This is a genomic window from Paenibacillus sp. GYB003 (assembly GCF_036577625.1).
Classification (GTDB): Bacteria; Bacillota; Bacilli; order Paenibacillales; family NBRC-103111; genus Paenibacillus_AB.
Map to the genome: position 1 here is coordinate 1 of NZ_JARBDC010000034.1, position 57,671 is coordinate 57,671.

Consider the following 57,671-nt stretch of genomic DNA (forward strand, 5'->3'; position numbering starts at 1 on the left):
AAATCGGCGAAGCGGAGCGCCGGTCGCAGGAAACGATCGACCGGTACCGCGAGGCCGAGCAGCGGCTGCGAAGCGAAAACGAACGGCTCGCGAAGCAAAACGAACAGCTGGCCGAAGCCGTAGAAGCGCTGCAGCAGGCGGAGCGGGAGCGGGCGGAGCGAGCCCGCCGCACGTGGACGATCGTTTGGACCGCGATCGGCCTCGTCGCCCTTTATTTCGCGCTCGCCCGGCTGTTCCGGCTTATGCTGCGAAGCAAGCAATCGCGAATTTAACCGAAGGGGGAGGCGCATGGAAATCCGTTCCGACAGCTTGTCCGGCATGCCGCATCCGTCCTGCGCGGAGCTTCGGCTGGAACGCGGCGACGCCCTGCACGTGCTCCATCCCCAGCAAATCGTCGCGTTCCGCGGAGGCTCGGCGCAGCGCGAAGACAAGCTGATGAACCTGCAGGGCATGTACCGCAAAAAGAAGCTGGTCCGTTCCAGGCTGACCGGACCGGCAACGGTGCTCGTCGCCCTTCCCGGCGGCTATACGCTCCACTGCCTGACGCTGGCCGGAAACGAAAACCTGCTGTTCGAGTTCCGTCATTTGCTCTTTTATACCGAAGGCATCGAGATGAAAAGCGTCATGCAAAGCTTCAAGCATATGATCGCGACCAAGGACGTCACGCGCATGAAATTTTCCGGCGAAGGGACGATCGGCATTATGGCGGCGGGGCCGCTCGGCACCTGGCCGCTCGACCCGGCCGTTCCTTCCTACATCGATACCCGCTCGCTGATCGCTTACCCGCAGGAAGCGTCCGTCGATTTAAGCGTGTACGGCAACCATCTGGCCAGCCAGCACATGCAGTTTCAATGGAAAATGACGGGCGCCGGAAACGCGCTGCTCCAGCTCGGACGGCCCGATTCCCGGCTCGAGCAATTCGTCGGCCAGGACAGCCTGATGAAGCGGCTGCTCCGGGAAATCGTGCCGTTCGGCGGCGTTTGGTTCAAATGACGTTCGGATGCATAAAGCTTCGGATCGAAGCCTACCGATGATGTAACATTCCTTATCGATCAAAAAGCCTCGAGGTTCTCCCATCCGGGACGCCCGAGGCTTTTGTCGCATACGCTATCGTACTATCGTTCGAGAGCCGTTCAACGCTCCTGAAGCTCCGTAATCGGCACTTTTTTGGAAACGCGCGAATCGTTTTCCGGGTGGACGGTCGCCACCCCGCTGTATTTGTCGAGGCTGTCGATCCAAACCGGCTCTCCCTGCCACGTCACTTCGATTTTGTCGTTGGACAGTATAATATGCTGGGCGCGATCGTAATCCATGCGCAATGTCCCCTTTCTTCATCGATTCGAATCCGTTTACGACTCGTCTTCAACCCGTTCGTTCGGCATCGTATCGACCGACGTTTCCTCGATCAGCCCGTTATGAATCGTGACGGTGCCGCCTCCGAGTCCTTCGTTGATCATCCGGTCGACGTCCATGTCGTATTGCTCGCGTCCTTCGTGATCGGGATCGACCTGCCGCCGCTCGTCCATGGCTTCTCCCTCCTCTCGCTCGTACTACCCGTATAGAATGTCCAAGCGTCCGAAGAAGCATACGACGAGCCGCTTCGTCATAGAGTAGCAGATGGAAGGCAGGTGTAGAACGTCCGCTTTTGGTGAACACTTTTAGGTAGAAAACCCGGAACGAGAAGGCATCATTCGGATCAATCAATCGGGGCGCGGCAGCCGCCGCGTCGACCAAGGGAGGAACCCGGTCATGCATACGATTTGGAAAGGCGCGATCAGCTTCGGTCTTGTCCACGTGCCCGTCAAAATGTTTTCGGCTACCGAGGATAAGGACATCTCCATGAAATACATTCACAAAGATTGCGGAACGCCGCTTTCTTATGTGCGGACATGCCAGCATTGCGAGCAGGCCGTCGAGTGGGAAAACATCGCCCGCGGCTACGAATACGAGCCCGGCCGCTACGTTTTGTTCGAGAAGGAAGAGCTCGACAGCTTGTCGGAAGCGAACAAGGAAATCAAAATATTGGATTTCGTCGATCTGAAAGAAATCGATCCGATCTATTTTCAAAAAACGTACTATCTCGCTCCCGGAGATACCGGCGCGGGCGCGTACAGCCTGCTGCTCGAAGCGATGCGGCAAACCGGCAAAATCGGCGTCGCCAAAGTGTCGATCCGCTCCAAAAGCAGTCTGGCCGCGATTCGCATCATCGGGGATTGCATCGCGATGGAGACGATATTTTACCCGGACGAAATTCGTTCCATCGCGCAGGTGCCCAATTTGCCGGAAAATCCGAACGTGAACGACAAGGAGCTGACGATGGCGAAAATGCTGATCGAGCAGTTGTCGACGCCGTTCGAGCCGGAGAAGTACAAGGACGATTACCGCGAGAAAGTGCTCGAAATGATCCAGCAAAAAATCGCCGGCGAAGAAGTGCGGATCGCGCCGGAGGCGCCGAAAACGAACGTGGTCGATCTGATGGCCGCTTTGCAGGCGAGCCTCGAGGCGGTCAAGCCGGCCAACGTGGTGCCGACGGAGGCGGCCGGTTCCCCGGCGAAGCCGAAAGCGAAACCGCGGAAAAAAGCGAAGGAGGAAACCGTCTCGTAATCGCCGGCGGCGCCGGATCGGGGCGGGACGGCGAACGGCGCGGCCACCGCGCCGCCAACCTTATGCCGCAACGCAGAACAAACGCCCGGAGGGTCGAACCATGGAAATGAAGCCGATTATCCCGTTCGAGCCGGTCCGCGCCGAACGGGTTCCCGCCGGGCCGAATTGGGTCGCCCAAATCAAATGGGACGGCGTCCGCATGCTCGCCTATTTCGACGGGAACGAAACCCGTTTGTGGAACCGCAAACGAAACGACCGGACGGCGCAGTACCCCGAATTTGCCGACGTTCGCACATACTGCCGGGCCGATTCGGTCATCCTCGACGGGGAGATGATCGCGCTGGACCAGGGCAAGCCGTCCTTCCACGAAATTATGAAGCGGGACCGGCTGAGCGCCCCGGCCAAAATCGCCCAGGCCGTCTCCCGCGTCCCGGTCACCTACATGATATTCGACGTCGTCTACTTCAACGGGAATTGGACGTACGGCATGCCTCTCGAAGAGCGTCAGCGGCTGCTGGAGCAAATCGTCGTCCCCGGCGAGCGGGTGCAGCTCGTCCGCAACGTGCCGGACGGCGAGGCGCTCCTCGGCGTGATGCGCACACACGGCATGGAAGGGATCGTTTGCAAAAATTTGTCGAGCCTTTACGCCCTGGACGGCAAAGACGACCGCTGGCAAAAAATCAAGCTGTTCCGCGATTTGTACGCCGTCGTGGGCGGGGTGACGTACCGCGGCAAAATCGTCAACGCCCTGATGTTAGGCTTGTACGACGAGGGCGGCAATCTGTTCTATATCGGCCATGCCGGAACGGGAAAAGTGACCGCGGCGCAATGGGAGCGGATCACCCGCCGGGCGGAAACGATGCGCCTCGCCGCCAAGCCGTTCGCGAACGAGCCCGAGCGGAGCAAGGAAGCGCATTGGATTCGGCCGGAGCTCGTCGTCAAAGTGCAATATTTGGAATGGACTCCTTACGGCTTGCTCCGGCATCCGAGCATCCAGTCGTTTCTCGAGGCCGACAACCCGAAGGAGCTGTGCGCGCTCGGTCAGCTGTACGAAAACTAGAAGAGGTGACAGGCGATGGCGACGGCCATGAAAGGCTCGGTAACCGTGGAAGGCCACGAGATCACGATCACGAATCCGGAAAAGCTGCTTTGGCCGGAGCGGGGCATTACGAAGCTGATGTATTTGGAGAAGCTGCTCGGCCTCGCGCCGTATTTGCTGAAATATTGCCGGGATCGCCATCTGACGACGATCCGCTTTCCGAACGGCGTGCACGGGAAGTCGTTTTATCAAAAAAACTGTCCGGAGCCGATCCCGGAGTTCGTCCGCCTCGCCCCGCTGGACGGCATCCAGTACGTCCATCTCGATTCGATTCCGACGCTGCTGTGGCTCGGCAATTTGGCCTGCCTCGAGTTTCACGCGTCGTTTCACCGGATCGGCTCCACGCTGCCCGCCGAATGGCTGATCGACATCGATCCGTCGCTCAATTACGAGCCGCGCATCATGAAGGCGGTCCACCTGATCGGCGAAGCGCTGGACAAAATGAAAATCCAGGCCGTGCCGAAGACGTCCGGCGCTACCGGCGTACAGCTGTACATTCCGATCGCGAAGCCGTACACGTTCGAGCAGCTGCGCAAAATCGGCCATTTTCTCGGCAAATATTTGACCCAGCAATATCCGAAGCTGTTTACGATCGAGCGGCTCAAAAAAAACCGCGGCGACTTGATCTACGTCGATTACCTGCAGCACTGGTACGGCAAAACGCTGTCCAGCCCGTATACGCCGCGCGCCCGCGAGGCCGCCTCCGTTTCCGCGCCGCTGGAATGGAGCGAGGTCGAGGCCGGCGCCGATCCGCGGGACTTCCACTTGCTGAACATGGAGGAGCGGCTGCGCGCGAAGGGCGATCTGATCGAGCGGACGCCGCCCCAATCGCTCGATCACGTGCTTTCGTTCATCGGCGGCTAACTAGCCGCATTTTTCGTTGTCGCCCGAACATACGTGCGCTATACTGGATCTATAGCCTATTTTCCGATAGGAGGAAGTTCCGATGGCGGACAAGTCCGGCAAAACCCCGATGAACGTGAAGGAGCAGACCGGCGGGTACGAGAGTTTAAACCGAAAGGCCGCCTTTGCCGGAACGGATGTCGCCTCCGTTTCGACAAGGGGCAGCCTTTTTTGCATCCCGACGAACGAACGTCAATCCGCCGTTTTCTTCAAGCTTTCCAATTCCGCCGTCACCCGTTCGATCATGCCGACGAACGAGGACAATTCCGCCGAGCTGCTCGCCTGCTTTTTCGCATGCGCCGCCGTTTGCTCCGACTCGGTCCGGACGCGCTCCAGCTTCGCGCCGATCCCTTTCAGCTTGCCTTCGATTTGCACGAGCGCCTCCTTCGAGCGGGCCGCGAGCTTGCGCACTTCGCCGGCGACGACGTCGAACCCCCGCCCGTGCTCGCCCGCCCGCGCCGCCTCGATCGCCGCGTTCAAGCCGAGCAGATGCGTCTGGTCCGATATTTCCTGCATCAGCTCGCCCATCCGGTTGATTTGCCCGATTTCGGACGTGAGCTCCTTGACGAGCTCGTTCGCGTTTTCCTGCGACTGCGCCGTACGATGCGCCGTTTCCGCGACGGCCTGGCTGCTCTCGCCGAGCTCGACCATCATCGCCGCCAGCTCCTGAACCGCCGTCGTCGCGGTGTTCAAAATATCCTGCTGCTTCTCGACGAGCCGCTCGACCTTCCGCTTCTCGTCGCGCTCGTACGCTTCCAGCACGAGCTGGGAGTCGAGGTTGAACATTTTGGACAGGGCGAAGACGATCCGCTGCCAATCGTCCGGCGTCGCCTGCCGGAAATAATCGGTCGCCAAATTCAAATAAAGCATATAAGTGCCCAGGTACCAGTCCGTCGTCAGCCCGACGCGGGAATGAATTTCGCCGATCTGAATACGTCTCGCGATATAGTCCTCGTCGACGACGCCCGATGCGAGCGACAAAAAGTACCAATGCTGGGTTTGCTTCAGCCGTTCGAGCGTGCTGTGCTTCCGGATCAGGTCCGTCAGCTCGGGCTGCTCCATAATCCGCTCGTACAGCTCGTCGACGAGCCGGCCGACGATTTGCTCGAATTGCGGCTTGCTCGCCTGCAGCAGCTGCAGATCGGCGTCGGTCAGCCCGATATAGTCGATCTGCTTCTTCCTTGCTTCGTTCAATGCGATCATGAGATCCCCCCTGAAGATGTCGCGCGGACTACTGTCATCATTCGACACAAATCCGGATTATCCTTCCAATTTTCCAGGGAAGAACCGACAATAGTTGCATAATCGGCCAAGAAAAAAGTCGGACTTTCCGCCTGGGCCGTTTAAAACAACGGCGCGAGCATCCGTCCGACCGATTCTTTCAGCCGCTGGCATTTGGAGCGCTTTTCGAACTCGGCCTGCTTCATTTCTTCGCTGTCCTGCAAGTCGGCCATAAAGTCGTTCTCCAGTCGCATGATCGTACTTTTGTCGTACAGGACGGCCACAATTTCGAAGTTGCTGAAAAAGCTGCGCATGTCCATGTTCGCCGTGCCGACGGTCGCCAGCAGTCGGTCGACAATGAGCGTCTTCGCGTGCACGAAGCCTTTCCGGTACTGGTAAAATCGCACTCCCGCCTGCATCAGCTCCTGGACGTACGAAAGCGACGCCCAATGGACGATTCGCGAATCCGGCACCCCCGGCAAAAGGATGCGAACGTCGACGCCGCTGACGGCGGCCGTCTTCAGCGCCATGGCGATGCTCGGGTCGGGAATGAAATAAGGCGTCGTCACGTAAATGCGGCTGCGGGCGGCCGCCATCGCGCCGAAAAACACTTCCAGCACGGCGTCCCACGGAGCGTCCGGGCCGCTCGCGATCAGCTGCACCGTCCGGTCTCCGCCGCAATCGTGCACGGGGAAATAGGCCGGATCGACGAGCGTCTTGCCGCTCGCAAACGCCCAGTCGGTCGCGAACGTGTGCTGCAAATAGTAAACGCTGTCCCCTTCGATCCGAATATGCGTATCGCGCCAAAACCCGAGCTTCGGGTCCTCTCCCACATATTCGTCCCCGATATTGATGCCGCCCAAAAAGCCGACCTTGCCGTCGACGACGACGATTTTGCGATGGTTCCGGTAATTGATCCGTTTGTCGAAAAAAGCGATCAGCGGCGGCAGGAAGCTGTGCACCTCGACACCGGCCCGCTTCAATTGCCGGGTGTAGGCGCCGCTCAGCTTGTAGCTGCCGACGCCGTCGAACAGCAGCCGGACGGCGACCCCTTCCGCCGCCTTGCGGATCATCAACTGCTTGAATCGTTCGCCGATCCCGTCGGCCCGGACGATGTAAAACTGGATATGGATAAACCTCTCGGCGTTTTCCATCGCCTGCAATATCGCGTCGTACGAATCATGCGCATTGTTGTAAATGTCCACGCAGTTGCCGGGCATAATCGGCGAGCCCGGAATGTTGCTGAGCAGGCCGAGCAGACGGTGCTCGCCGTAAATGTCGCAGCGGGCGATCGCGTCGCCGGGGTCGGCCTTCTTCGCCTTCATCCGCAGGGCGCGGCGAATTTCGCCGATTACCCGCCGGTCTTTCCGCTTCATTTTTTTGCGCTGCGTATATTCTTTGGCCAAAAAGTAGTACATGACGAAGCCGATGATCGGAAAGATGAACAGGATGGACATCCAGGCAACCGCTTTGGCCGGGTTGCGGAAATCCAAAATCAATATGGTGGCGATCTGAAAAATAAACAGCCCGAGCGCAACTACGAGCCACACCACGAAGGCAGCACCTCCCCGGACGAACGTCTTTCGGCACATCGAGCCGGCCGAACGGCAAGCATGTTCTAGCTTTTGCCGGCCCGCTCCGGGTTATGCGCCCGTCCGGTTCAAGCGGCGTTTCGCTCCGGGCGGCGAGTCCGCCAAACGAACCAGATGGCGGCGATCATGATGATCGTCGCCGTCAGGCTGCCTTCGGCGCCGAACGTGCCGCCCGACCAGATCGGCGATCCGTAGGGCTCGGTGTCCACGGGCGAGACGACTTTCGTACCGGACACCTCGTAGCCGAATACGTTGCCCTGCACGTAGTTCCACGTCCAGTGCAAACCAATCGGCAGCCATAGCGAGCCGGAAGCTTCCCGGCATACGCCGAGCAGCACTCCCGCGACGAAAATATTGATCAGCGGCAGCGGCTGCTCCAAAGCGCCCGGATTGAAGGCATGCAGCAGGGCGAACAGGATCGACGAGCAGGCGATTCCCGCCGCCGCGCCGAACCGATCGCGGATTAACCCCTGAACGTACCCGCGGCTGAACAGCTCCTCGTTCAGCGAGACAAGCGCGAACAGCAGCAAGTAGGCGGCCATATCGCGCCAAACCGCCCCGTCGGCGCGCGCGGCTTCGATCCGGACCGTTCCGAAGGCGAGCATGATAAGAAAGATGGCCGTCATCAGAACGACGCCGATGCCCATGCCGCGAGCGAGATCGGCGACGGCCCCGCGCTTTTTCCAGCCGATCGGCCAGCCCCGCTTCCGCTCGAACAGCGCGTACATGATCGGAACCGCGGCGATGAACCCGACCCCTTGGGCGATCATCGAGCCGAACGTGAACAGCGGGTCGTTCAGCAGCCGGTCCATCGTCATCGCCTCGACGTTCCCGTACCGGACGGCGATCATCGCCGCGACCGGCACCATCGCGACAAGCGTGAGGACGAACGCGAGGACGAACGCCAGTACAAGCTTGCCGGCCGCAGCCGCGATTCGCATGAAATTGTTTATAACGTTCACCGCCTTTACTCTATTCATTTCCATTTTTGCATATGGAAGCAGCGATGAAAACCGTTGAATAATATTTAATTTTGCTGTATATTTATGCAAAATAAGCGGCAAAGGACGATCGCCTTGTACAAACATATCGAAGAAATCGCTTTGAACAGCTGGCCCGCCGAGCATACTTTGCTCATGCGGGGCTGGATCGTCCGCTGCGCGGGCGGCTACACGAAGCGATCGAACTCCGTCAGCCCGCTGTACGATGCGCCGGGGCAAGGACGGCAAACGGACGAACTCATCCATGCTTGCGAGCGGTTTTACGCGGGACGGGGGCTGGATACGATTTTCAAAATAACGCCTTTCGTCCGTCCGACCGACATCGATTCCATCCTGGAACGCCGGGGCTATCGGTACGCGGACGAATCCGAGGTCCGGCTGCTCGACCTGCGGAATGCGCCCGCTCCGCAACGATCCGCCTCCGTTTCGGAGGAGTGGGACGACGCCTGGCACGACGGAATGGCCTCGTGCAACCGGCTTTCGCCCGCCCAAATCGCCGTATCGAGGCGAATGCTCCGCGGGTCGGTCATGAAGCAGGCTTTGTTTACGCTCGTCAGCGGCGGCGTTCCGGTCGCCTACGGGCTTGGAGTCGTTCAGGGCGATTACGTCGGCCTGTACGATATCGTGACGGACGCCTCCTGCCGAAGGCGCGGATTCGGGGAACAGCTCGCGCTGAACATTTTGCAATGGGGGAAACGGAACGGGGCGACCCATTCGTATTTGCAGGTCGTGCGGCAAAACGAAGCGGCGGTCCGGCTGTACGACAAAATCGGCTTCCGTCCCGTCTACCGGTACTGGTACCGGATCAAGGAGCGCATTGGCGAGTAGCGCGGCGCGCTCTCGTCTTCCGCAGGATGCAAAAAAGCGGACATAAAGGAAATCTTGCCGATATTCCCCCTCCTGTCCGCTTTTCGTCACTGCGCCGTTCAGAGCCGGGGATGGCGAAGCGTCGTCCAATCCCGGCCGGAAAGCTGCTGCGTCTCCGAAAACGGGATGTCGACCTCGAACCCGTCCTCCGTTTCGTACCGATTCGTCCGCGGATTGAACACGCTATGGCCGATCGTGCCGCCTTCGATGTCGAAGCGGACGATCCGGATGCGCCCGTCTCCGCCGTTCGGGGCCTCCTGCCAGTTTTGAAACGATTGAAACACGAGGTTGCCCTCGTCCCCGCGGTCGATCCGGTAGCTGACGTGCGCCGGAACTTGATGGCCGGAATAAACGGCGATCAGGTTGCCGTGCTTGCGAAAGCATTTTTGCCACAAATCTTCGCCGTCGTTCGCCCCGTGCGCGCCGGGATACGTCTTCGGATTGTGCGCGTCTCCGGGCTTGCTTCGCTCGCCGTGTATGTACATATGACAGTGCGTGACGACGATCGCCCGGTGATCCGGATATCGCCGCAGGACGTCGTCCGCCCATGCCAAAACTTCGTCCCTCGGCCCGAATTCCAAGGCGAGCACAAGAAAGGGCGTCCCGTCGACGTTCAGACGCGCATACACGTTCTCCGCGCGGTCTTCCTCGAACGACCCGCCGAACCATTCCGCGCCGGCGTACCGATGCGCGCCGAAAAAGCGGTTGAACATCGTCAAGCTTCTGTCGTTCGCCAGCAGGTTGTCGTAGTCATGATTGCCCGGGGCGATCAGCAGCGGAATTCCGCGCCGTTCGATCAGGCCGAGAGCGTTCCGGGCCAGCTCCCATTCCCGCTCCGAGCGGGCGCCGCTGTCGACGACGTCGCCCAGGTGCAGCACGGCGCGAATGCGCAGCGGCCCGGCTTGTTCGGCAATCCAGCGGGTCATCGCGGCGAACGACTCCGGATGATGCTTCGCCATAATCTGGGTATCCGGAATAACGACGAACGAAAACGACACGGTTCATCACCTCGCGATTTATTTCGATCCAACCTGATCGGTTCTTGCATTTCACGTTAAGACTAGCGGCCGCGCGCACCGCTGTCAATCCATTTGCCATTGATTTAAACGGAACCGGTTTTATGCTATAATTTGCCAGGGAACACGCGTTCCTCCGTGCCCGGAATCGCGGGCGGCCGATTCGGTACGGACCGGCTCCGCCGATTTCGGCGCACAAGGCATCGTTCGTATGATATGGTAGACGTATGACGACCCCCATTTCCCAACCGAAGGAGCGTATCCGTTCATGCCATTATCCGACATTCGCCGACTCGCCGCCGAGGTGAAGCAAAACATCGGCAGCGTGATCGTCGGCAAAGAAGACGTTATCGATCATCTGCTGATCGCTTTGATCGCCTCCGGCCACGTTTTGCTGGAAGACGTGCCGGGCACGGGCAAGACGCTGCTGGCCAAAGCGATGGCCAAATCGCTGAGCGTCTCGTGCAAACGCATTCAGTTCACGCCGGACCTGCTCCCCTCCGACCTGAGCGGCATTAACTTTTATAATCAGAAGGAAGGCGAGTTCCAGTTTCGGCCGGGCCCCGTCTTCACGAACATTTTGCTGGCGGACGAAATCAACCGGGCGACGCCGCGGACGCAGTCGAGCCTGCTGGAATGCATGGAAGAACGCCAGGTGAGCATCGACGGCGAAACGCGGCCGCTCGCCCGGCCGTTCATGGTCATCGCCACGCAAAACCCGGTCGAAAACCAGGGCACGTTTCCGCTGCCGGAGGCGCAGCTGGACCGTTTCCTGCTGAAGGTACGCATGGGCTATCCGTCGCGCGAGGACGGCGTGAACATTTTGAAACGGTTCAAGCAGGACAATCCGCTGTACCGGTTGGAGAGCGTCGCCGGCGCGGACGAACTGATCGCCGCGCAAAACGAATACTCGCACGTAGCCGTGCACGACGAGCTGCTCGACTATATCGTCCGGCTCGTCGAGAAATCGCGCAGCCACGCCGACGTCGCGCTCGGGGTCAGTCCGCGCGGCAGCCAGTCGCTGCTCAAAGCGGTGCAGGTGCGCGCCATTTTGCAGGGACGCGATTACGTCCTGCCCGACGACATCAAGGCGATGGCGAAGCCGGTGCTCGCCCACCGGCTGCTGCTGAAGCACGCGACCCGGCTGAAGGACAACGCCGCGGAGTCGGTCGTCGAGCAGCTGCTGCACGAGGTGCCGGTGCCGACGGAAGCCGTCGCCCGGCAAGGGTAGCCGCCATGAGCGTGCATTGGCTGCTGTTCGTGACGGCGATCGTGCTGTACGCCCAAGGCAAGCTGTACCAGTGGACGGCGCTGCGGGGCGTGACCTATAAACGGCAATTCGACGTGCGTTCCTGCTTTCAAGGCGAGGAAGTCCAGCTGATCGAGGTGATTTCGAACCGCAAGCTGCTGCCGCTGCCGTGGCTCCGGCTCGAATCGCTCATGCAATCGGGCCTGCGGTTCGGCAGCCAGTCGAACTTGGACATATCCAGCGGCGAGCTGTTCCAAAACCATCGAAGCTTGTTCAGCCTGATGCCGTACACACAAATTACGCGCAGACACCGGGTTCGCTGTCTGAAACGGGGCTGCTACGACCTACAGTCGGCCACGATGACGTGCGGCGATCCGCTCGGCCTGTTCGTCACGTTCCGGACGCTGCAGTTCGACCGGCAGACGCGGCTGCTCGTCTACCCCGAGCGCATCCCGCTCGGCGACATTCCTCTGCCGTCTCACAGCTGGCAGGGCGACGTGACGGTGAAGCGCTGGATCCTGGACGATCCGTTCCGCATCGCCGGGGTACGGGAGTACCGGTACGGCGATACGATGAATACGATCAATTGGAGCGCCACCGCCAGGAGCGGCTCGCTGCAGGTGCACCGGCGCGATTTTACGGCCGACCATCGGATCATGATCATGCTCAATTTCGAAATTACCGAAACGATGTGGGGCGCCGTAACGATTCCCGAGCGGATCGAGAAAGGGATCGCCTACGCGGCGGCCATCGCCGACTGGTGTTTGTCGCAAGGCATCGACACCGGCTTCGCCTGCAACGGCCCCGTCGTCGATCGGCCGAAGCAGTCGGTCCGCATCGCCCCTTCCGGCGGGGACGCCCATCTGCTCGACCTGTACGAAACGATGGCGATGCTGCTGATCGAACGAAGCGAAGACTTCGCCGAATTTCTCGAATACGAGCTGCTGCAAAATACGACGAACACCGATTTCCTCGTTCTGACGTCGTTTGTGAGCGAGAAAATGGAACGCCAGTTCGAGCGGCTGCGGCGAAACGGCAATGCGGTGCAGGTCATCCCGCTGACCGACGCCCCGCTCCCGTCTTACGGCCCGGACGATGCGGCGTCCGCGGAAAGCGGCGAACCGGGCGACGCCGGAGCGGCCGAACCGAAAGGAGCGTGACGTCCGGATGATCCACGCGAAACGGATCGTGCTCGCCTGGCTCCAGAGCTTGACGGAGCTGCTGCTTTATTTTCCGATGCTCGTCGCCGTGCATGTCGTCGTGCCGCACATGATTCCGGCGTTTCCGCTGTGGCTCGCCGCCATGTCCGGCTTCTACACGCTCGGCTATGCGTTCCATTACGCCTTCCCGTCGGTATGGCGGTGGGCCGCGCTGCTCCTTCCCGTCGCCGCCGCCGGCTGGGCCGCTTGGTCCGTCTCCGGCCGCACTTCGTTCGTCATTGCGGCCAATTTCGTCCTGTGGCTGTTCGCCTGGGTTCGCGGCCGGCAAAACCGGCTGTGGGGCTGGGACAGCTCGTTTCCGAGCGGCCTTCTGTGGATCGGCCTGATCGGCTATTTCGCCGCTTCGTTCCTGTATCCGCGCATTCACGCGACGATGCCTTACGCCCCGTGGGTGACCGGCTTCGGCGTCGCGGCGCTCGCCTTGACGCTGTACCGGACGAACGCATTGACGCTGAAGACGGAGTCGCTCGACGCGGACGAAGCGAAGCGGCCGCAAGTGAGCCGGGAAACGAAATGGCGCAACCGCACCCTTGTCGTGGCGATGTTCGCCTTGATCGTGCTCATCGCGGCGCTTCCGGCGATCGCCGGAGCCGTCCGGCAAGCCGTCGACTTTTTGGTGCTCGGCGCGATCAAGCTGTTCCTGAAGCTGATGGGCGGGGCCGACAGCGGGCCCATCGAACGGCCGCCCCAGGAGCCGGCGCCGCTCGAGCCCGAGCTTGCGCCGCCTTCGGAGGCCGACGCCTTCATCGATAAGCTGTTTTATTTCATAGGCGTCCTGCTCGTGCTTGCTTTGGCGGCGTGGCTTTTGTACCATGTAAGCAAGTATGCGGGGAAATGGTTCAGGCAGTTTCTCGATTGGTACGGGGAGCGGATCGAAGGACCGCAAGCGGGATACGTGGACGAGAAGGAATCGCTTCTCGGCGGCAAAGAATGGACGCGCCAGCGCACCCGCGAGTGGAAGGAACGATGGTCGGGCTTGTTTCGCAAAGAGCCCGGCTGGGACGACCTGCCCGACAACCGGGAACGGGTCCGCCGCGCCTACCGCCTCCTGCTGCTCAGGCGAATGGCCGCCGGCTACAAGCACGAGGAGTCGCGCACCCCTCGCGAAACAAGCCGGGAAATGAACCGGCGCGCCCCGCTCGGCAAGGAGGAGTCGGCGGTCATTCCGCTGTACGAGGAAGCCCGTTACGGCGGCAGGGCGATCACCGACGAAGAGGCGGCCGCGATTAAACGTCTATTCGACGGCAAATGATCGTTCGATAGCAGCCGGAAGCGGACGAGAAGCGCGGAAACGACGCCGAGGGCGGCTCATCGGCCGCGGCTCGACCGAAGCCTTGACGACAACACGATACAAACTGGGAGGATCGCGATGGAACTGACTGCGGCCTACGAGACGTACCGGCGGCTCCTGTTCTCGATCGCCTATCGGCTGCTCGGCCGGGTCGCGGAAGCGGAGGACGTCGTGCAGGACGTATTCGTCTCGCTTCAGGCGGCCGACCGGGAGAAGATTGACGATATGAAGGCGTTTCTGAGCCGCGCGGTGACGAACCGGTGCTTGAACATATTGAAGTCGGCCCGAAGCAAACGGGAAGTATATCCGGGTCCGTGGCTGCCCGAGCCGCTGTATGCCGTCTCCGAAGGCGACGAGCCGTCGCGGCGGCTGGAGCTCGGAGACGAGATCCGCTACGCGTATCTTGTCATGCTGGACCGGCTGTCCCCGCTGGAACGCGTCGTTTACGTGCTCAGGGAGGCGTACGCCTTCGAATACGAGGAAATTGCCGGAATGATCGGCAAGACGCCGGACAATTGCCGCAAAATGCTCAGCCGCGCGCGCGCCAAGCTGGGGCCGGACGCCGTCGCCGCCGCGCCGGACGAAAAGCGGCGGACCGCCGCCGAGCAATTTATCGAAGCGCTGCGGCGCGGCGATATCCCGGGCGCCGTCGGCCTTCTGTCCGATCAAGTCGTCATCGTCACGGACGGCGGCGGCAAAGTCCGGGCGGCGATGCAGCCGATCGCCGGGATCGCGCGGGTCGACGCTTTCCTCGCCGGCATTGCGGCCAAGCGGGTGTTTGCGCTCGGCGTCGCCCCCGCCTCGGTCAACGGCGAGACGGGCATGCTGGTGAAGCGCGAAGGGCTGCCGGCCGCCGTATGGACGTTCGAGCTCGATCCCGCTTCGGGGCGAATCGCGCGCATTTACGCGGTGTACAACCCGGATAAGCTGCACGGCGAATAAAGCGGCGGCGTGAAGCCTTTGACAACCGAACGAAAATAGCGGACGCCGGCGTCCGCTATTTGTGCTTGTTTCGTCGTCCGCGCCGGTGTTCGGCCTCCCCCGTCGGCAGGCTGATACGATTCTTATTTACTGGCCGTCGCGTACTTACCGAGAACGGACTCTTTTTCAAACCGACACGCACGGATCCCGGGGAGGGAACGGGGATCAGGTCCGGCGCTGCCGGTGAACCGCGTTGTCTTATTCGATTTCGGCATCACGACACGACTCCAAAGGCGGGCCGTCAACGTTCAACGTTTCGCCTTAACCCCCATCCCTCCAATCTTCCCCGCGAGCCCGTTTCGACTCCCCTTCGCTTCTTCCGGTTATAGGCTTACGGCTAACGAATCGAACGATCGTTATCGGGGCTACATACGGAGGTTTGAAATTGTAACGAATTCTAATAACGTTATTACCCGCGAATCGGATCGTTTTCTTGCCGTTTCGGCTCGATCACGATATACGGATTCGTAAGCCTCGAAGCACGATCGTTTTTCCGCCGATAAGCATACTACGATTCGTTCCATCGGCCGACACGGATCCCGGCTGCCGGGCAATCCCTAAATTCCCAGGAAAGTACCGTGCGGGGACGCGCTCGCTCTCCTTGGGCATACTGCCGCATGGATCGGCGGCCGGTGCGGCGGGCGGTCGTCCGCAGCCGTTGTTGGCGACTGCCGCGGCGGCGGCGCCATTTCCGGCGCCTCCGTAATCCGCAGCCCCGGATAACTTCCTTCATTACGAAAAGCCCTTCTTCGGCGCAACCAACCAGCGGTCCTTCGGGACGCTTGTTTCGCCTAACTGTTCTTCGGGTTAAATCGTTTCGAATCAAATGTCACAAAATGATCCTGTCGATTGTCTTATGGGCGAACGAACAAAATAACCCCGAACGGGACAGGAGGATCCATACGATGCAAACCCGTTTTCTCATGCACAAAGTCAATCCGGCCGCTTACGAAGCCATGCTCGGCCTCGAAACATACGTCGAGGGCACAAGCATCCCGAAAAAGCTGAGGGAGCTGATCAAAATTCGCGCCTCGCAAATCAACGCGTGCGCCTTCTGCATCGACATGCATACGAGAGACGCCCGCAAGCTGGGCGAGACGGAGCAGCGCATTTACGCGCTGAACGCGTGGCGGGAAACGCCTTTCTTCACCCCCGAGGAGCGGGCCGTCCTTGCGCTCACGGAAGCGGTCACGCTGCTTGCGGATACCCACGTGCCGGACGACGTATACGACGAAGTCCGCCGCTATTTCGACGAGCTGCAAACGGCGGAAATCATCATGCAGATCGTGACGATCAACGCCTGGAACCGGATCGGCGTATCGACGCGCCTGATGCCCTCCAAAGTCGACTAAGGCCGGACAAAAAAGAGACTTCTTCCCGACCAATCGGAGAAAGAAGTCTCTTTCGTTTGCCGTCTAGCCGTTAACCGCTTCGCCGAACAGGCCGAGCCCGAAGCCGAGCAATCGCTCCCGCACGAGCACGACGTCGCCGATGACGATCAGCGCCGGATTCGCCAGCCGCATCTCCTCCGCCAGTCTGCATATTCGCGCCAGCGTCCCGGTAACGACGCGCTGCTCGGGCGTCGCCGCGCGTTCGACGAGCGCGACCGGCGTCGAGCCGGGCTTGCCGTGCTTCAGCAGCTCCTCCCGAATGTGAGCGAGCTGGCCGACCCCCATATAAATCGCGATCGTGTCGACGCCGCGCGCCAGCATATCCCAGCGGACGGGGGCGTCGCTCCCCTCGCTGCAGCGGCTGCCTGTGACGACGGCAAGCGAGGCGCTCACGCCGCGATGCGTCAGCGGAATGCCGGCGGATGCGGCGGCGGCGATCGCCGACGTGACCCCGGGAACGATTTCGTACGGGATGCGATGCTCGGCGAGCGCCAGCGCTTCTTCTCCGCCCCGACCGAATACGAGCGGATCGCCGCCCTTCAGGCGCACGACCGCTTTGCCGCTCCGCGCGTACGCGACGAGCGTCTCGTTGATGCGCTCCTGGCTCATCGCGTGGCGCCCCGGCGATTTGCCGCAGTATAGGCGAACGGCCCCTTCCTTCGCATAGTCGAGCAGCTCTTCGCCGACGAGCCGGTCGTACAAAATGACGTCCGCCTCCCGAATGCGCTTCAGCGCCTTGAGCGTTATCAGCTCGGGATCGCCCGGACCCGCGCCGACGATCGATACGGTGCCCGGCCTCATGCGCTTTTCCCCGCCGGAGCTGCGGGAGCGGCATCCGCGTTCGCCGCCGGCTTTCGCTCTTCGGACGGCTTGATGCCTCTCTGCGCCACGTAGAACAGCAATCCGGTAAACAGCACCCCGCCGACGAAATTGCCGGCCAATACGGGCAGCTGATTCCACAGCCACCAATCCTGAAACGATACGTTCGCGCCCAGCATCATGCCGGCCGGGATGACGAACATATTGACGACGGCGTGCTCGAAGCCCTGCGCGAAAAACGTCATGATCGGCAGCCACATCGCGATCATTTTGCCTGTCGCGGAGGCGGACGTGAGCGCCATCACCGCGCCGAGCGTCACCATCCAGTTGCACAGCGCCGCCTTGATCGCGACGAGCAGCATGCCCTCCCCGCCCATCTGCTTGTAGGCGACCGTTTTCGCCTCGCTCGTCTGGATGAGCGTCTGGACGAGCGGACTCGACGTATCCGTCCCCATCTTCGTCGCAATCAGCGCGTATAGCGCCGCGTACAAAGCGCAGCCGAGCAGGTGGCCGACCATGACCCAAGCGTAATTGGCGGCCATCTTGGCCAGCGTCGTCTTTTTCTCCAAAACGGCGAGCGGGATGAGCGCGAAGCTGCCGGTGACGAGCTCGAGGCCGAGCAGGACGATCATGACGAAGCCGGCCGGAAACACGAGCGCCCCCGCGATGCCGAGCTTCGTTTGCGCCGCAGCGGTATAAGCGAGCGTCGTGGCGCAGGCGAGAATCGCCCCGGCCATCGCGCCGCGCAATATCATTTGCGATACGCTCAGCCTCGCCTTCGCCGCTCCCGTTTCAATCATCGCCTCCAGCACGGCGGCCGGTTTGACATAGCTCATACGGATACTTCCTCCTCCGGCATGATGTAAACGGAGCCGCTTTGCGGGTCGATTTCGACCGGATACGTCGTCACGCAGCCTTCGTCCGGCTCCAGGACGCGGCCGCTCGCCAGATCGATTTTCCAATCGTGAAGCGGACAGTGGACGGTCGTGCCGCACACCATCCCTTCCGACAGCTGTCCTCCCTTATGCGGACACCGGTTCTCGACGGCCAGCACCTGGCCGTCCGACAGCCGGAATACGGCGATTTCCGTTTCGCCGAGACGAATTTTGCGCGAGCCTTTCGCATCGATGTCCGCCAAGTTCCCTACCAGCCATTTTGTCATCGTCCATCGCCCTCCTTGACGTTAAACGTACTTCAGCTCGGATATCGGTTCGAAATTTTTGCGAAGCTCGTCTTTGCCGATAATTTCTTTCCACGGATCGGTCGTCAGGGCGAGCGTCGTTTCGATGCGCTCCAGCAGCGCCAAACGGTCCTCCCGTTTCTCCAACGCTTTTTTGACCGTCTCCAGGCCGATCCGCTCGATCCAGACCGACGTCCGCTCGTTCCATTGGGCGTTTTCCCGGTAATATTGCAAGTACGCCCCGGTCCATTCGATCACTTCGTCCTCCGTCTTGACCGTGCAGAGCAGATCGCTCGCCCGCACGTGGACGCCCCCGTTTCCGCCGACGTACAGCTCCCATCCGCCGTCGATCGCCACCACGCCGAAATCTTTGATCGTCGCCTCGGCGCAGTTGCGGGGACAGCCCGAGACGGCGAGCTTCACCTTTGCCGGCGTGTTCAGCCGCTCGAACTTTTTCTCCATGCGGATGCCCATGGCGATCGAGTCCTGGGTGCCGAACCGGCAAAACGTCGAGCCGACGCACGTCTTGACCGTACGCAGCGCCTTGCCGTACGCATACCCCGAAGGCATGTCCAGCTCCTTCCACATGTTCGGCAAATCTTCTTTTTTCACGCCGAGCAGGTCGATCCGTTGGCCGCCCGTAATTTTGACCATCGGAACGTCGAACTTTTCGGCCACCTCGGCGATTTTTTTCAATTCCGCCGGAGAGGTGACCCCGCCGTAAATGCGCGGCACGACCGAATACGTCCCGTCCTTCTGGATGTTCGCGTGATACCGCTCGTTCGTGAACCGGGACTCTTTCTCGTCCGCGTATTCAGCCGGCCACAGCATCCCCAAGTAATAGTTGAGCGCCGGACGGCATTTCGAGCAGCCTTCCTCTTTGCGCCACTGGAGCACGTGCATCGTTTCTTTGATGCTTTTCAGCCCCATGCGGGCGATTTGCTCCACGATTTCGTCGCGGCCAAGCGGCGTGCAGCCGCAAATGCCTTCCTTGACCGGCTCCCCGGCCGACTCGCCCGCGTAGATGCCGATGAGCCCTTCCACCAGCGGCTTGCAGCCGCCGCACGAGCCGGACGCCTTCGTGCAAGCCCGGACCGCGCCGACGGTCGTGCAGCCTTTCGACCGGATCGCCTCGGCGATCGTTCCTTTGGAGACGCCGTTGCAGCCGCAAACGATCTCGTCGTCCGCCATCGCTTCGAGCCGGCTTGCCGCCGAAGCGCCGGAGCCGGAGCCGGAACCGCCGGGGACGAGACCGAGCAGCTCTTTCTCCTTGCCCGCCACCGACTCCCCGCTGCGGATGAGCGAAAACAGTCTCGCCCCTTCGCTCGTATCGCCGAACAGGACGGCGCCGACCAGCTTGTCGTCCTTGAGAACGATTTTTTTGTAAATGCCGTCCACCTCGTCCTGGTAGCGGAGCGTGCGGGTTCCCGGAGGTCCGTCATACTGCCCTCCCGAAAATACGTCGACCCCGGATACTTTCAGCTTCGTGGACGTGACCGAGCCGGCGTAGCCCGACGTCTCGACCCCGGCGAGCCGCTTGGCGAGCACGGCTCCCTGCTCGTACAGCGGCGCCACCAGCCCGTAGGCGATTCCCCGGTGCTCGGCGCACTCGCCGACGGCGTAAACGCCCGCGACGGACGTTTGCAAAAAATCGTCCACGACGATGCCGCGATTCACCGCGATGCCGGACGCCCGGGCCAGCTCGACGTTCGGCTTGATGCCGACCGCCATGACGACCAGATCGGCTTCGACCTCGCTGCCGTCCGCGAACCGCAGCCCCGTCACCCGCTTTTTGCCCAAAATCGATTCCGTCTGCCGGCGCAGCAAAAACGTCATCCCTTGCGCTTCCAGCTCGTGCCGCAGCATGTTCGACGCCGTCTCGTCGAGCTGCCGTTCCATCAAGTAATGATGGATATGGACGACCGAAACGTCCATGCCGAGGTGAAGCAGCCCTCGCGCCGCCTCCAGGCCGAGAAGCCCGCCGCCGATGACGGCCGCTTTTTTGTACGTTTTGGACGCCTCCAGCATCGCCTCGCAATCTTTGATGTCCCGGAACGCGATGACCCCTTGTTTGTCCGCGCCCGGAAGCGGCAGCATGAACGGGTTCGAGCCGGTCGCCAGAACGAGCGCGTCGTAGTCGGCATGGACGCCTTGATCGGAATAAACGATCCGGCGGTCGGTATCGATCCGCGTTACGGTATGTCCGGCGAACAGGCGGATGCCGTTGTCTTTGTACCAGTCCCAGTCGTTGATCACGATTTCGCTCATATTCGCCCCGCCCGCCAGCACGGACGACAGCATGATCCGGTTATAGTTCGGATGCGGCTCCGCTCCGAATATCGTAATATCGTACGCGTCCGGGGCCAATTTCAGCAAATGCTCGATTGCGCGTACCCCCGCCATGCCGTTGCCGATCAGCACCAATTTGCGTTTTGCCGTCATGGTTTCTCTCCTTCCGTCACTTCCCGGCGAACAAGAAAAGCCCGCCTCGCCGGACGGGAACATGCATGATGTCCCGTACGAGCGAAGGCAGGCTTCGTTGCCGCTTCTTCCGAACACGTCGTTGTATTCGGCCAGGTTGAAGTTGATACTTATACGATACACGATCGCCTCAACGCATGTCAATATACATGACGCAAATAATCATATTTTTCTTGATATCGACAAAACCCCCTTGTATATGTTATAAAAAGTTACATCATCAACTCCACTCCACTCAATCCGTCCACCTCGCCGATGGTTGTCATTTTATTCGTTTGCCGGAAGGGAGCGTCTGCTTCATGCGTTCTTTGTTGGTTATCTATAACCAAGCGACGGGGCCGAAAGCGTCGACAGCCGCTGCATCAAAGACGCCGCTTCCCGAAACCGTCCTGCGAGCGTGCGGCTATTCCGTCGCCCAAGCCCACAACCGCGTCCAGGCGAAGACGCTCATCGGGGACGCCGAGGCCTCCGTCCTTCATGTGCCGCTTTCCGATATCCGGGAATGGGGAACGGCGCTGCTGCAGTGGAAGGCCGTCCCGCTTCTGTGGTGGTGCAGCGACGAAACCGCCGCGGAATCGCTCGAAGCTTGCGAGGACAACGTGATGGTCGACGGCATTTTGACCCCCTCGATGAAAGCGCAGGAGGTCCATTGGGCGCTCCATTTCGGAGCGAAGCAATGCTTCGAGCGCCAGCAATGGCTGGACGAGCGCAAGCAGCTGCTTTCCCGCATCGAGGAGCGGAAATGGATCGATATGGCCAAAGGCATTTTGTGCGAAATCAAAAACATTTCGGAGGCGGAGGCGTACGACCTGCTGCGCAAGCAGGCGATGAACGAGCGCAAGCGGCTGGTCGACGTCGCCACGTCGATCGTAAACGTATATCAGCTGCTGCAGGAGCAGAAGCAACGGAAAGGGGCGAAACGGCCATGATCAAGCTGCTGAAGGAAATCGCGCGGGGCAAAAGAGGCGCGCGGGACTTGTCCTGCGAAGAGTCGCTCGAAGCCGCCGAAGCGATCTTGACGCTGCGGGCCACGCCGGCCCAAATCGGCGCTTTTCTTATCGCCGAGCGCGTCAAGATGGAAAGCGTGGAGGAGCTCGAGGCGTTCGTCGCCGTTTGCCGCAAATACGCGGACCGCGTTCCCGTCCGGGACGGAATCGACTGCGCCGGCCCCTATGACGGCCGCAAATCGTCGTTCATGGCGACGTTCGCCACCGCCTTTTTGCTCGCCTCCGCCGGATTGCCGGCGACGCTGCACGGCACCGCCTCCCTCCCTCCCAAATGGGGGGTGACGCTGCACGACCTGCTGCGCCGAATCGGCATCGACGGCGATGCCGTCCCCCGGGAGAAGGCGCTCCGGGTTGCGGAAGAAACGGGCGTGCTGTACGTGCCGGCCGAGCGTTGGTGTCCGCCGCTCGGGCGGCTGCGACCGATCCGGGAGGAGCTCGGCATGCGGACCGTGCTCAATACGGCGGAAAAGCTGGTCGGCTACACGCATTCGCCGTATCTCGTCTACGGCGTCTACCACAATACGGTGTTCGACCGGATGGCCCGGCTGCTGCTGAGGCTCGACTACGAGAAAGCGCTCATCGTGCAAGGTCCGGAAGGATCGGAAGATTTGTTCATCGACCGGCCTACGCGGACGTACCGGGTCGAAAACGGCGAATTCCGGCTCGAGGCGATCGATCCGGAGACGCTCGGCCTCGATACGCCGGTGCCGGAGGCGGACTGGACGGCGGACGAACAGCTGCGCGCGACGGAAGCCGTTTTGCAGGGGGACGCGCATCCGGCCTTTTACAACCAGGTGCTGCTGAACGGCGCCGTGCGGCTCCATCTGGCCGATCGGGCGAAGTCCGTCGAGGAAGGGGTGTACGCGTGCAAGGCGCTGCTCGACGGCGGCGACGCGTGGGCCGTCTATGCGAAATGGCGCGACGCGCTCCGGGGCGGGGAACCGGCCGATCCGGCCGCCCGCGCCGCCCGCGCCTGACGCCAAGCGAAGCAAAAAGCCCGCCGCGCTTGTCGCAAGCGTGGCGGGCCGCGCGGCCGCGACGGATCGCAGGCCGCTTATTTGCTTTGGCTGTAGCGGTCGTATGCCGCTTTGTACGTTTTCATATATTGGTCGACGCCCATGTTTTTCACCGTAGTCACATATTTGTCCCACTCGTCGAACGAAGCGGCGCCGGTAATGAATTTCGATTCCATCTCGCCGATATACGTCTGGATGTCCGCGCCTTTCGTCGTCATGTATTCCGTCTCGGCGTCGGTGAAGTTGAAGTTGTACCACAGTTCCTTCAGCGCGTACGGCTGCGCCTTCTTGCCCGCTTCGACCGATTCCGGCAGCGTCTCCGAGCCTTTGAAATATTTTTCCTGCACGTAGCCCGGATAGCTGCCGCCCATCCACGTCACGTATTTCGTCAGCGCCTGGTCCATCGTCAAGCCGTTCGGATTTTTCTTGATCTCGTCGACGTACTCGAGCTTGCCGTCCGCCGTCTTCGTATAGCTCGTCCCTTCCACGCCCATGAAATAAAATTGCGCGCCTTCGTCGCTGTAGAAGTAATCCATCCAGCGCACCGTCGCCTCGATGTTTTTGTTTTTGTTCGTAATGACGAACGCGCCCGGCCACACCATCGGCACTTTGATGTGGGTATACATTTGGTCGCCGTTCGGCCCCTTCAAGGCGCCGAGCCCGAAATAGCCTTCGCCGTTGAACTGCGTTTTCGGATTCGGATTGATCGTCGAGCCGAGCACGTTTTTCGCGCCTTTGGCGTACAGCTGGTTGCCGCTTTGGGTGAAAATGTCTTTGTCGATCAAGCCTTCCGCATACAGCTTGTTCACGTACTGCAGCACTTCCTTGTAGTTCGAGGTCAGCCGGAAAAAGCGCAGCTCGTTCGTTTTCGGATCGACGTCGACGAACTTGTGGCCGAGTCCGCGGTTTCCGACGCCCCAGGCGCCTTTGATCTGATCGATCAGCGGTCCGATGCCGGTGCCGCTGTACGGAATTTCGTCGGCTTGGCCGTTGCCGTTCAGGTCGGTCTTTTTGACGGCTTTCAAATAGTTGTACAGGTCCTCGGTCGTTTGCGGCTCCTTCATGCCCAGCTTGTCCAGCCACTCCTGCTTCACCCACAGCGGCGTTCCGATCAGCATCGGCAAAAATTCCGGGCTGTAAAACGACGGGAACGAATAAATGTTGCCGTCCGGCATCGTCAGCGCCTTGCGCAGGTCCGGGTATTTGTCCATCAGCTTTTTCAGGTTTGGCGCGTACTTGTCGATATAATCGTTCAACTTGACGAAGACGCCTTGGCCGCCGTATTTCATCAAGTCGGACGCCGGTACGCGGGCGGAATAAAACGCGTCCGGATAGTCGCCGTTTGCGAGCGCCAAATTGCGCTTTTCCGTCAAGCTGGCGAACGGGACGAATTGAAAGTTGACCTTGACGTTGGAACGTTTGGCGTATTCGCTCCAGACGAGCCGCTCCTCGAAGCTGTTGCTGCCGTTCGTATCGGCCAGACCGGTAAAAAACGTAAGCTCGATCGGCTGCTTCACGATCGGCATGCCCGCCGTATTGACGTTCGAGCCGGCGTCTTTGCCTCCGGCCGCCTGACCCGCTCCCCCGTCCGCTTCCTTCGTTGCGCCGCAGCCCGCCGCGAACCCGGCCGCCAGCACCGACGTCAGCGCGACCGCCGCTAGTTTCGTCCATTTCATGTGTGTAACTCCTCCCCGAATCTGATGTTGTCTTTGTATATGCCAAAGGGGACATTTCCCTCTTAAGCCTTTTTTACTTCCTACCCCTTGATCGATCCGACCATGATCCCTTTGACGAAATATTTTTGCAGAAACGGATACAGCAGCAGAATCGGCAGGTTGGCGACGACGACGACGGCGTATTTGACCGCTTCCTGATCCATGAGCGTTTTGGCGTGCGAGCTGTCGCCGACGTTGACCATATGCTCCATCTCGCCCTGGACGAGAATTTCCCGCAAAATGAGCTGCAGCGGATATTTCGCCCGATCGGTCAAATAAATGAGCGCGTTGAAATAGGCGTTCCAGTGGCCGACCGCGTAAAACAGCACCATGACCGCGAGGATCGGCAACGACAGCGGCAGCACGATGCGCCACAGCGTTTTCCAGTCGGAGCAGCCGTCGATCGCCGCCGCTTCCTGAATTTCGCCGGGAATGCTCGTTTGGAAAAACGTCCGCATGATGACGATATTCCAGACCGACACAGCGCTCGGGATGACGAGCGCCCACATCGAATTGAGCATGCCGAGCTGCTTGACGAGCATGTAGGACGGCACGAGGCCGCCGCTGAAAAACATCGTGAACACCATAATCGCCATGAACAGATTGCGGCCGTAAAAGCTTTTTTGCGACAGCGGATACGCCGCCATCACCGTCATGGCCAGATTGATCGCCGTGCCGACGACCGTGTACACGATCGTGTTCCAATAGCTGTTCAGCAAATCTTTATTTTCCAGCACCTTCTCGTACCCGACGAGGCTGAGCCGCTTCGGCCACAGCCACATTTCGCCGGCCAGCACCGCTGCCGGATCGCTGATCGATGCGCTCAGCACGAATACGAGCGGGTACAGCACGAGTACGGCGACTACGGCAAGCAGCGCGTAAACGACCGCCTCGAACCATTTGTCCCCCAAGCTGCGGGTTTCCACTTCGGGCTCTCCCCCTTCCCTACCACAAACTGGATTGATTGACCGCTTTGGCGATCCGGTTGACCGTCAGCAGCAGAACGAAGTTGACGACCGAGTTGAACAGGCCGACGGCGGACGCGAAGCTGTACTGCGCGCCAAGCAAGCCGCTCCGGTAGACGTAGGTGGAGATGACGTCCGAGCTTTCGGTATTGAGCGAATTTTGCATCAAAAACACTTTCTCGAAGCCGACCCCCATCAAGCTGCCGATGTTCAGGATGAGCAAAATGACGACCGTCGGCATAATGCCCGGCAAATTGATGTGCCAAATGCGCTGCAGCCGGCTCGCTCCGTCCACCCGCGCCGCTTCGTGCAGCCCGGGATCGATGCCCGCGAGCGCCGCCAAATAAATGATCGAGCTCCAGCCCATCTGCTGCCAAACGCCGGACAGAACGTACACCGTCTTGAACCATTCCGGCTTCGTCATGAAAAAGATCGGCTCGCCGCCGAACGCCTTGATGATCGTATTCACGATGCCGCTGGTCGGGGACAAAAACATGATGACGATGCCGACGAGCACGACGGTCGACAAAAAGTGCGGCGCGTAGGTAACGGTCTGGATAAACTTTTTGTACCCTTTGTGCCGCACCTCGTTGATCATCAGCGCGAGAACGATCGGGATCGGGAAACCGACGGCCAGCTCGTACAAGCTGATGCCTAGCGTATTTTTGAGCAGCCGCCAAAAAAAATAGCTGTCGAAAAAGCGGTCAAAATGCTTCAGACCGACCCACGGGCTGCCCCAAATGCCTTTCGTGGCGATAAAATCTTTGAAGGCGATTTGCACGCCGTACATCGGCATGTAGTGAAAGACGATAAAATATACGAGCACCGGCGCCATCAGCGCATACAGCTGCCAATGCCGGCGGATCGCCCGGATCGCCCTTCCGCGCCGTTTCGGCCGGACCGCCGACGCGGCCGGCGCCCGGACTTGTACATGTTCCAATTCGCGCTTCCCCCTTGCTTTCGTGGTTCAATGCGCCCGGACAACATAAAAAGAGACCGGGAATCGCCAAAAGCAAACAAACCGTTCTCCGTTTCGGAAATCGCTCCGTTTCACTTCCGGGTTTTCTCTTCGGTCTCCACCCAATCGTATCGTATGCAGTTGGAAATGCCGCATCGGGCTTGTCCGTCTTGCGGGACGGTCTTGGCGCCGGGGCGCTTTCAAGCTCTTCGTGCTGATAAGTCTTCGGTGCGGGCGAGTTGTCCGAAAGCGTACTTATAGCTTATCTTCGATTCGTCAACGGAATATTATCGTCACGTTAAGAAATGGTAAAGAGCTTGTCCGGGGCAAACGCATGAGCCCGAATACCGTTGCTTGTCGAGGCTGTTTACGTTCGAGAGGAGGCGGACGTCCGGATCCGCCTTCGCAACCGCTCGCATCGATCTCGATGATCCCGATCCAAAAGGGGGACAGCAAGGTTTACCGGTAAAACCTCCCTTTAAATCCATCGATTTCACGCTGCTGGACAAAGTAGCAGGAAATCCTCCCGGTAACTTCGCCAGAATCGCGTTTTTTTGCCGTTGCGGCTCAGATTTAAAGGGATCTTTTCCCGTTAACACGAACTGACCGCCTATTCGGGAACGAATTTGCGGTAGAAAATCCGGTTACATTCGAGCTGTGGGACAGGTTGGAGAGGAGGCGGACGCGGAAACGAAGAGTGGCGAACGATGCGCCATTTTGATGCGATTTCTTGGGGGGGGCTTTCAGGGATGCCTCTCAGCCGCGCTTGAAATCGGGTATCATCATGTATTCCGATACGGCAAAAACCCGGAAGCTTACCGCCTCCGGGCCGATTCGGTCCGCCTCAATCGGGCGGCCGTCCTGTGCTGTATATGCGCGGAACGCGCGATCCGAACGAGGCGAGCACCTCCTGCGGAATCGTCCCGATCCAATCCGCCATGCGTTTGACCGGTATCGACCGCCCGCCGTTTTCGCCAAGCAGCGTTACGCGGGTTCCGGCCGGGACAAACGACGGCAGCCGGATCATGCATTGGTTCATGCAGACGCTGCCGACGATAACCCCCCATTGTCCTTCGACAAGCACGGGCATTCCGGTGCAGCGCCGGGACAAGCCGTCCGCATAGCCGATCGGCAGCGTGGCGATCCATTCGTCCTCCGCCGCCGTATACGCCCGGCCGTAGCCGACGCTTTCCCCTTTCCCGACGCGCTTCACCTGGACGATGCGCGCATGAAGCGAGAACGTCTGCGCCAGCGGAAGCTCGATGCCGCCCGCCGTCTCGTCATCGACCGGCAAAATCCCGAACAGCGACGCGCCTACCCGCACCATGTCCAGGGCGAGCTCCGGAAACCGGAGCGCCGCCGCGCTGCCGGCGCAGTGGACGACGGCATGGGGGAAGCCCGCGTCCCGCACCATGCCGCACATGCCGGAAAACCGCCGGTGCTGCTCGCGGACGAAGCTGTCGTCGGCTTGGCCGGCCGTGGCCAAATGCGTATAGACGCCTTCCGCGATCAGCCCCCCGTCCGTTCTCAGCATCGCCACAACGCGCCTGAGCTCGCTCCCGTCGCAGATGCCGAGCCGTCCCATGCCGGAGTCGATTTTAAGATGAACGCGCAGCGGCAGCCGGGTCGTTTTGCGGCGCAGCGCTTCCTCCAGCCATTGCCGGGAAACGACCGGCAGCGATATGCCGTTTTCGGCGGCGATATCGACTTCGTCCGGCGGGCACGGCGTAAGCGGCAAAATCGGCCCCCGGATCGAAGCGCCGCGCAGCAGAAGCGCCTCCCGCAGCGTGCCGACGGCCAGCGCGTCCGCTCCGGCCGCCAACGCGGTACGGGCGGTCTCCGGCAGGCCGTGCCCGTACCCGTCCGCCTTCAAAACCGCCATAAAGGCGCAGCCCGGGGGCAGCAGCGCGCGAATGGCGCGGATATTGCGCTCGAGCCGGTCGAGACGAATGTCCGCCCAGACGGCCGCGCTCGGCTTGCAGGCGATCGTCATGCTCCCGCCTCCCCGTCCCGAAGCGCCTCGACGATTCGTTCCAACCGCAAAAACCGGGAGCCTTTCACGAGCAGCAGGGCGTCGTCCAGCTCCTCCCGGCTTAGGCGCGCAATCGCTTCTTCATGATCGGCGCACGGCGCGACGCGATCCGCGGGAAATCGCCGCGACGCTTCTTCGGCGATATAGGCGCCCGACGCTCCGACGGTGACGACCAGATCGATCCGATCCGGATCGAGCTCGGCGCCGATCGCGCGGTGCAGCTCCTCCGATTGCTCGCCGAGCTCCGCCATATCGCCGAGCACCGCGATTTTCCGCCTCGGCTTGCGGAAATCGTACAGCGTCCGGAGCGCGGCGCGGACGCTGCTCGGGTTGGATTTGTAGGCGTCGTTCAGGATCAGGCATTTGCCGACGCGGACGATCTCGCTGCGCATGCCGCTCAATGTCGCGTTGTAAAGCCCTTCGCCGATCTTTCGGTCCGGGACGCCGAAGTGCCGGGCGACCGCGACCGCGCCGAGCGCGTTCGCCATTTGGTGACGGCCGAGAATCGGCGAGGCGAATTTGACCGGCGTCGGCTCGTCCAGCACGAAAGCGAAGCCGTTGTCGTCGGAGCGCCAATGGATCGGATGGACGTCGTTCGACGGCTGCGTTCCGTACGACACCGTTTTGCCGCGATAGCCGATCCGCTTTACGCCTTCGTCCAGCTGCGGATAGTCGCCGCAGTAGGCGAGCAGCCCGCCCGGCCGCAGCCCTTGCGCCAGCTCCAGCTTCGCCTGCAGGATGCGCTCGCGGGTGCCCAGGTCGCCGAGATGCACTTCGCTGACGCCGGTAATGACGGCCGCATCCGGTCCCGCGACGGCTGCCAGCGCCTCGATTTCGCCGAGGGCCGACATGCCCATTTCCACGACGGCGAACTCCGTCTCTTCCTCCATTCCGAGCAGCGTCAGCGGCACGCCCAGATGATTGTTCAAATTGCCGCTCGTTTTGTGCGTCCGGAACGTCGTCGCCAAAAGCGCCGCCAGCATGTCCTTGGTCGACGTCTTGCCGTTGCTGCCGGTGATGCCGATCACCTTCACCGCCAGCTGGCGCCGGTATGCCTTCGCCAGCCGCTGCAGCGCGGCGAGCGTGTCGTCCACCTCGATGACGGCCGGATGGTCCGGACGGCCGGTCTCTCCCGCGGTCCATAGCGCAGCTCCCGCCCCCCGTTCCAGCGCGTCCTTCACGTAACGATGCCCGTCGAAACGCGGGCCGCGGATCGGGACGAACAGCGAGCCCGGCGCAAGGGTTCGGGTATCCGTGCTCACTCCGCGTACGAGAACGTCGGAGGCGTAACGTCCCGGCTGCGCTCCGACCATGGCCGCCAGCTGCGAAACGGTGCGCGTTATCATCGTTCCGCCCTCCTCTCGAACGAGCCTCGCTTGGCCCGGTACCGCCGAAACGCCAGCTCGATCAGCTCGTCGAGCAGCTCCGCGAACGTGCGCCGGCCGTCATGCGTAAGCATCGCCGGAAACATGCTGTTTTCGGTAAAGCCGGGCAGCGTGTTCACTTCGTTGAAATAAACGTCGTTATCGTCGGTGACGAAAAAATCGACGCGCATCAATCCCGCTCCGTCCAGCGTCCGGAACGCTCGCAGCGCCATCGTCCGCAGCCGGGCGTATACGCCGTCGTCCAAACGGGCGGGAATCCGCATCGTCAGCTTGCCGCTCGCATACTTTCGCTCGTAGCTGAAAAAATCGCGCTCGCGTTCGAACTCCCCGGCTACCGAGCAAAACGGCTCGTCGTCGCCGATCAGGGCGAGCTGGATTTCCCGTCCGTCGATCTGTTTTTCCACGGCGATTTTGCGGTCGTAGCGAAACGCCTCCCGTACGGCGCGCAGCAGCTGCTCGCGGTTCTCGCAGCGGCCGATTCCGATGCTCGAGCCCATCGCCGCCGGCTTCACGTAGCACGGATAGCCGATCGCCGCTTCGAGCTCCCGGACGATTCCGTCCGCGTCCTTGTCCCATTCGAACGAAGCGACGGCCGAATAAGGGGCTTGCGGAATGCGCGCCTGCTCCATCAGCCGCTTCGTCATGATTTTGTCCATGCCCGCCGCCGAAGCGAATACGCCGTTGCCGACGTAAGGCACGTTCAGCATGTCGAGCATGCCCTGCAGCGTGCCGTCTTCGCCGTTCGGTCCGTGCAGCACCGGAAAGACGACGTGGCTGTCGCGGCTTTCGTTATACCATCGCTTCAAAATGTCGCCCATGGGCACCGTTTCTTCGGCGGAAAGGCGAAGATCGCCGGGCCGCCCCACCTCACCGGCAAGCTCGCCGCCTCCGTGCCACCGGCCGTCGAGATCGATATAGATCGGAAATACGCGATACCGCTCCCGGTCGAGCCGATTGACGACGGCCAGCGCCGAACGGAGCGATACGTCGTGCTCGGGCGATTGTCCTCCATACAGTACGTATACGTTCGTTTTCATCAGGGTCCCGCCTGTCTATGTGGAATGTACCCAGTATGGAGGACAACCCTTAAAAATTTTCGCGCGCAATTCTAAAGAAAAGCTTATCAATTCCGTAAGAAACGGCGAAAAAAGCTTAATTGCGAAAAGCCGCCGCAGAATACGCTCCGGTGAAGTCGCATGGTCCGGGTGATAATCCCCATTCCCTCCGAGCTCCTGCGAGACGCATTCGACTTCGCTTCGTAGCTTTCGGTTTCCGTACATACGGGTAACGAACCGAGCAATCGTTATCAAAGCCGAATGCGGGCGTTTGAATTTGTAACGAACCCCCATATCGCTATTCCCGGCAAATCGGATCGTTTTCTTCCATTTTCGACTCAATAACGCTGTCTAGATTCGTTAAACTGAAAAAACGACCGTTTTTCCGCCGATAAGCATGTACCGGTTCGTTAGCCGTAGCCCCGGATCCGCCCGTTGCCGAAATAAGCTCCGGCGGTCCTTTTCGAATCCCTTACCGGTAAAAAACCCTCCCGCCGTTTGGCCGATTTCCCGTTTGCCGGCCTCATTTGCAGGAAAAGCTGCCGGAAACCTTGCCCGAATCGCGCTTTTTGCTGCTGTGGTGCGAATGTACCGGGTGACGAAATCGCGGGAGAAAATCAAGCTGCCCGAAGCCCACATGCGGAAATCGAAAATCGTCTGACCTCCCGGCAAGGACAATCGAAAAAAGCCCCGATTCGTCTGCAATCGCATCGAATCGAGGCCTCTTTCTTCCCGTATGTTACCCGTCCGTCTTCGGCGTCCGCCGGGTGAGCGCAACGCCGACAAGCGCCGCCGCGATCGAAAAAATCGCGCAATACAAATTCGCTTCCTGCACGGTAAGCGTCTTCCACCAGACGACGAAATGAACGAGCTGGCCCATCGGGGTAAAGACGAGCCATAAAAACAAGCATGCCGCGATGAGCAGCGGCTGCGCGAGACGCACCCACAGCTTCGTCCGTTTGTTCCGTTCCGTAACGTTCGTCGGTTCCATGCCGTTCGTCGGTTTCGTTTCCACTCTTGCCTTCCTCCCGCGTTCCTGCGATTATTGTCGCGGAACCACTGTTCCATCCGATATTCGGCGTTGCCGCCGTAGCTCCCCTACGGAGCTTTCTATTTGTTCCAACCCTTCGTTTCGGCGAGCTTGTCCGCCAGCGCCCGTTCCAAATACGGAGAAACGCCGAGCGCTTCGGCGAACCGGCGATAAGCGGCCGCCGCTTCGGCAAGTCCGTCCTTCGCGCCGCGCGCCGGGCGGCCGCTCGCGTCGCGATCCTTGACGGCGCGAATGAGCAGGTTTTTCGGCGTATGCTCCATATCGATAAATTCGAGCAGCTGCGTCTTGTAGCCGAGCAGCTCGAGCAGCTGCGCCCTGGCCGCGTCGGTCGCGAGCGAAGCGAACCGTTCCTTCAGGATGCCGTGCTTCAGCAGCGGCGCGAGATCGTCGCTCCGAATTTGTCCGAACAGCTCGTGCTGACAGCACGGCACCGATAAAACGACGCCCGCGTTCCAGCGCACCGCCTTTTCCAGCGCCGCGTCCGTGGCCGTGTCGCAGGCGTGCAGCGTCACGACCATGTCCGCCTCGTCCGTCTCGTCGTAACGGCTAATGTCGCCGGCGAGAAAGCGCAGCCGATCGTAACGGAGCCTGCCGGCCAAATCGTTGCAGTGGCGGATGACGTCCTCCTTCAGGTCGAGACCGACCGCCTGCAGATCGAGTCCGCGAATATCGTGCAAATAGTGATACAGCGCGAACGTCAAATACGATTTGCCGCAGCCGAAATCGACGATGCGGACGGGCCGGTCTTGCGGCAAATGCGGCACGACGTCGTCGATCATTTCGAGGAACCGGTTGATTTGCCGGAACTTGTCGTATTTGGCCGCGAGCACTTTGCCCTGCGCGTTCATGACGCCGAGTTCGACCAGAAACGGCACCGGCGTCCCTTCTTCGAGCAGGTAGCGCTTTTTTCGATTATGGGCCAGCTCGACGGCTGTCTTCGTCGCTTGTTTCTTTAAAACGTTCGACTCGCCCTTCTTGTTGATCAAAATGTGATAGTCCGCTTCGCTCGTTTGCAGCAAAGCCTGCTTGTAATGCGATCTCAGCAGCCGTTCGGCCCGATCGGCCGCCTGATCCGGCTCCACGTTTTCGTGCAGCACCTTCGCGCCCGTAAAGAAAGCGAACTGATAATGCAGCCCGTTTTTCAGCAGCACCGGCTTGATCTTGATTTTGTCCGCGGTCGCTCCGCCGCCCTTCTTCGGCCCGCTGAGCACGGCCTGCGTCCACGTCCCCGTCTCCGCCGCCCGCCGCAGCAGCTCCGTCAACGATTCCATAACCATCCTCCACATTTCTCCCAAAAGCGAAGCGCGGCTCCGGCTTTTCGGTTGTATGGGAATCATTATACCGGTAACGGTGCGCGGAAACAAAAGGAGCGAAACGCGCCAATGCCGCTACTTCACGTTCACGATCACGCTGCCGTGCAGCTTGCCGCCGATAAACGCCATCAGCCGCCACATGCCCGGCTCCGGCAGCTGCATCATCGAGGGAAACGCCGCATCCGCGCCGTTAAGCGCGGAGCCGACCTTGTCGGCGGCAAACACGTCTTCGAGCCGAAGCGAGCCTTGACGAACCGCCTTAATCTCGAGCTTGCCTTCCAGCTCTTCCGGCTTGCCCCAGAAGTGCCACATATACTTGTTCGCTTTTCCCGCCTTAAAGCCGACAGCGTCGATAAAACCGAGCCGATGTTTCACGCCCCGCATGTCGTATGCGCCGCTCTTGAACGTCGGGCTGACTTCCCACGGGGAATCGGGGACATCGAAGACGACGTCGGCATAATGTTCCCCGTCCAAATAAACGTCGAACGTCCATTCGCCCGCGAGCGGCAGCGCGAAACGGGTCGCGATCCGGGTCATCTCGACGACAGTCGAGCCGGAAGGCGACGATTTTTGATACGCCATCCCGACGGCGGACACTTTCGTCTCGGCAAGCTCCTCCAGCTTGTATCCGGTTTCGCGATGCACCCCCTCGATTCGAATCGTGCGGTCTTTCAGCCGGTCCAAAGGCGTATGCAAGTTCCACCAGCATCCGGCAGGAGTTCCCGCGGCGTATTCGCCGCCCGGAAACGCCTCTACTACTATGACGTTGTTGACCGTGTAAAGGTTTCGTGTATTCCTTTCATTGCCAATCTCTTTTTGAATCCGGGCGCTTCCGCCGCCGTCAGGCGCCGGCCACGGCTTGCTCCAGGCAAGACCCGCGACGAGCACGACGCCCGCGGCGGATGCGACGGCAGCCGTACGAACCGGCTTTCTCCGGGTCCTTCCGCCGTCTCCGTACAACCGCCCGATTACGTTTCGCCGCGCCTGCTCGCCGAACGCGCCGGCCGGATACGGCGGCCGCTTCAACGCCTCGTACCAGTGCGGCTTCGACTCCCGATCGCCGCCGCGTCCTCCCCCGTCTTCTCCCGTCCCCGCCATGCCGTGCCGATTCGCATTCGTCACCCGCCGTCCTCCTCCTTCAGCATCTTTTCGACTTTCGCTCTCGCCCGGTGCAGCCGGGATTTGACCGTCCCTTCGGAGATGCCGAGCAAATCGGCGATTTCCCGGTACGACAGCTCGTAGTGCGCATCCAGCACGATCGCTTCGCGGTATTTGCCCGGCAGCGCCAGCACGGCGGCCCATACGTCGCGCTCGGCTTGCCGGTCCAGCGCCGCAAGCTCGGCGGAACGATGGGCGCCGGCCGCTTTCGGGGCGAACAAGCCGACCGGCGTCACTTTGCGCACGAACGCGGAGCGCATATAATTAAGCGCCGTACGGCGCGTAATGCGGAGCAGCCACGTTTTCACGGAGCATTCGCCCCGAAACGACGACAAGCCGCGGTACGCCTTCCAGAATACGTCCTGAGCGATATCGTCGGCCGCGTCCGGACGTCCGGTCATGCAGCGCGCGTAATTCCAGACGTCGTCCCCGAACGTGCGCATCAAATCGGTCAGCAGCGCTTCCGGGTCGCCGCTTTGCGCGATATGGCGCAAATAATGATCGCTCACCGCATTCACCTCGAATTGGCTTCTATCCAAATAGACACCGCATGACGGCCGAAAGTTCCCGCCTCCCGCCAAAACGCGTATCCTTCTTCTAAATCGCATCGCACGTTCATACAGTAGGAAAATGAAAACGATTCGCATTGGGGGATTCGGCCATGGCAGTAAGGCCTCCGATCTTGCGGCGGGGCGACACGGTCGGCATCGTGACGCTCGGCAGCCCGCTGTCCCGGCAAACGATCGACGCCGGCGTGGAAACGTTGCAAAACCTCGGATTCAAAGTCGTCATGGGACGATACGTCTACGGAGCCGCCGGTTTCCTGGCCGCCTCGGACCGGCAGCGCGCGGAGGATTTGATGGACATGTACCGCAATCCCGCCGTTCGGCTCATCCTGCCGACGCGCGGCGGGGTCGGCGTCGCCGGCATTTTGCCGTACCTGGACTTCCCGTTCATCGCCCGCAACCCGAAAATCGTCTCCGGCTACAGCGACATTACGGCGCTCCTGAACGCCTTGTACCAATTTGCCGACGTGATCGCCTTTCAAAGCCTGATGCTGCTCAACTTCAATACCGGTACGCCGGCTTACAACTACGATCAATTTTTCACGGCCACATCGACCCTCGCCTCGCCCAGAACGATCCAAAATCCGCCCGGCGTCCCCCTTGTCAGCCTCGTCCCCGGCAACGTCACCGCTCCGCTCGTCGGCGGCAACCTGACCTCCTTTACGGACCTGATCGGCACGCCGTTCGATATTCCGACGAGAGGGCGGATCGTCGTGCTGGAAGAAACGCACGAACCGATCAACCGCATTTACCGGATGATTAACCGAATGAAGCTGGCCGGCAAATTCGACGAATGCCTCGGCATCGTCATGGGCGAATGCACCGAATGCGAGGCCGCCTACGGCGTGACGTACCGCGAGTTGATCCGCGACGTCCTCGTTCCGCTCGGGAAGCCTCTGATGACCGGACTCGCCACGGCGCACGGCTTTTACAAAGCCGCCGTTCCGATCGGCGCGAGAGTCAATTTGAACACGAACGAGAATACGCTGACCGTTCTCGAGCCGACCGTTTCGCTTGCGTAACCGGGCTCGCGCCGGCATTTACCAATACTTACTACTAAAAATGGAGGGCGCAATCCTTTAAGATGGAAAAGAATCCATTTCCAAAGGAGTGAGCCTCTATTGAACAAAGCAGTCACCTTGCTTGCCGGCGCTTTGCTGGGATTTACGCTCATCGGCAATACCGCCAACGCGGGCGCCTATACGGTCAACAACGGCGACACGCTGTGGAAAATCGCGGCCGCGAACGGCATCGACTTCAATGAGCTGCGAAGCCTCAACCCCTCGATAGGCGATTGGATTTACCCGGGCCAAACGATTCGGCTTCCGGACTTGAAAGCGTATACGGTGCAGCAAGGCGATACGTTCTGGAAAATCGCCCTGAAGCTCGGCGTTACGACCCGTTCCTTAATCGATGCGAACCCGCAAATCGGCAATCCCGACATATTGAATCCGGGCGACCGGCTGAACGTTCCCGCCAAGTCGTTATCGACAGCTTCGACGACGGCAGCGGCGGCGGCAGACGGCCAGTTTCCGCTGAAAGCGAATACTTATAAACCTTATACGAACAATTTTGCGGAGGGGCGCACTTGGTCGCCGGACGGTCAAGAGATCCGGCCGCATGAAGGCGTCGATATTTTCGCGGACAAAGGCACTCCCGTATACAGCGCCAAAGCCGGAAAAATCGTTCGGATGGGCTGGAACGAATACGGGGGCTGGCGGCTGACGGTGCAGGTCGACGATGCGACCGCCTTCTACTATGCCCACCTTTCCGGCTATGCGGACGGGCTTGCGCTCGGCGGGACCGTGGCGCAGGGGCAGCTGATCGGCTATGTCGGCAATACCGGGTACGGCCCGGAAGGGACGGAAGGATTGTTCGACCCGCATCTGCATTTCGGCATTTATCGGACAAGCCCGGTCTGGAAAGCGATCGATCCGTATTCGTTCTTGACTTCGGTGGAGAAGCGGTAACGTTCGGGGCCATTGTAACATTCCTAATATAAAAAAGAGGCGGCGCCATGGCGCGAGCCTCTTTTTTATGCCTTTTGCGGCGAGCCGGTTTTACGCTTCGGGCGTGAACGTGCGTTTGGCCAATTCGGCGTCAAGCATATAGAACGCATTGCTGTCGTTGTCGATGCGGCGCAGCTTTTGAATGATGCCGTCGAACGTCGCTTCTTCTTCGACCTGCTCGTCGATAAACCATTTCAAGAAATTGATCGTCGCATGCTCCCGTTCGTTCCAGGCCATGTCGGACAAGTCGTAAATGCGTCTCGTCACCGTCTGCTCGTGCTCGTACGCCTGCTCGAAGGCGTCGAGCAGCGAGCCGTATTCGTTGGAAGGATCCTTCATGCCGCTGACGATGGCCCGTTTGCCGAGCGTATTAATGAAATGGAAAATTTTCATCGCGTGAAACTTCTCTTCCTCGGCCTGCACGATGAAAAAGTTGGCGAAGCCGTCGAAGCTTTCCGCCGAGCAGTAGGCGGCCATCGCCAAGTACACTTGGGACGAATAAAATTCGTAATTCATTTGATCGTTCAGCTTGTCCAGCAATGCTCCGCTTAGCATAATTCGGGCACGTCTCCTTTATGGTCGATTTCCTAATCCATTATAGCTGTAAAAAACGTCCAAAAACAAACCCCGAATCGTGTCGACGATTGGCGCATTCCCCAAAAATGTTCTTGACGGGGCGGCCCGATATTTCTATAATAAAACCTATTAAAAAAGTAGGAATACTTCCTATTCAGGGGGATGAACGAACGATGCTTCAATCCATCAAAACGAAACGCGCCCGGTTGCTCGCGTTAACGGCCGTAGCGGCGATGATGATCGTATCGGCGGCGTGCGCCGGCGGAAGCGGCGCGAAGCAGGGAGCCCCGGCGGACGCATCGAAGCAGGCCGAGACGAAAAAAGAAGCTAAGGCGCTGACCGTCGGATATTTGAACGTCATGGACGATGCGCAGGCGATACTCGCGTACGACGCGAAGCTGTACGAGAAGCACGGGCTTAACGTAAAAATGCAGCCGTTCGAAAGCGGCACCGACCTGATCAAGGCGATGGTCGGGGGCCAAGTCGACGCCGGCGTGCTCGGTTTTACGAACGCGGTCACGTGGGCGGCCAAAGGCGCCGGCCTCAAAGTCGTCGGCGGCGCGCAGCTCGGCTTCCACAGCCTGCTCGTCAAAAACGACAGCGGCATTAAGACGGTCGAAGACTTGAAGGGCAAAAAGCTTGCATCCCAGAAGCAGGGCAGCACGGCCGACATCGTCCTGAACGGCGTGACGCTGGCGCAGGCGAAGCTGACGAACAAAGACGTGCAGATGGTATACGCCGAACCGGCGCAAGCGATCCAGTCGCTGGCCGGCGGCGCGGTCGACGCCGCCTTCGTCTTCGAGCCGTACGCGCGGATGGCCCAGCTGACGTCCCCGGTTACGCAAATTTACGAAATCGGCAAAGTATGGCCGTTCCCGTGCATGGTCGTCATTACGACCGACGATATGCTGAAAAAGGACCGCGATGCGGTGAACCGGATGCTCGACGCCCAGAAAGAAGCGATCGATATGCTGCAAAAAGATCCGCAAAAGGCGGCCGACTACATTACGCCGCGCTTTATCCAGGGCGAATCGTTCAAAACGCAAAGCGGCGAAGTGAAAGCGACGTCGGTCATTAAGGACTCGATCGCCTCGCAGACGTTCAACTGGGAAATTACCCCGGATCAAATCAAGCGGATGCAGGAAATCGCCGACATTATGATTGCCCAAAAAGCGCTGGACAAACCGGTCAAGGTCGAAGACATTTTGGATTTGTCCTGGCAACAGCAGCAGCAAGCGAAAAAATAAAGCTACGACAGTAAGGAGATCGCCCGGTGAATTCGACGACCGATAAACCGAACCGATCCGCGAAACCGAAAGGCGCCGCCGTGCGCAAGACGCTGCCTTATCTCGCTGCGATAGGCAGCCTTCTTGCCTTATGGCAAGGGTATTCGTGGTATCTCAATAAACCGTTCCTGCTTCCCGGCGTGCCCGAGGTGATCGAGCGGCTGATCCACAGCTTCGCCGACCCCGAATTTATGGGCGGAGTCAAGGACAGCCTGCTCCGGCTCGCCCTCGGATATCCGATCGCCTGCGCGCTCGGAGCCGTGCTCGGCCTGCTGGGAGGCGCGTCCCGAAGCTTCGCCGTTTATTTGCGCAGTCTCATTTCGATTTTGCAGTCGATTCCGCCGATTACGTGGGTACCCTTCTTCGTGATCCTGCTTCAATACGGCAATTCGACGATCATTACCGTCATCATCATCGCCAGCTTCTTCCCGATGGCGCTGTCCGTGCTGAACGCCACCGAAGGCGTCAACAAGACGCATCTGGAGCTGGCGCGCGTATTCGGCGCCACGAAACGCCAGCAAATCACGAAAGTGTTCGCGCCGGAATCGTTCCCGTCGTTCATTACCGGCGCGCAGGTCGCCTTCGGCAACGCCTGGCGGTCGCTGATCGCCGCGGAGATGGTCGGCGGCGCGACGTCCGGCCTCGGCTATTATTCGAGCTGGCGCGGCGAAGTCGCCGACATGGCCGGCGTGCTGCTCAGCATCGTGGTCATCGGCACGATCGCTTCCGTGCTCGACCATCTTGTCCTGGAACGACTGAAACGGTGGCTGCTGAGGTACCGGTACGTGATGGGAGGCGATCGATAATGCAGCAAATCCGCATCGAGCAAGTGACGAAACGGTTCGGGCAGCTCGAGGTGCTGTCCGGCATCGATTTTACGATCGAGAAGGGCGAATTCGCCGCCATCGTCGGCCCTTCCGGCTGCGGCAAAAGCACGGTGCTTCGCATGATCGCTGGCCTGGACAAGCCTTCGGAAGGCCGCGTGCTGGCCGGCGGCAAGCCGACCGACAAGCCGTCGCCGGAGCGCGTCCTTATTTTCCAGGAGCATGCCCTCTACCCGTGGCGCACCGTCGAAGACAACGTCGGCTTCGGCCTCGAGCTGGCCAAAGTGCCGCCCAAGGAGCGCCGCGAGCGGATTGACGAAGTGCTGGAGAAGGTCGGCCTGAGCGGGTTTCAGAAGTATTACCCGGCCCAGCTGTCCGGCGGGATGAAGCAGCGCGCCTCGATCGCCCGGGCGCTCGTCATGAATCCCGAGGTGCTGCTGCTCGACGAGCCGTACGGCGCGCTCGACGCGATCACCCGGCTGACGATGCAGAACGAGCTGATCAAGCTGTGGCGCGGCTCCGGCAAAACGGTGCTGCTCATTACCCACGATATCGACGAAGCGGTCTACCTCGCCGATACGATCTACGTCATGAGCCCGCGCCCGGGACGCATCCTTACGAAGGTGAACGCGGACATGCCGCGGCCACGCAACCGGAACAGCGCCGAATTCATCAAGCTGCGCGAGCAAATTATGGACCATCTCGACATCGGCACGTACAGCATTTAAATCGCCCCTCAAAGCGACGAAGGCCTCCGATGCTTGTTTGCGGAGACCCCGAGCTCATCCTGCAAGGCCTGAAGCCCGCGCCTCCCCGACCGGAGGCGCGGGTCTTTTTTTCGCGTCTAAATGTTGCGGTACTGCTTCGGCGTCATTCCGGTCCGCTTTTTGAATACGCTGCAAAAATAGTTGAAGTTGGGCCAGCCGGATTTTTCGCCGATTTCCTGGACGGAGCTCGTCGTCGTTTTCAGCAAAATGCACGCCTGCTTCAGCCGGCGGTCGGTCAAAAATTCGGTTATCGTTTTGCCCGTCGCCTTGCGGAACAGGCCGGAAACGTGGTTCGGCGACAAATGGACGGCCTGCGCCAGCGCCTCGAGCTGAAATTCCTCGTCGAAATGGTCGTTGATCCAGCTCATGATGCGAACGACCGCCGGAACGTCGCGCGGCTTCGGCGTATCCGTCGGGCTTTCCCTTTTCCATAGCGGGTACAAATAGTGAAACAGCGACACGAGGAACAGGGCGTGCCCCTCCATCCGGTTGCGGAACGGATGCCGCCGCAGGCGGTCGTAATTTTCGCTCAGGAACGTTTCCAGCTCGCGGTTCGGGAAATGCTGGACCGGCGCATTCGCGGCATCGCCGCATAAATAATCGTGAAATTCGCGAAGGGACGGAAACGCTTTCAAGTATTCCGAGAAATAGGCCGGATCGTACTTGATCAAGGAGCGGACGTACGGCTGCGAGGGGCTGACTTGCATTTGCAGGTAATGGGGCTGGTACGGCTTTACGAACAGCAGCGTTCCGGGCTTTACGTCATGGATCGACTGTTCGATGATTACGCTCCCGGTGCCGGAATGAACGTAAATCATTTCGATGCCGGGATGAAAATGAAACAGCGGCTTGAACCGTTTGTTGGCGTTGCAAATGTCGAGCGATATCGGGTCGCGATCCAGATCCAGGTAAGGACAATGTTCGAAGATCAACATAGATTCCTCCTGCGGATACAATCGTAATTTACTGACATTTTATCATAAGGAAGCTTAACTTTCCTACAGCCGTTTTGTGATACGCTCGGAGTGCGCGGGTCGCTTTCGATCGCGATGGGAGCGCTTTCGCGCCGCGAACAAACAAACTCCAGAAACGGGAGGCATACCAGATGGGATACCGAAGGGGATCGGCAAAGGGCCGGGGGCTCGGAAAGGTTGGCGGCAAGCCGGTCGCGATCGCGCTGCTGGCGGCTGTCGTATCGGCCTGCTCGGGCGGCGGCGGCGGTGGCGGCGGAAGTACGCCGGACGGCGGCGGCAAGGCGGCCGAAAAGAAGGAGCCGGTCGAGCTGACGTTTTATTCCGAGTCGGGCGACTTCGATACCGAAGGCTTCATGAACATGTTCGGCAACAAAATCAAGGAGAAATTCCCGCACGTGACGCCCAGATTCATTCCGCGGGTGACGGGCACCTCGATGGAGAAGCTGATTACGTCCGGGGAAACGCTCGATATCGTCTACCTGTCCAGCGGGCAGACGAACTTTTTGACGGACGTGCAGCTGCAGTACGACATTTCCGAGCTGATCAAAACGAATAAATACGATTTGTCGCGGCTCGAGCCCACGACGATCGACATTCAAAAAATGCTCGCCGGCGGCGGCATTTACGGCTTGCCCGTCTTCAACAATACGATCACGATGTTTTACAACAAAGACTTGTTCGACAAATTCGGCGTCGCCTATCCGAAGGACGGCATGACGTGGGACGCCGTCTACGATCTGGCCCGGCAGCTGGCGCGCACCGACGGCTCGGTGAAATATCAAGGGTTCACGCTGTCGATGTCGCACAATATGCTCGTCAACCAGCTGTCGATCCCGTATACCGACAAGCAGAACAAAGTGACGTTTGCGTCGGACGAGTTCAAAAAGCTGTTCGACATGTGGACGAAGTTTTACCATTTGCCCGGCAACGAAGTGGACAGCAAAACGGTCAGCTACACGGTGCAGGTGAACAAGTTCGACCAGGAAAAGACGATCGCCATTTATTTGGGCCTCGCCGCGCTCGGTCCGGCCAGATTCAAGGACAATTTCAACTGGGACGTCGTTTCGTTCCCCGAGTGGAAAGACAAGCCGGGCATCGGCCCGCAGCCGTACCCGACCTACTTCTACATTACGAAAATGAGCAAAAAGAAAGAGGCCGCGTTCGAAGTGATCTCGTACTTGACCTCGGACGAGTTTCAACGCCATCTCGCCCGCAACGGGCTGTTCCCGGCGCTGAAAAACCGCGACGCGATGAAGGAATTCGGCCAGGACATTCCGTACCTGAAAACGAAAAACGCGGCCGGCTTCCTGCCGAAAACGTTCGCGCCTCCGGCCGCTCCTTCCCCGTTCGTGTCGATCGGGGCCAAACATTTGACGACCGCCTTCAACAGCGTGCTGCTGAAGCAGAAAGATATCAACACGGCGCTCCGCGAGGCGGAGGAAGCCGCGAACAAAGAAATTCAGACGAAGCTGTCCGGCAATTAGGCGGCGCCGCCGATGTCGGGATAGAAGCCGTTCGTACCGGGGGACCTCGCAGCGGCTCCTCCGTAAACCAACAAAGCTCGCCGGGACGCTCCCTTCGCGGGATGGCTGCCGGCGAGCTTTATTTGGGAAACCAGAACGCTCTCCCCCGCTTGTACGTATTGACGCGGGACAACGTCGCCCGGGGCGACTCGGGCTCTTCCTTCCCGCTACGGGCGGGTTCGCCCGGCTCTTCCTTCCGCTCCGCGGTCCGTTCGGCCGAAGCCAGCGCCGCGGCGGACTGCCGTACGGACAGTTGATCCTCCAAATGGGCGATGCGCTTGCCCATTTCCGCCAGTGCGGCTTCGAGCTGCGCGACCCGCTTCTCCAGCTCGTTCCGGCCGTTTCGGTCCGGAGCCGTTTCGCCGGCTTCCTTGTCCTCTTCGGCGCGTCCCGGCGAAAGCAGCAGACTGAGCTCTTCCTTTGTCAGCCAATCGGAGTGCATCCCCGCGTCCCCCTTGTGGAAACGAATCGAATCGGATCGTGTTTGCTAAGAGATCGCCTATCGCGGCTTGTCGTATCTTTAGTTTTATCCCGTTTCCAGTAAAAGTCAATACCCGCCCCTTCCTTTTTTTCCCTTCGGCTCTTTTCGCCCCGGGCGCTGCGACGAATCCGGTTTTGCTGCGTATGGATAGTAGCAAGAAAGCGATGATATAGGAAGAAGGAGGAGACGGCATGATGCGTTACGAAGACTCCGTCCGCGCGGAGCTTGCCGACTGGGAGCGCCGGCTGCTGAAGCCGCCCGGCTTTCTGGAGCGAACGAGCAAATCGGTGCAAACGAAAATCAACGAGAAAATACCGGCCAAAGTGCATAACGCGATAACGTCCGCCGTCAAGGGCATTTTTCATACGGTGCTGTTCACCCTCGATTTCGTGCCGAACGGGCTTCCGCAAGCCGGGCTTACGCTGAAGGAGCGGGACGAAAAGGCGGCGGCGCTCGTCAATACGTACAAAAAAATCGCCGCCGCGGAAGGGGCCGGCACCGGCGCAGGGGGAATCGTGCTCGGGCTCGTCGACTTCCCGGCGTTGATCGCCATCAAGATGAAATGCTTGTTCGAGCTCGCCCACCTGTACGGCTACTCGACGCACGATTACCGCGAACGGCTCTTTTTGCTGTACGTATTCCAGCTCGCCTTCTCCGGCCGGGACCATCGGGCTGGCGTTTACCGGATCGTCCGCGATTACGACGCCTTCGCCGGGCAATATCCGGCCGGGGAGCATGCGCTTCAGTCGATCGACTGGGAGAAGCTGCAGCAGGAATACCGGGACTCGATCGATTTCCGCAAAATGCTGCAGCTCGTGCCCGGCATCGGCGCCATCGTCGGAGCTTGGGCGAATTACGGCTTGCTCGAAGAGCTCGGCGAGGCGGCCGTCAACTCGTTCCGTTTGCGCCTGCTGAAGGCGTAAGCCGTTCCGGCCGGCCGGTCGGCCCGCCGGTGAAGGCGGGCTTTTTCCCCTACCCATCCGCGCCGATTTCCGCTATGCTGGTATAGACGCTTGACGGCAGACGCATCACGATACCGGGAGTGAATTGTTTCACCCGGCAACTACACGGCAGAGAGGACCTGAACATCTTGGCGAAACTGTATTTCCGGTACGGGGCGATGAACAGCGGCAAATCGATCGAAGTGCTGCGGACGGCGCATAACTATGAAGAGCAGGGGAAGCGGGCGCTGCTGTTTACGCCGGCGATCGACGACCGGTTCGGAGTAGGCGCCGTTACGTCCCGCATCGGCATCAAAAAAGAGGCGGTCGTGATTACCGCCAAGCTCGACATGTTCAAGCTGGCGGAACGGGAGCGGCCGGATTGCATCTTGGTCGACGAAGCCCAGTTTTTGACGGAGGGGCAAGTGAAGGCGCTGTGCGACATCGTCGACGAATTGGACATTCCGGTTATCGCGTACGGTCTCCGGGCGGACTTTCAAGGAAAATTGTTCGAGGGCAGCTATCATCTGATGGCGCTCGCCGATAAAATCGAAGAAGTGAAGACGGTGTGCTGGCGCTGCCGGCGCAAGGCGACGATGAATATGCGGTGCAAGGACGGCGTCCCCGTCTTCGAGGGCGAGCAAATTATGATCGGCGGCAACGAAAGCTATTTGCCGGTATGCCGCAAATGCTACGGACGGGCCCGCAAGGAAGCGACGAAAAGCCACTCCTGAAGGAGCGGCTTTTTGTTGCTCTATCGTCGCCTGCCGGCATCGGTACGATCGAACGGAAAAGCCCCGTACGGTCAAGCGCCCGATACGCGCGGCATCGGCATCGATTCTTTGCCCAGCTCCGCCCACATGAACCGGAGCAGCAGCTCGGACTTCAGCGCCGCGCAATCCGGCTCGTCCCACAAGTTCCGGATTTCGCCGGGGTCTTCCTTCAGATCGAACAGCTCGCCGTACGTCCGGTTGTAATACACCGTTATTTTGTATCGTTCGTCGACGTACGTTTTTTGATGGATGGTCGTCGGCTCGTGGCGGAACTCGCAGATCGCATGGTCGCGGACGAACGGACGCAACCCCCGCCAAACGTCGCTTTGATCGACGCCGGTCATCGCCGGAGGAATCGGCAGTCCGGCGAGCGACAAAAAGGTCGGCGCCAGGTCGACGAGCGATTGAATCGCAGGCGACACGCGCCCGGCCGGGACGTGCCCGGGATACCGGATGAGAAACGGAAGCTTGATCAAATCCTCGTAATGGAATCCGCCTTTATGCTGCAGCCCGTGCTGCCCGAAAAAATGCCCGTGGTCCGTCGTGAACACGACGACCGTATCGTCCGCCAGACCGAGCTCGTCGAGCTTGTCGAGAATGAGGCCGATATAGCGGTCCATGCAGCTGATCATGCCGTAATACGTCGCCACCAGCTTTTTGCGCTCGGTATCGGACAAGTCGACGTGGGAATGGTAGCCGTGGATCCCTTTGCCCGTTTCGTTCCACGCGGAGAAGTCCGGCTTCTTCTGCTGCGTCAGGCCGAAATGCGGCGGATTGCGGTCGTGCTCGCCCGGCGTCGCTTGCGGAATCGTCAGCCTCTCCGGATCGTACATCGTAGCCCACGGCTCCGGCACGAGATACGGCGGATGCGGATCGAAGAAGCTCGACCATAGGAAAAACGGCTCGCCGTTCTCCTTGTACTGCGTCAGCAGCGCGTTGGTCCGCTCGGCAATCCATGCATTGTAATGGTACTTCTCCGGAATCGGCCATTGATGCCGAACGGCCCGGTCCATCGTACCGGTCGGCGGAGCGAAAAAATCGCGCCAATTCGCGCAGCCGTTCTCCTCCATCCAAATGGCGTAATGCTGCCCGACGTGCGCTTCGTTCGTATGATTGCGCGCCAGCTCCACGCGCTCGAAGCCGTAAAACGGCCCGTTGAATTTCCGCCAATAATCCAAGTCCTGCAAAATCGGGTACGATTCGAGCGACGAATATCGATCCGTTTCGCGCAGCGGCTGAAAATGGGCTTTGCCGATCAAGGCGGTCCGGTAGCCGGCGCCCGCGAAATCTTCGCCTACCGTATGCCGGTCCTCCAGCAGCTTCGTGCCGAGCGTCCATGCCCCGTGCTGGCTCGGGTACATGCCGGTAACGATCGACGCCCGAGTCGGCGTGCAGGTCGGGTTCGGGCAGTACGCCCGCGTAAACGCCGTTCCTTCCCTCGCGAGCCGGTCCAGGTTCGGCGTGCGGATTTCGCCGTTAAACGCGCCGATCGTGTTCCAATGCTGCTGATCGCTCGTTATGAGCAAAATATTCGGTCTTTTCATCGCAAAAACGGCCTCCTCTTCGATTCGTGCCCCGTCCTTTATTTTTGGGACAGCATGACATGGATCTTCTGTTCCGCTTCCCTCAACACGGTATTGGCGTCCTTGCTTCAACCGGACATCCCCCTTTGAAGGCTCGCTTACTCACAGCGCGTTCGCCGTTGTACCCTAATCATAGGCAAACGCGCCGATGTCGGTAAATATCGATCCGTTCGGTCCTGGCTTGTCAATTTGTCGGGTATACGGTACATTTGGGAAAACGCATACACGAATAGGGGGCGGAACGTTTGCAGGAGATCGCGCACGAATTCGTGACGAACCGTTTTTATTCGCCGTCGGACATCACCAACGCGGGAAGCTTGAGGCTCGTTCGCTCGGGGGTTAACGCAGCGAAACCGAATTATCATATCGGGCCGAAAAGCTTGGACTATTATAGTTTGCATTTTGTTGTGGACGGGATGGTTCACTTTACGTTCAACGGCAACCGCGTCTTGCTTTCGAAAGGGGATTTGTTCTGCATGTTTCCGGATTCGTCCGTATACGAATACCGGATCCGTCCGTCCGATCGAACGCTGCGCATGTACTGGCTCGCCTTCGACGGCCCGCAGGCGCCGATATTGCTCGATTGGCTCGACATCGAGTCTTCGCAGCCGTACCGGGTCGGGCTCGTCGACGGCAAGACGGAACGGCTGCTGCAGCGGCTGATCGACGAAACGGGCGCCGGACCCGCGGCGGAGCTGGCCCAGCTCGGCGCGGCGTACAGCCTGTTCGCGGAGCTGCAGGACAAGCACAATCGGACGAAGGCGCCCGAATCGGACTGGGTCGACGACTGCATCCGCTACATGCAGCTGCATTACGCCGAGGATATTAACGTGAAGCAGATCGCCCGTTATTTCGGCTTAAACCGCTCCTATGCGTCGACCGCGCTGACGAAACGGCTCGGGCAATCGCCGGGACGATACATCCAATCGCTGCGGCTGCAAAAAGCGGCCCGGCTGCTGCGCGAAACGTCGCTGTCCGTCACGGAAATCGCCTTGTCCGTCGGCTATCCGGATCTGTACAGCTTCAGCCGCGCGTTTGCCAAAGCGTATCGCCTCTCCCCGAGCCGCTTCCGCGCGGGTGCGGCGCAGCTGCCGCAAGAAACGGGAAAAGGCGCCCCGCCCGCATAAGCTGCGAACGCGACGCCTGCCGCGATGATTTGATGTTCAGCCGAACAGCCGTTCCGCCGCGGCTTGCTGCAAAGAGGGCGCGCGATCGTACAGCAGCAGCGCCGGCACGTCCGGCACGTGCTCCGCATCGTACGGCGAGCCGAAATGGATCAGCACGACGTCATCCGGATGCTCCGCGGCGTACCGGTTCAACGTCCGCAGCACGTCCGCCTCCATCCGCTTGTTATGCGTCAGCGCCACGAGAAGCGGCCCCTCCGGCGTTCCGCCTTCCAGCAGCGCCTTCGCCTCCGCGTACGTCTCCAGCTTCCGCTCCTCCCGGACGGTCCCGCTTTCGCGCGCGAGCTCGGCGAACCGCTCCACCTGCCTGTCCCATACGAGCGTCCAGCGCCGCTCGCGCCCCGCCCGAACCGCCGCGTCGAATCCGTTCGCGGCAAGCGCCGCCCGGCGCGCGATCGCAAGGGCGATCTCCTCCGACTCCGGCTTGCACAGCTCGCCGGGCTCGAACGGAGCCGGCTTGAACGTTTCCGGAAGCAGTCCGTATTTCGCCTTCATCCGCAAAATGCGCTCCACGGACTCGTCGATCCGCGCGGCGGACAAGCGGCCGTCGCGAACGGCCGCCAAAACGGCCGCCACCATCGGCCCCGCCTCGCTGACGGTGCGGGCGTGCGCCAGCAAAATGTCCGCGCCGGCCCGCAAAGCGAGCACGCAAGCTTCGGCTTGCGTAAACTTCGCGGTGACTCCTTTCATCGACAGACCGTCGGTCACGATCAGTCCCCGGAAGCCGAGCTCCTCGCGCAGCAGCCCCGTCGTCATCTTGTACGACAGCGACGCCGGCAGCCCCGACTCGTCGAGCGCCGGCACGGCGATATGCCCGACCATGACGGCGTCGACGCCGGCTTCGATCGCCCGGCGGAACGGAACGAGCTCGAAGCGGTCGAGCCGGTTCCGGTCGAACGGCAGCACCGGCAAGTCGAAATGCGAGTCGACCTGCGTATCGCCGTGTCCGGGAAAATGTTTCGCCGTCGCGATCATGCCGTGCTCCTGGTATCCCCGGATGACCGCGCAGCCCATCGCGGCGACTTCGTCCCGGTTTTCGCCGAACGAGTGGGTGCCGATAACCGGATTGAGCGGATTGTTGTTAATGTCCACCACCGGGCTGTAGTTGAAATTGACGCCCATCGCCAGCGACTCCTCGGCCGTCACGCGGCCGGATTCGTACGCGAGCTCGACGTCCCCGGCCGCGCCGATCGCCTTGTTTTTCGGAAAATGGACGGCTCCCCCGCTCTTCAGCTTGCACCCCGCCCCCGCCACGAAATCGGCCGAGACGAACAGCGGAATGCCGCTCCCTTCGGCGAGCGAAGCTTGCTGCATCGCCGTCGTCAGCTCGCGCACCTGCTGCGGACGATCGAGGCTGCCCATGTCGAGAAACATCCCGCCGGCCTTGTAATCCGCGATCATCCGTCTCGCGAAATCGGAAAAGACATGTCCCGTGTTGTAAAACGTAAACAGCTGCCCGACGCGCTCCTCCAGCGTCATTCGTTCCAGTCGTTTCTTTATGTCGTTCACGATCGTTCACTCCGATGTCGAATTAGTGGAATCCGCTCGATGCCGCGCCTGCGCGCATTCGCATCGTTCATGCCGTTAACCGTTTAGACGGCAAATATGTTACGTGCGCCCGGACGGTCATAAGCGGGCGCCGAACAGCTGCTCGAGCCGCTCGCTCGCTTCCGCTTCGTCTTCAAGCCGCGACCAGTAGCTTTTCAGCTCCTCGCGGACCGCCTCCAGCACGCCCGCTCCGAGGTTCAAATCGTCGTACAGCCGGCAGCGCGGCCATACGTCCGCCAGCATCGCCTCGGCGGAAGGCCGATTGCCGCGCAGCCCTTCGCGCAGCGTCAAAGCGCGGGGATGAACCGGCAGGCTGACCGTCTCGCGCCGAACGACGCTTTGCGCCGGCTCGCCGCACAAATAGCGGACGAGCTCGCGCGACGCTTCCGGATGCGGCCCGTCCCGATTGACCGCCAGGCCGGTGACGAGCAGCAGCGTATCGGACGTGCGCAGCGACGGCAGCGCGGCGACGCCGTACCGGATGCCGGAGCCGAGCAGCCGGTTCATCCCGAAGTACGTCGTCATGATCATCGACGCCCGGCCTTCCGCAAACCAGCGCTCGATATCGGCGTCGTTCTCCGCGAGCAGCGGCTGCGCCCGGCGCTGCTGGTGAATCAGGTCGCGCGCGACGCCGAGGCTCTCCCATAAAGCCGGATCCTCCGAAACGCGCTGCTCGCCCTCGGGCCGGAAACGGAAGCCGTTTTGCAGCAAAAACACCGGCCACCGGTTGAGCGACTGAATATGCGCGGCGAATCCCCATACGTCGAGGCCGCGGGCGAGCGCGCGGGCGTTTTTGAGCAGCGTGTACCACGTCCATCCGGCGTTCGGCTCTTCCAGAGCGCAGGCCTCGAAATGGTCCCGGTTGTAGCAAAGCACGACCGGCGAGCATACAAACGGCGCGGCGGCCATTCGCCCGTCGCGGTCCAGAAAAGGTTTGCGCACGACCGGATGGACCGTCTCGCCCGCAGGCGCATCGTCCATCAGCGTCATCCGCGGATCGCGGGCTTTCAGCTTCAGCGCGTCCCATGCGCTGACCGTAAAGACGTCGGCGACGCCGTGCTCCGCGTAATCGTGCGGGAACGAAGACGGCAGCAGCTTCACGCGAACGCCCGGATGCTCCCGTTCGAAGCCGGCGATGAGCGCGGGCAGCGCCGCTTCGTCTTCCATCTTCGGGTAATGGACGAGCCGAAGCGTAATCCCGCCGTCCTCCTTCGACGCCGCAGGCCCGCCCCGTCGTGCCGCCGTATCGCGCAGCCGGACGCTTCCTCCGGCGCCGGACGCCGCCTCATCCTCCGTTCCGTCCGCTCCCGTTCCTCCGGTCACCCGGTTGCCGACGCGACGTATTTTGCGGATCGCGCCTTCGGCCACCAGCTCGTCCAGCGCTCGCCGAACCGACTCTTTGCTGAGCCGGTACGTTTTCGCGAGCTCCACCTCGGACGGCAAATAGTCGCCGGGCGCGAGCCGTCCCTCCTCGATATCGCGGCGCAGCGCATCCAGCATCGCCCGGACGCGCTCGTTCCATTGTTCGCGGGTAGGTCGTGCCATGCTTGGCGTCGCCCCTTTCGGAAATATCACGATACGTATCATACCATACGACAGCCCGGAAATATAGCCTACAATAACTATTGACAGCGCATTCAAACGGATTTAGGCTATAAAAAGCATGAATTAATCGCCTACACACCTCATTTCACTTGATTTTCTAGGCGATAAAATAAACGAAGGAGGAATCGCCTTGAACCGGAAACAAAGATGGCTCTCCGCGTTGTGCGCCGCCATCGCTTTTCCCGCCCTTTCCTTGTCGGCGGCGAACGTTTATGCGGACGAATCGGTCGCCTTCGAACCGCTCGCCGTGGCGAATGCCGGGTTCGAGCAATCCGCCGACTCGCTGCCCGGCTGGACCGTCGCTCCGCCGATGCCCGCCGCCGGGCTGGACGTCCATACGGCTCGCGACTTGGCGTACGAAGGCGCAAACAGTTTGAAAATAACGGATAACAACGCCGGCAAGTCGCTCGACGTCTTCAGCGCGCCGATTCCGGTTACGGAAGGGATGACGTACCGGCTGACCGCGAAGGTGTTCGTCGAAAGCAAAAGCGTCCGCGGCTATTTAAGGTTCAAAAAAAGCGGCTCCGCCGCCGACTTGGCGGGCGGCGCCAATACGCAGCTGATCAGCGTGCAGGCCGGCGGCAACGGCTGGCAGACGATGACGATCGAAGGGATCGCCCCGGCCGGGTCGCAGTATGCCGAGATCTCGTTTTACATGGGCGCGGCCGGCACCGGAACGAGCGCCTACATCGACGACGTCAAACTCGATTGGAAGAAAACCGTCATGACCGAGCCTTTGAACCTGCCTTACGATTCTCCCGTTCTGATCGGCGATGCGGTGCAGTACGCGCTTTCGCAATCGGCCGCTTACGGAGTCGGCCCCGACGGGGCCGTCGAACAATACGTCACTACGGTCGGCTCGCCCGTCTCGTTCCATGTCGTCGACGCCGTCACGGGAGCTTTGAAGTTTTCCCAGCGGATCGACGGCTCCGCCGACACGATCTGGGCGCTCGCCCGCGCCTCCGACGGCAATGTTTATTTCAGCTCGAACGGCGTCCTGTACCGGTACGTGACGGCGGAGAAGCGCATCGAGCCGCTCGGAAGTAACCCTTCGAACAAGCAAGTGTTCGATCTGAAGGCGAGCCGCGACGGCAAGCTGTACGGCGGCACGTATTCCGGCACGAATCTCGGCCGCGTGTTCGAGTACGACATCGCGACCGGACAATTCCGCGACCTCGGCGTCATGAAGAGCGGCCAGCAGTACGCGCGCGGGCTCGGCGTAACGGACGATTACGTCTATGTCGGCATCGGCACGACGGCACACCTGATGCGCTACGACCGCCGCACCGGCGCCGTGGACGAAATCGCGATTCCGGGCGTTTCGGGCACGACGAAGACGATCTCGGAGGTCGACGTATACGGCGGCAAGCTGTTCGCCTACAGCGGCGATACGCTGTACGTCATCGACGAGCGGACGCACGAATTGGTTAACACCATCAAGTTTCAGACGAAAATTTCGCCGCCCTCGCCTTACGCTCCGAACCTGATTTACTATAAGCTCGGCGGCGAGCTGTATACGTACGATACGGCGGGCAACCGGACGGCGAAAGTCGAAGGCGTGCCGGAGCTGCCGGACGACACCGCGGTCAAAAGCCACGCCTGGATTACCCCGACGACCGGAACATTCGCCGGGCGGACGGTGCTGGCGGGCATGGCGGCGTTCGGCGAGTCGTTCCTGTACGATCCGGTATCGAATGCGTACGAGGAGCACGCGGCCGATCTGCCCACGTCGGCCACGCAGGGCAACGCGCTCGAAGCGGCGGGACCTTATTTGTTCATCGGAGGCTATCAGCGCGGCATGAGCGTCTACGATACCGCCAAGGGCGAGTTCGTCTACGCGAACAAACAGTTTCACCAGCCGGAAGGCATCGGCTTTCTCGGCGACGCGGCTTATTTCGGGACGTACAGCGGGGCGCGCCTGTACCGGCTCGACATGTCGAAGCCGCTGGAATACAGCGAATTCGACTGGGCCAACCCCGGCCTTGCTCTCGATATCGGCGACAGCCAGGATCGGCCGTTCGCGCTGACGAGCGGCGACGGCAAGCTGTTCGTCGGGACGTTTCCGACCTACGGCAATTTGGGCGGCGCGCTGACGATCGTCGAGGAAGTTCGCGGCGCGGACGGCACCGTGACGGGGACGACCTACGAAACGTTCCGCGGACTCGTGCCGAATCAAAGCGTCCTCGGTCTCGCCTACCGGAACGGCAAAGTATACGGCGGCACGTCCCGAAACGGAGGCCTCGGCGTCGAGCCGGCGGCCGACGAAGCGAAAATGTTCGTCTTCGATACGGCGTCGAAGCAGACGACGCGCATCTTCACCCCGCAAATTCCGGGAATGCGCGGCAAAGCGAACTTGATCGGCGGCCTGTCGTTCGGGCCGGACGGCTTGCTGTGGGGCGTTATGGACGGGACGGTGGACCAGACCGGCTACGACGCCGCCGTCTTCGCGATGAATCCGGATACGCTCGAAATCGTCAAAAGCAAAATCGTGACGATGTCCCCGTTCAACACGAGCAAATACCGTCCGTACTACTTGCGCTGGGGACAGGACGGGCTGCTGTACACGACGATCGGGCGCAAGCTGTTCGCCATCGACCCGAGCGACTTGCGGACGAAGCAGCTTATTCCGGACACGGTCAATTTGATGGCGCTCGGGAAGGACGACAGCATTTATTACGTGAACGGCTCGAAGCTGTACAAAATTCCGGTGCGGATCGACCATGCCCGGCTGGAGCTGACGCGCGCTTCGCTCGGAACGGGCGATACGGCCGGCGTGACCGCCTCGGTTTATTTGGCGAACGGGCTCGATGCGGAAATGGGCGGCGCTTCCGTCCGCTACTCGTCCAGCCGCCCGGACGTCGCGACGGTCGATAACGGCGTCGTGACCGCCCGGAACCCCGGTACGGCCGAGATTAGCGCCGTCGTAACGCTCGACGGCCGCACGTCGACGACCGCGGCCGTGACGGTAACGGTCGTCGGAGACCGCTTCGCCGGCTTGAAATATCAGCCTGGCGGCATGGCGAAAGGGGAGCTGGACGCTCCTCCGACGGACGGCGTTTTGCGGATCGATGCGGTGACGGCGGACGGTACGGTCGTAGCTTCCGAAACGATCCCGACGTCGGAGCGGGATCGCGTCAAATCGGGCAAAGCGACCTACGGCTTCAAAATGAACGTTCCGCTCGGGACGGCCGACCGAATCCGGCTGTATGCGTACCGGGACGGCAGCTTGTACAGCGCGTCCCCGTGGCTTGCGCGCAAGCACGGGAACGAATATCCGGAATAACGGGCCTCTGATCGTCGTACCGGGAACGTCATCTCCCCCGCAACGAAAACCAAAGCGCCGGAAGGCATATTCGCCTTCGGCGTTTTGGTCTTTTTTGCCTATTCAAATTCGACATTATCCGCTATGATGAGAGGGACGCCCGACGCCGCTGCTCGTTCATACCAACCCGGAGAGGGGAATGCGACTTGACCCTTTTTGCCGAAAGACGGTCCAAAACGATCGTACTGCTCTTATTAACGTTTCTCTTGTCGATAGCCGGTCTGCCCTTAACCGCGCCCGAAGCGTCCGCGGCCTCCTTCCAATGGCTCGGCGCCCCGAAACAGACGGTAGGCGTTACGAAGCCTCCCATCGCGTTTTATTATTCGACCGACATGACCGTTCCCCCGGATTCGTTCGCGATGTACGTCGACGGGGCGAAGGTGGCCGCCGTTTGGGATCCAAGCGAAGAGGCGTTTCTGTACACGCCCTCGGCCGATTTGGCTCCGGGCCCGCATACGGTGCGCATGACGATCCGGTATGCCGGCTACGAGCCCGTCGAGAAAACATGGACGTTTACCGTCGCGAAGGATGCGATCCAGCAGTTTGCCGCACCTAGCGCGGAGCAAACGGACGGGTTGTCCGCCGTAAACGACTACCGAACGCTGTTCGGGCTTCCCCCGGTCGTCCTGAACGACAAGCTGAACGCCGGCGCCTCCGCGCACGCCGCTTATTTGGACCAAAACAAAATCAAGCAAACGAAGGAAAGCAAAGAAAGCAAGGAAAGCCTGCACGACCAAAATCCGGACAAGCCCGGCTTCTTCGGCAAAAGGCCGCTGGAGCGCGCCGCCTATTTCGGGTACTCGTCCGGCGTCGGCGAAGACGCCGCTTATATGAAAGGGACGATCGCGGAATCGGTCGACGCGCTGTTCGACGCGCCGTACCACCGCTCTCCGTTTTTGAATCCGTATTTGAAGGAAGTCGGAATCGGCAAGTCCGGCAACTATACCGTCATCGAGTTCGGCCAGGAGCGGGAAGCGGAGCCGAAGCCGGTCGTTTCGCCCGCGGACGGCGACCGGTACGTGCCCACCTCGTTCGACGGCAACGAAGAACCGGACCCGCTGCGCATTCATGCCGGCAGCGAGTACCCCGCAGGCTACCCGATCATGGCGGAATATTTCGGCTCCGGCATCGATCAAGTGAAGGTGCTCGGCGCCGACTTGACGGACAACGATACGAAAAAAACGGTCGAATTCGCGCTGAATACGCCCGATACCGACAAATCGCTGAACGCCGCCGTCATCTTAATTCCGCGCAAGCCGCTTCGGCCGGATACGAGCTACCACGTCATGCTTTCGCTGCAGCTGACCAAGAAGGACGGCAGCCGCATAACGGAAGTGAAGGAGTGGGATTTCACGACCGAGCCGGCCGACGGGATCGGCAAAAAGCTGCTGCACCAAAGCCCCGCCGACTACAAAAAGAAGTTCGTCTCGTCTTCCCCCGTTCGGCGGACGGCCGCCTTCGGGCTCGACGACCGCCATTATACGGTCGACGGCTTCCGCTTCCCGATGAAGCTGAAGCCCGCCCTCCTGGACGGCTCGTCGTACTTGTACATCCGCGACTTGGCGGCGGCGCTCGGGGCGGGCGTCGAATGGGATGCCGACAAGCGGGCCGCGGTGTATACGAAAGGAAAGCTGAAGGTTACGCTGTATACGATGAAAAACGAGATCGAAGTGAACGGCGAGCCGCGGCAAACCGACAGCCCGGCCAAGCTGATCGGCGAATATACGATGGTGCCGGTCCGGCTGCTGTCCGAGGTGCTGGGGGCGAAGGTATCGTTCAACGAGGCGACGCGCACGGTGACGATTACGTATTGACCCCGCATCCGGTAGGGTATGCCCATTACGCCGGCGCGGAAAAAAGGACTTCGGGACGGAAGCTTCCATCCCGTAGTCCTTTTTCTTCGGCAGTGGCGTCCGAGCCGCCCGGCCCCGCTCCGGCTGCCGGCTCATCCCGCCGCGCTCGCCGCCATCGCCGCAGCCGCTCCCGCCGCCTAGTCGACGAGGAGGACGACTTTGCCGCGGCCGTGCCCCGACTCGACTTCGCGATGGGCGTCCGCCGCTTTTTCGAGCGGGTGGACGCTGCGGACGAAAATGCGCAGCTTCCCCTGCGCATACAGATCGAGAAGCTCCCGCAGGCGGGCCGCGGAACGTTTGCTGCCGATCCAGCGCACCCCGAGCTGCTTGTAGTGCTCGAAGGCGAAAATCGTGCCGACGCGGTCTTTGTCCTTGACCAGCTCCAGCGCAACCCGCAGCCCGTCGACGCTCGCGGCGTCGAGGGCGGCGTCCAGCCCGTTCGGGGCCAGAGCCCTCACCCGGTCCAGCAACCCGTCTCCGTATGCGACCGGAATCGCGCCGAGCGACCGCAAGTAGTCGTGATTCGCTTCGCTCGCGGTGCCGATCACGGTAGCTCCGCGCTCGCGGGCGACCTGTACGGCCACGGTGCCGACCCCGCCGGCCGCCCCGTTGATCAGGACGATATCGCCTTTGCCGACGCGAAGCTCCTCGAGCGCGGTATGGGCGGTTTGCCCGGCGCCGGACAATCCCCCGGCTTGCTCCCACGGCATGCCCGCCGGCTTGGGAACCACTTGGTCGGCCGGGACGACCACGTATTCCGCATAACAGCCGAGTACCCGGAAGCCGACGACCTCCTCGCCGACCGACAGCCCCGTCACCCCTTCGCCGATCCGATCGATCACCCCGGCGAACTCGTTGCCCGCCACCTGCGGGAAGCTTACTTGGACGCCGGCCGGCATCCAGCCCGAGCGCACCGAGCAGTCGACCGGCTGCACGCCGGCGGCTTTGACGCGAACCCGCACCTCGCCGGCCCCGGCTTCGGGCGCCTCGAGCTCGGTCAGACGTAAAACCTCCGGTCCGCCGAATTCGAAAAACGCCGCCGCTTTCATTTTGCCTTTGCCATCGATCACGAACGATCGCCCTCCTCTATCTCCATCTTGCCGGATAAACGATTGTGCTCCTTGCACGTCTTATTCTATAATGAGCAATGAATAAACAAAAATATATATTTGATTATATAATTCATAACTTCAAGTATATAAGGAGGCGGATCGCATGGAGCTGCTGCAGCTGCACTATTTTCGAACGGTCGCCGCCATGGAGCATATGACGAAGGCGGCTCAACA

Annotated in this window: 51 protein-coding genes and 1 pseudogene (1 of these 52 running past the window's edge); 25 read left to right on the forward strand and 27 right to left on the reverse strand. The window is 60.7% G+C overall.

What is annotated here, in order from left to right; all coding sequences use genetic code 11:
* Together PV407_RS12335 and PV407_RS12340 are read left to right on the forward strand one after the other, a co-directional pair.
* Window positions 1-272 (forward strand): annotated as a pseudogene (locus PV407_RS12335) (hypothetical protein); the annotation flags it as partial.
* Between the two features lie 16 nt (window positions 273-288).
* Complete coding sequence (locus tag PV407_RS12340; protein ID WP_332090228.1) at window positions 289-993, forward strand: AIM24 family protein; 705 nt, start codon at window positions 289-291, stop codon at window positions 991-993.
* Window positions 994-1,133: 140 nt separating this feature from the next.
* Here PV407_RS12340 and PV407_RS12345 read toward each other — a convergent pair whose 3' ends face one another.
* Together PV407_RS12345 and PV407_RS12350 are read right to left on the reverse strand one after the other, a co-directional pair.
* Complete coding sequence (locus tag PV407_RS12345) at window positions 1,134-1,313, reverse strand: H-type small acid-soluble spore protein (RefSeq protein ID WP_332090229.1); 180 nt, start codon at window positions 1,311-1,313, stop codon at window positions 1,134-1,136.
* 36 nt (window positions 1,314-1,349) lie between these two features.
* Complete coding sequence (locus PV407_RS12350) at window positions 1,350-1,526, reverse strand: hypothetical protein (protein ID WP_332090230.1); 177 nt, start codon at window positions 1,524-1,526, stop codon at window positions 1,350-1,352.
* A gap of 223 nt (window positions 1,527-1,749) precedes the next feature.
* On the opposite strand from PV407_RS12350, the gene ku reads away from it, so the two are divergent.
* The 3 genes from ku (at window position 1,750) to PV407_RS12365 (ending at window position 4,567) form a co-directional block, all read left to right on the forward strand.
* Entirely contained in the window at window positions 1,750-2,604 is an 855-nt protein-coding gene (ku, locus tag PV407_RS12355) for a non-homologous end joining protein Ku (protein ID WP_332090231.1), read from the forward strand.
* 100 nt (window positions 2,605-2,704) lie between these two features.
* Window positions 2,705-3,664 (forward strand): ATP-dependent DNA ligase, encoded by a 960-nt coding sequence (locus PV407_RS12360; RefSeq protein WP_332090232.1) that lies wholly within the window; start codon window positions 2,705-2,707, stop codon window positions 3,662-3,664.
* Between the two features lie 15 nt (window positions 3,665-3,679).
* Window positions 3,680-4,567: a DNA polymerase domain-containing protein gene (locus PV407_RS12365; RefSeq protein WP_332090233.1), complete on the forward strand. Its 888-nt coding sequence runs from the start codon at window positions 3,680-3,682 to the stop codon at window positions 4,565-4,567.
* Window positions 4,568-4,798: 231 nt separating this feature from the next.
* On the opposite strand, the gene PV407_RS12370 is transcribed toward PV407_RS12365, so the two are convergent.
* The 3 genes from PV407_RS12370 to PV407_RS12380 form a co-directional block, all read right to left on the reverse strand.
* A complete protein-coding gene (locus PV407_RS12370) occupies window positions 4,799-5,809 on the reverse strand; it encodes a globin-coupled sensor protein (RefSeq protein ID WP_332090234.1) in 1,011 nt (336 codons plus the stop codon).
* Between the two features lie 140 nt (window positions 5,810-5,949).
* Entirely contained in the window at window positions 5,950-7,380 is a 1,431-nt protein-coding gene (gene cls / locus PV407_RS12375; protein WP_332090235.1) for a cardiolipin synthase, read from the reverse strand.
* 107 nt (window positions 7,381-7,487) lie between these two features.
* Window positions 7,488-8,381 (reverse strand): CPBP family intramembrane glutamic endopeptidase, encoded by an 894-nt coding sequence (locus PV407_RS12380; protein ID WP_332090236.1) that lies wholly within the window; start codon window positions 8,379-8,381, stop codon window positions 7,488-7,490.
* A 114-nt stretch (window positions 8,382-8,495) separates the two neighbouring features.
* On the opposite strand from PV407_RS12380, the gene PV407_RS12385 reads away from it, so the two are divergent.
* Window positions 8,496-9,248, forward strand: coding sequence for a GNAT family N-acetyltransferase (locus tag PV407_RS12385; protein ID WP_332090237.1), 753 nt, complete (start codon window positions 8,496-8,498; stop codon window positions 9,246-9,248).
* A gap of 98 nt (window positions 9,249-9,346) precedes the next feature.
* On the opposite strand, the gene PV407_RS12390 is transcribed toward PV407_RS12385, so the two are convergent.
* Window positions 9,347-10,285, reverse strand: a complete 939-nt coding sequence (locus tag PV407_RS12390) for a metallophosphoesterase (protein ID WP_332090238.1) — start codon at window positions 10,283-10,285, stop codon at window positions 9,347-9,349.
* Window positions 10,286-10,571: 286 nt separating this feature from the next.
* Here PV407_RS12390 and PV407_RS12395 point away from each other — a divergent pair, with 286 nt between their 5' ends.
* From PV407_RS12395 to PV407_RS12415, 5 genes are all read left to right on the forward strand, one after another.
* Window positions 10,572-11,534 (forward strand): AAA family ATPase, encoded by a 963-nt coding sequence (locus tag PV407_RS12395; protein WP_332090239.1) that lies wholly within the window; start codon window positions 10,572-10,574, stop codon window positions 11,532-11,534.
* A 5-nt stretch (window positions 11,535-11,539) separates the two neighbouring features.
* A complete protein-coding gene (locus tag PV407_RS12400; protein ID WP_332090240.1) occupies window positions 11,540-12,712 on the forward strand; it encodes a DUF58 domain-containing protein in 1,173 nt (390 codons plus the stop codon).
* 7 nt (window positions 12,713-12,719) lie between these two features.
* Window positions 12,720-14,024 carry a DUF4129 domain-containing protein gene (locus PV407_RS12405; protein ID WP_332090241.1) on the forward strand — a complete coding sequence of 435 codons (1,305 nt, stop codon included), beginning with the start codon at window positions 12,720-12,722 and terminating at the stop codon, window positions 14,022-14,024.
* Between the two features lie 117 nt (window positions 14,025-14,141).
* Window positions 14,142-15,005: an RNA polymerase sigma-70 factor gene (locus PV407_RS12410; RefSeq protein WP_332090242.1), complete on the forward strand. Its 864-nt coding sequence runs from the start codon at window positions 14,142-14,144 to the stop codon at window positions 15,003-15,005.
* A gap of 944 nt (window positions 15,006-15,949) precedes the next feature.
* Window positions 15,950-16,396, forward strand: coding sequence for a carboxymuconolactone decarboxylase family protein (locus tag PV407_RS12415; protein ID WP_332090243.1), 447 nt, complete (start codon window positions 15,950-15,952; stop codon window positions 16,394-16,396).
* Window positions 16,397-16,459: 63 nt separating this feature from the next.
* On the opposite strand, the gene cobA is transcribed toward PV407_RS12415, so the two are convergent.
* From cobA to nirB, 4 genes are read right to left on the reverse strand one after another with little or no spacing between them, the layout of a single operon-like run.
* Entirely contained in the window at window positions 16,460-17,236 is a 777-nt protein-coding gene (gene cobA, locus PV407_RS12420) for a uroporphyrinogen-III C-methyltransferase (RefSeq protein WP_332090244.1), read from the reverse strand.
* Window positions 17,233-18,090: a formate/nitrite transporter family protein gene (locus PV407_RS12425; protein ID WP_332090245.1), complete on the reverse strand. Its 858-nt coding sequence runs from the start codon at window positions 18,088-18,090 to the stop codon at window positions 17,233-17,235. The genes cobA and PV407_RS12425 overlap by 4 nt, the downstream gene beginning before the upstream one ends.
* Window positions 18,087-18,416 (reverse strand): nitrite reductase small subunit NirD, encoded by a 330-nt coding sequence (nirD, locus tag PV407_RS12430; protein ID WP_332090246.1) that lies wholly within the window; start codon window positions 18,414-18,416, stop codon window positions 18,087-18,089. Before nirD ends, PV407_RS12425 begins: the two co-directional genes overlap by 4 nt.
* Window positions 18,417-18,437: 21 nt before the next feature.
* Entirely contained in the window at window positions 18,438-20,876 is a 2,439-nt protein-coding gene (gene nirB / locus PV407_RS12435; protein ID WP_332090247.1) for a nitrite reductase large subunit NirB, read from the reverse strand.
* Window positions 20,877-21,214: 338 nt separating this feature from the next.
* Between nirB and PV407_RS12440 the strand changes: the two genes are divergently transcribed.
* Together PV407_RS12440 and PV407_RS12445 are read left to right on the forward strand one after the other, a co-directional pair.
* Window positions 21,215-21,844: an ANTAR domain-containing response regulator gene (locus PV407_RS12440; RefSeq protein WP_332090248.1), complete on the forward strand. Its 630-nt coding sequence runs from the start codon at window positions 21,215-21,217 to the stop codon at window positions 21,842-21,844.
* Window positions 21,841-22,899, forward strand: coding sequence for an anthranilate phosphoribosyltransferase (locus tag PV407_RS12445; RefSeq protein ID WP_332090249.1), 1,059 nt, complete (start codon window positions 21,841-21,843; stop codon window positions 22,897-22,899). The genes PV407_RS12440 and PV407_RS12445 overlap by 4 nt, the downstream gene beginning before the upstream one ends.
* A 77-nt stretch (window positions 22,900-22,976) precedes the next feature.
* Here PV407_RS12445 and PV407_RS12450 read toward each other — a convergent pair whose 3' ends face one another.
* The 10 genes from PV407_RS12450 to PV407_RS12495 all read right to left on the reverse strand — a co-directional run bounded on the left by PV407_RS12450 (window position 22,977) and on the right by PV407_RS12495 (window position 35,088).
* On the reverse strand, window positions 22,977-24,614 hold the full coding sequence (locus tag PV407_RS12450; RefSeq protein WP_332090250.1) for an ABC transporter substrate-binding protein: 1,638 nt from the start codon (window positions 24,612-24,614) through the stop codon (window positions 22,977-22,979).
* An 80-nt stretch (window positions 24,615-24,694) separates the two neighbouring features.
* Window positions 24,695-25,579 (reverse strand): carbohydrate ABC transporter permease, encoded by an 885-nt coding sequence (locus tag PV407_RS12455; protein WP_332090251.1) that lies wholly within the window; start codon window positions 25,577-25,579, stop codon window positions 24,695-24,697.
* Between the two features lie 19 nt (window positions 25,580-25,598).
* Window positions 25,599-26,453: an ABC transporter permease gene (locus PV407_RS12460; RefSeq protein ID WP_442951651.1), complete on the reverse strand. Its 855-nt coding sequence runs from the start codon at window positions 26,451-26,453 to the stop codon at window positions 25,599-25,601.
* 967 nt (window positions 26,454-27,420) lie between these two features.
* Window positions 27,421-28,569: an alanine racemase gene (gene alr, locus PV407_RS12465; protein WP_332090253.1), complete on the reverse strand. Its 1,149-nt coding sequence runs from the start codon at window positions 28,567-28,569 to the stop codon at window positions 27,421-27,423.
* Window positions 28,566-29,954, reverse strand: coding sequence for a UDP-N-acetylmuramoyl-tripeptide--D-alanyl-D-alanine ligase (locus PV407_RS12470; RefSeq protein WP_332090254.1), 1,389 nt, complete (start codon window positions 29,952-29,954; stop codon window positions 28,566-28,568). Before PV407_RS12470 ends, alr begins: the two co-directional genes overlap by 4 nt.
* Complete coding sequence (locus PV407_RS12475; protein ID WP_332090255.1) at window positions 29,951-31,030, reverse strand: D-alanine--D-alanine ligase family protein; 1,080 nt, start codon at window positions 31,028-31,030, stop codon at window positions 29,951-29,953. The genes PV407_RS12470 and PV407_RS12475 overlap by 4 nt, the downstream gene beginning before the upstream one ends.
* 757 nt (window positions 31,031-31,787) lie before the next feature.
* Entirely contained in the window at window positions 31,788-32,063 is a 276-nt protein-coding gene (locus PV407_RS12480) for a hypothetical protein (protein ID WP_332090256.1), read from the reverse strand.
* Between the two features lie 95 nt (window positions 32,064-32,158).
* Window positions 32,159-33,370 (reverse strand): class I SAM-dependent methyltransferase, encoded by a 1,212-nt coding sequence (locus PV407_RS12485; protein WP_332090257.1) that lies wholly within the window; start codon window positions 33,368-33,370, stop codon window positions 32,159-32,161.
* A 117-nt stretch (window positions 33,371-33,487) separates the two neighbouring features.
* Window positions 33,488-34,534 (reverse strand): DUF4871 domain-containing protein, encoded by a 1,047-nt coding sequence (locus PV407_RS12490; RefSeq protein ID WP_332090258.1) that lies wholly within the window; start codon window positions 34,532-34,534, stop codon window positions 33,488-33,490.
* Window positions 34,531-35,088 (reverse strand): RNA polymerase sigma factor, encoded by a 558-nt coding sequence (locus PV407_RS12495; RefSeq protein WP_332090259.1) that lies wholly within the window; start codon window positions 35,086-35,088, stop codon window positions 34,531-34,533. The genes PV407_RS12490 and PV407_RS12495 overlap by 4 nt, the downstream gene beginning before the upstream one ends.
* 143 nt (window positions 35,089-35,231) lie before the next feature.
* On the opposite strand from PV407_RS12495, the gene PV407_RS12500 reads away from it, so the two are divergent.
* A complete protein-coding gene (locus tag PV407_RS12500; protein ID WP_332090260.1) occupies window positions 35,232-36,158 on the forward strand; it encodes a S66 peptidase family protein in 927 nt (308 codons plus the stop codon).
* Between the two features lie 99 nt (window positions 36,159-36,257).
* A complete protein-coding gene (locus PV407_RS12505) occupies window positions 36,258-37,106 on the forward strand; it encodes a M23 family metallopeptidase (RefSeq protein WP_332090261.1) in 849 nt (282 codons plus the stop codon).
* A gap of 90 nt (window positions 37,107-37,196) precedes the next feature.
* Here PV407_RS12505 and PV407_RS12510 read toward each other — a convergent pair whose 3' ends face one another.
* Window positions 37,197-37,700 (reverse strand): ferritin, encoded by a 504-nt coding sequence (locus PV407_RS12510; RefSeq protein ID WP_332090262.1) that lies wholly within the window; start codon window positions 37,698-37,700, stop codon window positions 37,197-37,199.
* A 194-nt stretch (window positions 37,701-37,894) separates the two neighbouring features.
* Here PV407_RS12510 and PV407_RS12515 point away from each other — a divergent pair, with 194 nt between their 5' ends.
* Genes PV407_RS12515 through PV407_RS12525 form a run of 3 tightly spaced genes read left to right on the forward strand, consistent with a single transcriptional unit; the run spans window position 37,895 to window position 40,559 of the window.
* Window positions 37,895-38,968: an ABC transporter substrate-binding protein gene (locus tag PV407_RS12515; protein WP_332090263.1), complete on the forward strand. Its 1,074-nt coding sequence runs from the start codon at window positions 37,895-37,897 to the stop codon at window positions 38,966-38,968.
* Window positions 38,969-38,994: 26 nt separating this feature from the next.
* A complete protein-coding gene (locus PV407_RS12520) occupies window positions 38,995-39,813 on the forward strand; it encodes an ABC transporter permease (protein ID WP_332090264.1) in 819 nt (272 codons plus the stop codon).
* Window positions 39,813-40,559: an ABC transporter ATP-binding protein gene (locus PV407_RS12525; RefSeq protein ID WP_332090265.1), complete on the forward strand. Its 747-nt coding sequence runs from the start codon at window positions 39,813-39,815 to the stop codon at window positions 40,557-40,559. Before PV407_RS12520 ends, PV407_RS12525 begins: the two co-directional genes overlap by 1 nt.
* A 116-nt stretch (window positions 40,560-40,675) precedes the next feature.
* On the opposite strand, the gene PV407_RS12530 is transcribed toward PV407_RS12525, so the two are convergent.
* The gene (locus tag PV407_RS12530; RefSeq protein WP_332090266.1) at window positions 40,676-41,533 is read right to left on the reverse strand and encodes an AraC family transcriptional regulator; all 858 of its coding nucleotides are present in this window, start codon (window positions 41,531-41,533) and stop codon (window positions 40,676-40,678) included.
* A 170-nt stretch (window positions 41,534-41,703) separates the two neighbouring features.
* Here PV407_RS12530 and PV407_RS12535 point away from each other — a divergent pair, with 170 nt between their 5' ends.
* Window positions 41,704-43,056 carry an ABC transporter substrate-binding protein gene (locus PV407_RS12535; RefSeq protein ID WP_332090267.1) on the forward strand — a complete coding sequence of 451 codons (1,353 nt, stop codon included), beginning with the start codon at window positions 41,704-41,706 and terminating at the stop codon, window positions 43,054-43,056.
* A gap of 118 nt (window positions 43,057-43,174) precedes the next feature.
* On the opposite strand, the gene PV407_RS12540 is transcribed toward PV407_RS12535, so the two are convergent.
* Window positions 43,175-43,537, reverse strand: a complete 363-nt coding sequence (locus tag PV407_RS12540; RefSeq protein WP_332090268.1) for a hypothetical protein — start codon at window positions 43,535-43,537, stop codon at window positions 43,175-43,177.
* A gap of 230 nt (window positions 43,538-43,767) precedes the next feature.
* On the opposite strand from PV407_RS12540, the gene PV407_RS12545 reads away from it, so the two are divergent.
* Both PV407_RS12545 and PV407_RS12550 read left to right on the forward strand, forming a co-directional pair.
* Window positions 43,768-44,499, forward strand: coding sequence for an EcsC family protein (locus tag PV407_RS12545; RefSeq protein ID WP_332090269.1), 732 nt, complete (start codon window positions 43,768-43,770; stop codon window positions 44,497-44,499).
* Window positions 44,500-44,666: 167 nt separating this feature from the next.
* Entirely contained in the window at window positions 44,667-45,251 is a 585-nt protein-coding gene (locus PV407_RS12550; protein WP_332090270.1) for a thymidine kinase, read from the forward strand.
* A gap of 71 nt (window positions 45,252-45,322) precedes the next feature.
* Here PV407_RS12550 and PV407_RS12555 read toward each other — a convergent pair whose 3' ends face one another.
* The gene (locus PV407_RS12555; protein WP_332090271.1) at window positions 45,323-46,834 is read right to left on the reverse strand and encodes a sulfatase family protein; all 1,512 of its coding nucleotides are present in this window, start codon (window positions 46,832-46,834) and stop codon (window positions 45,323-45,325) included.
* Window positions 46,835-47,118: 284 nt separating this feature from the next.
* Here PV407_RS12555 and PV407_RS12560 point away from each other — a divergent pair, with 284 nt between their 5' ends.
* A complete protein-coding gene (locus PV407_RS12560) occupies window positions 47,119-48,000 on the forward strand; it encodes a helix-turn-helix domain-containing protein (RefSeq protein WP_332090272.1) in 882 nt (293 codons plus the stop codon).
* 36 nt (window positions 48,001-48,036) lie between these two features.
* Here the strand turns inward: PV407_RS12560 and PV407_RS12565 are convergent, their stop codons facing one another.
* Window positions 48,037-49,566 carry a glycoside hydrolase family 3 protein gene (locus PV407_RS12565; protein WP_332090273.1) on the reverse strand — a complete coding sequence of 510 codons (1,530 nt, stop codon included), beginning with the start codon at window positions 49,564-49,566 and terminating at the stop codon, window positions 48,037-48,039.
* A 117-nt stretch (window positions 49,567-49,683) separates the two neighbouring features.
* Window positions 49,684-51,150, reverse strand: a complete 1,467-nt coding sequence (locus PV407_RS12570; protein WP_332090274.1) for an extracellular solute-binding protein — start codon at window positions 51,148-51,150, stop codon at window positions 49,684-49,686.
* Window positions 51,151-51,340: 190 nt separating this feature from the next.
* Between PV407_RS12570 and PV407_RS12575 the strand changes: the two genes are divergently transcribed.
* Together PV407_RS12575 and PV407_RS12580 are read left to right on the forward strand one after the other, a co-directional pair.
* Window positions 51,341-54,493 carry a hypothetical protein gene (locus PV407_RS12575; RefSeq protein WP_332090275.1) on the forward strand — a complete coding sequence of 1,051 codons (3,153 nt, stop codon included), beginning with the start codon at window positions 51,341-51,343 and terminating at the stop codon, window positions 54,491-54,493.
* A 185-nt stretch (window positions 54,494-54,678) separates the two neighbouring features.
* On the forward strand, window positions 54,679-56,346 hold the full coding sequence (locus tag PV407_RS12580) for a stalk domain-containing protein (RefSeq protein ID WP_332090276.1): 1,668 nt from the start codon (window positions 54,679-54,681) through the stop codon (window positions 56,344-56,346).
* A gap of 176 nt (window positions 56,347-56,522) precedes the next feature.
* Here PV407_RS12580 and PV407_RS12585 read toward each other — a convergent pair whose 3' ends face one another.
* Window positions 56,523-57,434 (reverse strand): NADP-dependent oxidoreductase, encoded by a 912-nt coding sequence (locus tag PV407_RS12585; protein ID WP_332090331.1) that lies wholly within the window; start codon window positions 57,432-57,434, stop codon window positions 56,523-56,525.
* Window positions 57,435-57,600: 166 nt separating this feature from the next.
* Between PV407_RS12585 and PV407_RS12590 the strand changes: the two genes are divergently transcribed.
* On the forward strand, window positions 57,601-57,671 hold the 5' portion of the coding sequence (locus PV407_RS12590) for a LysR family transcriptional regulator (RefSeq protein ID WP_332090277.1). It continues 826 nt past the right edge of the window; only the first 71 of its 897 coding nucleotides appear in the window; the start codon lies at window positions 57,601-57,603; the stop codon falls past the right edge of the window.

What these genes read in the sequence shown, in the direction of transcription:
- PV407_RS12340 (WP_332090228.1), top strand. Translation starts at nt 289, where the DNA reads ATGGAAATCCGTTCCGACAGCTTGTCCGGCATGCCGCATCCGTCCTGC.
- PV407_RS12345 (WP_332090229.1), bottom strand. Translation starts at nt 1,313, where the DNA reads ATGGATTACGATCGCGCCCAGCATATTATACTGTCCAACGACAAAATC.
- PV407_RS12350 (WP_332090230.1), bottom strand. Translation starts at nt 1,526, where the DNA reads ATGGACGAGCGGCGGCAGGTCGATCCCGATCACGAAGGACGCGAGCAA.
- ku (WP_332090231.1), top strand. Translation starts at nt 1,750, where the DNA reads ATGCATACGATTTGGAAAGGCGCGATCAGCTTCGGTCTTGTCCACGTG.
- PV407_RS12360 (WP_332090232.1), top strand. Translation starts at nt 2,705, where the DNA reads ATGGAAATGAAGCCGATTATCCCGTTCGAGCCGGTCCGCGCCGAACGG.
- PV407_RS12365 (WP_332090233.1), top strand. Translation starts at nt 3,680, where the DNA reads ATGGCGACGGCCATGAAAGGCTCGGTAACCGTGGAAGGCCACGAGATC.
- PV407_RS12370 (WP_332090234.1), bottom strand. Translation starts at nt 5,809, where the DNA reads ATGATCGCATTGAACGAAGCAAGGAAGAAGCAGATCGACTATATCGGG.
- PV407_RS12395 (WP_332090239.1), top strand. Translation starts at nt 10,572, where the DNA reads ATGCCATTATCCGACATTCGCCGACTCGCCGCCGAGGTGAAGCAAAAC.
- PV407_RS12400 (WP_332090240.1), top strand. Translation starts at nt 11,540, where the DNA reads ATGAGCGTGCATTGGCTGCTGTTCGTGACGGCGATCGTGCTGTACGCC.
- PV407_RS12405 (WP_332090241.1), top strand. Translation starts at nt 12,720, where the DNA reads ATGATCCACGCGAAACGGATCGTGCTCGCCTGGCTCCAGAGCTTGACG.
- PV407_RS12410 (WP_332090242.1), top strand. Translation starts at nt 14,142, where the DNA reads ATGGAACTGACTGCGGCCTACGAGACGTACCGGCGGCTCCTGTTCTCG.
- PV407_RS12415 (WP_332090243.1), top strand. Translation starts at nt 15,950, where the DNA reads ATGCAAACCCGTTTTCTCATGCACAAAGTCAATCCGGCCGCTTACGAA.
- cobA (WP_332090244.1), bottom strand. Translation starts at nt 17,236, where the DNA reads ATGAGGCCGGGCACCGTATCGATCGTCGGCGCGGGTCCGGGCGATCCC.
- PV407_RS12425 (WP_332090245.1), bottom strand. Translation starts at nt 18,090, where the DNA reads ATGAGCTATGTCAAACCGGCCGCCGTGCTGGAGGCGATGATTGAAACG.
- nirD (WP_332090246.1), bottom strand. Translation starts at nt 18,416, where the DNA reads ATGACAAAATGGCTGGTAGGGAACTTGGCGGACATCGATGCGAAAGGC.
- nirB (WP_332090247.1), bottom strand. Translation starts at nt 20,876, where the DNA reads ATGACGGCAAAACGCAAATTGGTGCTGATCGGCAACGGCATGGCGGGG.
- PV407_RS12440 (WP_332090248.1), top strand. Translation starts at nt 21,215, where the DNA reads ATGCGTTCTTTGTTGGTTATCTATAACCAAGCGACGGGGCCGAAAGCG.
- PV407_RS12445 (WP_332090249.1), top strand. Translation starts at nt 21,841, where the DNA reads ATGATCAAGCTGCTGAAGGAAATCGCGCGGGGCAAAAGAGGCGCGCGG.
- PV407_RS12450 (WP_332090250.1), bottom strand. Translation starts at nt 24,614, where the DNA reads ATGAAATGGACGAAACTAGCGGCGGTCGCGCTGACGTCGGTGCTGGCG.
- PV407_RS12460 (WP_442951651.1), bottom strand. Translation starts at nt 26,453, where the DNA reads ATGGCGCCGGTGCTCGTATATTTTATCGTCTTTCACTACATGCCGATG.
- alr (WP_332090253.1), bottom strand. Translation starts at nt 28,569, where the DNA reads ATGACGATCGCCTGCAAGCCGAGCGCGGCCGTCTGGGCGGACATTCGT.
- PV407_RS12470 (WP_332090254.1), bottom strand. Translation starts at nt 29,954, where the DNA reads ATGATAACGCGCACCGTTTCGCAGCTGGCGGCCATGGTCGGAGCGCAG.
- PV407_RS12475 (WP_332090255.1), bottom strand. Translation starts at nt 31,030, where the DNA reads ATGAAAACGAACGTATACGTACTGTATGGAGGACAATCGCCCGAGCAC.
- PV407_RS12485 (WP_332090257.1), bottom strand. Translation starts at nt 33,370, where the DNA reads ATGGAATCGTTGACGGAGCTGCTGCGGCGGGCGGCGGAGACGGGGACG.
- PV407_RS12500 (WP_332090260.1), top strand. Translation starts at nt 35,232, where the DNA reads ATGGCAGTAAGGCCTCCGATCTTGCGGCGGGGCGACACGGTCGGCATC.
- PV407_RS12510 (WP_332090262.1), bottom strand. Translation starts at nt 37,700, where the DNA reads ATGCTAAGCGGAGCATTGCTGGACAAGCTGAACGATCAAATGAATTAC.
- PV407_RS12515 (WP_332090263.1), top strand. Translation starts at nt 37,895, where the DNA reads ATGCTTCAATCCATCAAAACGAAACGCGCCCGGTTGCTCGCGTTAACG.
- PV407_RS12525 (WP_332090265.1), top strand. Translation starts at nt 39,813, where the DNA reads ATGCAGCAAATCCGCATCGAGCAAGTGACGAAACGGTTCGGGCAGCTC.
- PV407_RS12530 (WP_332090266.1), bottom strand. Translation starts at nt 41,533, where the DNA reads ATGTTGATCTTCGAACATTGTCCTTACCTGGATCTGGATCGCGACCCG.
- PV407_RS12535 (WP_332090267.1), top strand. Translation starts at nt 41,704, where the DNA reads ATGGGATACCGAAGGGGATCGGCAAAGGGCCGGGGGCTCGGAAAGGTT.
- PV407_RS12540 (WP_332090268.1), bottom strand. Translation starts at nt 43,537, where the DNA reads ATGCACTCCGATTGGCTGACAAAGGAAGAGCTCAGTCTGCTGCTTTCG.
- PV407_RS12545 (WP_332090269.1), top strand. Translation starts at nt 43,768, where the DNA reads ATGATGCGTTACGAAGACTCCGTCCGCGCGGAGCTTGCCGACTGGGAG.
- PV407_RS12555 (WP_332090271.1), bottom strand. Translation starts at nt 46,834, where the DNA reads ATGAAAAGACCGAATATTTTGCTCATAACGAGCGATCAGCAGCATTGG.
- PV407_RS12570 (WP_332090274.1), bottom strand. Translation starts at nt 51,150, where the DNA reads ATGGCACGACCTACCCGCGAACAATGGAACGAGCGCGTCCGGGCGATG.
- PV407_RS12585 (WP_332090331.1), bottom strand. Translation starts at nt 57,434, where the DNA reads ATGAAAGCGGCGGCGTTTTTCGAATTCGGCGGACCGGAGGTTTTACGT.